The organism is Capilliphycus salinus ALCB114379 (assembly GCF_047276495.1).
Classification (GTDB): domain Bacteria; phylum Cyanobacteriota; class Cyanobacteriia; order Cyanobacteriales; family Microcoleaceae; genus Capilliphycus; species Capilliphycus salinus.
In genome coordinates, this window is the sequence record NZ_CP178543.1 from 7,284,217 (window position 1) to 7,341,887 (window position 57,671).

A 57,671-nucleotide genomic window follows, 5' to 3' on the forward strand; every position below is an offset into this window, starting at 1 on the left:
TGTCCGAAGTGTTGCGTTTACAAATTCGGGAAAATTTATGATTAGTGGAAGTGAAGATCGAACCCTTCGCATTTGGGATCTAAAAACCGGAAATTGTGTTAAAGTTCTCGAAGGACATCAACAACAAATTTGGACGTTAGCCATTCATCCCAACGATGATTATATAATCAGTGGAAGTGATGATTGTACTCTCAAACTTTGGGGTATCAAAACCGGAGAATGTTTAAAGACATTTCACGGACATACAGATTGGATCAGATCGGTGGTTTGGAGTCCAGAACGTCAACGCATCGCCAGTGGAAGTATCGATAAAACCGTGAAGTTATGGGATGTCAAAACGGGCGAATGTTTGCAAACCTTTCGGGGTCATAAAAACGGTATTTTTTCGGTAATTTTTATCGATGAAAATCAGTTGGCAAGTACGGGTTTAGATGGTACAATTAAACTGTGGAATATCAAATCCGGTCGCTGTCGTCGCACGTTATCCAGTCATCGAAATTTAATCGCTCACATCGCTTTTAGTTCCCCCGAAAAAGTGTTAATTAGCGCCGCCGAAGACCAAACCGTAAAACTCTGGGATATTACCACAGGTTCCTGTATTCGGGTGGTACAAGCGAGGGTAAATTGGTTTTCTTCCGTTGCGTTTAGTTGCGATGGAAAAATACTCGCCAGTGGAAGCGAAGATCGGGGGGTGAGACTTTGGGATCTAAAAACTGGAAAATGTCAACCGCTTTGGGGACATACAGATATTGTTTATACGGTGGCGTTTCATCCCCACTTTACCCCTGAAAATAGCGGAATTTTAGCCAGCGGAAGCGGCGATAAAACCATTCGTTTATGGGATGTAAAAACCGGAGACTGTAAAACCGTATTGCGGGGTCATCAGTCAACGGTAATGACGGTTAAATTTAGTCCCGATGGGAAAATATTGGCGAGTGGAGGATGGGATGAAACGGTGAAACTTTGGGATGTAGAAACCGGTCAACTGCTGCGAAATATTGCGGCGCATTTTGTGGCTTCCGTGGCGTTTAGTTTGGACGGGAAAAAATTGGCGATCGCCGCTTTTGATAATATTTTAAAAATCTATAATGTAGAAACCGGAGAATGCGATCGGTGTCTATCTGGACATAGCAGTTGGCTGTTAGGGGTGGCGTTTAGTCCCTGCGGTCGTTGGTTGGCGAGTTGTGGTTTAGATCGCACTATTCGCATCTGGGATATTACCACCGGAAACTGTCATTTAGTCTTATCAGGACACACAGAATGGGTCTGGGAAGTTGCTTTTAATAATGATAGTCGTTTGTTAGCGAGTGCGAGTAGCGATCGCACGATTAAAATATGGGATATTACAACAGGAAACTGTCTAAAAACCCTGGATGAACACGAATTTTGGGTGATGTCTGTGGCGTTTCATCCTCATGCAAATTCCGAGTTTAACGCGCCAGAAATTATCGCCAGCGGCGCTGCGGATCAAACCATTAAACTTTGGGATATATCAACGGGAAACTGTTTGCAAACCTTGAAAGCCGACCGTCTTTATGAAGGAATGAATATTAGCAACGTTACGGGAATTACAGACGGTCAAAAAGCGGCGTTAAAGGTGTTGGGTGCGGTGTTTAGCGAAGAATAGCGGGAATTAAAAACCCGGTTTTTGTTCACATTCCCCAAAAATGAAATTGAGAGCCGACAATAACCTATCTATATCTGAAATTGTATAATATCGGGTTTCTTTTGTAAAGAGGTTGTTATTAAGTTTGCCAAATTCCCAAATTTTCCCGTTAGACACCACTCCAAAAAGAGTTTGACTCGGTTGATTGTTAATTTTTTCAACCGCAACCATTTCCGCCAAACATTGACCCCATCCTTTGATAAAGTCATCTTTTTTGGCTTCAACAACTAAAAAATAAGGCTTTTCAAAGACTTGCTTTCCCAAAGCCGATCTTTGGGCTAAAATATAATCGGGAATTCCCGAAAGTTTTTGATCATAAATAATTGCCTTATGACTCCACAACGTAAACGAATCTCGGTAACTCCGATAAACTTCTTTTAAAATCGGAAAAATAATCATTTCACACACCGCATATTCCGAGTCTTCAAAAGAAAATTCTCTTAAAGAAAACTCTAAATCCTCCCTAAATTCAGCACGAATGGTAATTTCAGATTCAACAATAAATTCTGCTTCGGTTGCAGTAATCTGAAACTCTTGCAAAACTTCACCAATATTTTTATAAGAATCAAAGGACATCAAAACATCTCCTCTAATACCATGTCCAGTTGATTAATTTTGTTGGTGCGGGCGGGTTTTTAAAATTTAGTAATGGGTGTCAGAGAGGGTCTAGAACCCGCCCCTACATAATTAGAATCGATTAATCGGACATGATATAACTAAAGTTTTCCCATCAAACCAAAGGTAACAAAATCTCAAATTCCGTACCCAGACCCGGTTCAGATTGCATCAAGAATTGACCCCCATGTTTGGCGGTAACAATTTGATAACTTTGCGCCAAACTGGTTTCCTTCTTAATCCGTTTTTCAGTTGAAAAAGATTCAATAATCTTTTGTTGTTCATCCAAAGACATTCCCGGGCCATTATCGGCAATTCGTATCGAAACCCAACGTTGAGGAGTTCTTTCTGAACTCAATTTTGTTTTCGGCGATCGCACTTCCGTTGTAATTTCTATCGTCGGTTTTGGCTCTAGATTTTGGCTCTTATTCCCTCGATATTTACGCGCCCATTCCTGACTGTAAGCCTGACTGATCAACGCATCAATCGCATTGATCAAAATATTCATAAAAACCTGATTAAGCTGACCAATATAGCAACTCACCGGCGGAATATGATCGTAATTTTTAATCACCCGAATCTCCGTCGAAATCCTACTTTTGAGCAGCAACAAAATACTCTCTAAATTCGTATGAATATCCGCCGGTTTCGGATGAACCTCATCAATGTAGCAAAAATTTTGTAAGCTGGTCGCCAAAACTTTTAACCGTTCCGCTCCGGCTTGAATACTCTTGACAATTTGAGGAATATCCTGTTTAATATACTCAAACTCAATTTCTTCTTTGAGTTCCTGAATCTCTAAAGGCATCCTAGAAAAATGCGCTTCATAAGCCGAAATTAACTCAATCAAACTCTCACTATAATTCGAGAGATGGGATAAATTTCCCCAAATAAAACCCACCGGATCTAAAATTTCGTGGGCGACCCCATCAACCAACCGCCCCAAACTCGCCATCTTCTCAATTTGTATAATTTGAGTTTGCATTCGTTCATAACGAACTTGAGTTTCAATGCCGCGAATTTGCCAGTTGGCAAGATATAATTCGTGAACATCCAACAGTCGATAAGGTAAACTCGCAGAGGAAGAAGACTGAGGATCAATTTCCACCAAAATGGGGTCGCCCCGAAATTCCGGTAATCGTCGGAGCGCCTGTTGCGCGGCACTCACAATCGGTGTATCCTCCGATAAAATCAGCGGTGATGTCCGGGCATAGCTGTAAAGAATATGCAGAGGTTGCTGCAAAAACAGCTTCATCGCGTGAGGACGGATGAGAAATTCTAACAATTGGCGTCGGGAAATCATCCCCAAAAATTGCGAATTTTCCGACGGTGAGTCCTCCACCAAAATCACTCCCGGAACCAAAGGATAGCGCTCAAAAACTTGAGCCAGAACAGTTCCCAGACAACTTCGCGACATCTGAAACTCATAGAGAGACAGATCTCCCAAAGTTGATGCTAAACCCAGATCGAAAATGCTCCCCTCCATTAAGCGGGGAGGAGAGACTTGATCATTACGTTCGTCTAGCACGGCGCGTTACACCAGTCAGCTACATATATAGACTAGCACTTCTCAGCAGTAGCCATTGAGTTATTAACCCCGACTAGGAACCCGCAGGTAAAGACACGGGGGGTAAAGGTTTCACGGGGGGTCTAGACGAAGGAGGATGTCCGTTTGGGTGAGTTTCGGAACGTTCATCGGAAATCAAAAGTTCGCGAATTAACCGTGCTGCGGTCCTTTGAGCCAACTCACCCGCCACCTGTTGACCCAGTTGACGAACTTCCGGCTTGGCCAACAAATCGGGAACTTTCTGCACAAAAACCATCGGATCAAAGCCCTGGGTTTCTTGCAAAATCGCTACAATTCGCTGAAGATGTTCTAAATCCTTCTGATTTTGATTCGATGACGCTACAGGTTTGGTTCCATTCGAGGAAGGTTGTTTAACCCCCATCCATTCCGCAACCTTCAGTTGGGCTTTGGTCAAAACATTGCGGGAGGCGACATCAATATTCTTAACAATTTCATTGGCTAATTTTTCCCGAATAAACGCCCCCCGTTCCGAGAATAAAAAGTCTAAAGTCTGATCGAGAACTTGATTAATATCATAGTCATCGCTATTGCGAGCATTTTTAAGCAGGTTTTCTAAACGGTTCCAACGCAAAGAACCATCTTTAAACAACAAATCTTTTAAAGAAGCGCGCAGTTGAGGAGACGGGTCAGTTAACAGCCGTTTCGCCACGTAGGGATAAGCTTTACTGAGTACCTTAAAGTTGGGATCGACGTTAATTGCAATTCCTTCTAACGTCACCAACGAGCGGATAATTAAAGCGTAATAAGCCGGTACCCGGAAAGGATATTCATACATCAACGCCGAGAGTTTATCGGTAATGCTTTTAAAATTCAGTTCCGCAACACTGGCGCCGAGCGCATCATTAAAAACAGAACCCAAAGCGGGAATAATAGGCGTTAGGTCAGTCTCGGGCGTTAAAAATTCGAGTTTGACATAATCATGGGCTAACCCCTCAAAATCTCGGTTCACCAAATGCACCACCGCTTCGAGTAAACCGTAGCGTTGATAGGGTTTAACTTCGCTCATCATCCCAAAATCGAGATAAACCAACTTACCATCGGGACTGGCGAGCAAGTTACCGGGGTGAGGGTCTGCGTGGAAAAATCCATGTTCGAGTAATTGACGCAGAGAACATTGTACCCCCACTTCAATTAGATAGCGAGCATCAATTCCTTTGGCTTGGATTTCATCTAAATTGGTTAATTTTGTTCCGTTCACCCACTCCATTGTTAATACCCGTCTTCCGGTGTATTCCCAGTAGATTTTAGGAACATGAATATCGGCTAAATGACCGTAGAGTTCTTTGAAGCGCTCGGCGTTACGACCCTCGTGGGTGTAATCCATTTCTTCAAAAATTCGATACCCAAATTCATCCATAATGGCGACTAAATCGCTGCGAATTTGAGTAATATTTTTTTGCGCCCAAATTGCCAGAGTTCGCAGTAGGTGAATATCGAGGGCAATTGATTCGGATAAACCGGGACGTTGCACTTTAACGGCTACGGTTTCTCCGGTTTTCAGTTTTCCTTTGTAAACTTGTCCCAAAGAAGCGGCAGCTAAGGGATTGGGAGAAAGTTCGGCGTAGATTTGTTCCGGTTTTCCTCCTAATTCTTCTTCGATAAAGCCATAAGCAACTTCATTAGAAAAAGGGGGAAGTTGGTCTTGGAGTTTCGTTAATTCTTCTAAATAAGTAGGAGGAACTAAATCCGGTCGTGTGGATAAAGCCTGTCCGACTTTGATAAATGCCGGGCCGAGTTGAGTTAGGGTGACGCGGAGTTGGGTTGCTCGTTTACCCTCATTTTTCTGCACACATCCCCTTTTCTTATCGAGCCATATCCCCAAGGCGAGTGAGACAAATTTCCAGACGATTGTGAATAGTCGTCCCCAGACTTTTAAAAAGCGCGATCGATAATAATCGGCAATGGCAACCGGATCGTAACGCAGGGAAACATGGGGCGAATGAGAGGAGGGTGAAGATTCCGGTTCCCCACTGGGGGGAGTTTCTTCAACGGTTACAAGTTGCGATTGCACATCGACCGTATTCGATGTAACCGGAACAACGGGATCGAGTTCTGTGGCTCTCATAGGAGTTGGGGCTTGTGAATCAACCAAGGGCAAAGTCGGTGATACCGTCTTGATATCCATAAAGTACAGGATTTAGTCTGAGCAGTATTGTTAACTATTGTAACAACATTGGCTCATGCACTTTCAATATCACTTTTGATATCGTCTGGATTCGTCTTCATCAGGCGATTACAAATATCATTGAGATGTTGTCGGCTATTGGCCGGGAGTCGGGGTTGAGGCATCTCCGAGTTCGGCCAGTGGGGTAAATCAAAGCAAGGACAACAGCTAGGGGGCATCCCCCGGGTCGGGAACGGGATCGGCATCGCACAGCGAGCGCATTCTTCAATTTCCCAATTAGAACTCAACAGTTCATTAATGGAGACATCCGTTCCTTCCAGATAGCAGTCCCCCGACTCCGGAGAGAGGATTTCTTGCCAGCATTTTTCAAACTCCCGGCTGTAGTGATCTCCCTCAAATAAGGGTTGAGGTAACAGATCTTGATCTCCATTACGAAGCACTACTTTTTTACCGAGTTGTAACCAGTATGCTAGATATTGTTTAACTAGACGATATGAAGCCATAGGTGTTTTTTTAGAGAGTGAACTTTCAGTTGACACAATTGACCGACTAAGCAGCCATCAGATTTGAGGTTTTCCCATTCTCTATATTGTATCGAGAATTTTATCTTCTGAGACGGTTATATTCTAGAGTTAATCTAAAGTTTCTTGCCGGGACTCGAAAATCTGTAGCCCCACTGAGTTGGGGAAGTTTAGGAGAATAATCAGCCCGGATTTCCGTAAAATATAGCCGGGAATCCGCATGAAACCGAATCCCGCTCATCCCCTTCAACTTATTATTAATTCCAACGGTTTTGCGGACAATAGGAGTTGAATCAACTTTAATAAAACTGCAAAATACTTTTGCATTTATTTATAATCTTAAACCCAAACTTAATCCGTACAATCCGACCGAAGATAGAAAAATTAATCATTCTATAGAAATAATTACAGTGGAAAAGAAGCCCCGAAAAACAGTCAAAAAGCTCTGCAAAAAATCAGCCATTCAAAAGGAGTAAGCCTCCCACAAGGCGGGCTGAGGACAGTCCGGCCGGCGACGATTGCCTCGAAAACAAGCAGACTAACTTCAGGGGGCTGGATCTTCCCCTCAACATCCTGGAGATAGCCCCCAAATCAAGCTCAAACCGATCAACAGTTGAGCTAAAATCCTAAAAAGATCTTGACGCTCCCTAGCTCTGTGCGAGTAGTATGGGATAAGAACAAATTTGCAACTCGTGGAGTCAACAATCACGACTTCTGAGGTAGCTGGTTGACTGCATGAGTGCAGACGGGTGTCATTCATTTGCCAGGAGAGGTCCTCCTGAAAGTTAAGTCTCAGTAGAGATGATTCGATAATCAATTCTTTGTTTAGTTGTCAATTAGTCAGGAGAAATACGATAAATGCAGCACCGAGGTGTAACAGTGTGGTTCACAGGGTTGAGTGGTGCCGGAAAAACCACAATCACTCGTGCAATCGCTGAAGAATTACGCGCCCAAGGATGCAAACTCGAAATCTTAGACGGCGATATTGTCCGCGAAAACCTAACCAAAGGCTTGGGTTTTAGTAAAGAAGATCGTGATATCAACATTCGTCGGATCGGATTTGTTTCTCATCTTCTCACCCGTAACGGCGTTATTGTATTAGTTTCGGCAATTTCTCCTTATCGCGCAGTTCGAGAAGAAGTTCGTCAAATGGTTGGAGACTTCGTAGAAGTATTTGTAAACGCTCCGTTGGCAACTTGCGAAGAACGGGATGTTAAAGGCTTATACAAACGAGCCAGAGCCGGTGAAATCAAACAGTTTACGGGCATTGACGACCCCTATGAACCCCCGGCCAACCCTGAAGTTGAATGCCGCACCGACCTCGAAGAATTATCCGAGAGTGTTGCTAAGGTGATGAACAAATTGGAGGAGTTGGGTTACATTTCCACCAAGGTTGCCGTTTAACCCCTTCCTGAAAACCCTATAAAAACCCAAACGATTTCTGCGCGACACCCAAACCTGTAACTTAAGGTTTAAGGTAAGAGTGTCGCGTTGATTCGTGTTTTTTTTTGATAGATGAGGCTAAAACAGCTTTATGAACATCTTGAGCGCTAACAAACCCTATCGTCAGTTGAGGCTGTGGCTGGCCGCAACCGTTTTAACCGTCTCCTTGGCTTTAACGGGATGCTCCCAACTGGGACAGTCCGGCAACGTTGGCCCCGATTTTGAACGGCGGGTCATTCAAGTCATTCGCGATAACCCGGAAGCGATTTTGGAGTCGGTACAGGCCTACCAGGAGCGCCAGCAGCAAGATCTGCAAAGTTCCCGGCAGACTTTCCTCGAACAGATGAAAACCGATCCGGCTGCCATTATTGGCAGTTCTCCGACCACTGGCGCGTCGGACCGGGAAATTGTCCTGTTAGAATTTTCCGACTTTCAATGTCCCTTTTGCGCTCGCGCCCATCAAACCGTCAAGCAGTTTATGGACAAGCACGGCGATCGCGTCACCCTGGTTTACAAACACCTTCCCCTCAGCCAAATTCATCCCGAAGCAATTCCGTCGGCGAAGGCGTCATGGGCCGCCCAACAGCAGGGCAAATTCTGGGAATACCAGGACGCTTTATTTGCCCAACAAAAACAACTCGGCGAAGACCTTTACATCGCGATCGCCAAAAATTTAAACCTCGACTTAGAACAGTTTAATCGCGATCGCGAAAGTGCGGCCGCAGAAGCCGCCATCCAAAAAGATCTCGAACTGGCCCAGGGTTTGGGACTGTCGGGAACGCCCTTTTTTGTGATGAACGGCGAAACCTTCTCCGGGGCGGTTGAACTCTCAAAAATGGAAGAAGTTTTGGCTCAGGTCAGTTCTCAATCTTAAATTTTCAAAGTTCAGTCTGAGTCGGCTTCGGTGAGGTTTGGCTCAGGCTAAAACCATAGCCCTTTTCAGACCTCATAAAATATCATAAAATGTCATAAATCTTTGAGAAAATGCGCCGATTTCGGTTTACAATTTGGGGTGGTTTCGCCAATCTAAAGTTGTTCAATTCATCTACTCATGTTTCCCCGTTTATTGGCCTTCCCCGCTTTGGCAACGCTGACAACCCTCTGGGGTGCAGTTCCCCCAACCGCTACGGCACAGATTGTTCCCGATCGCACCTTGGGTAACGAAAATTCGGTGGTTGTTCCCAATCAGAATATTCGCGGAATTGATAGCGATCGCATTGATGGGGGAGCGGTTCGAGGTGGTAATTTATTTCATAGTTTTGAAGAATTTAACATAGATGAAGGACGGGGAGCCTACTTTTCTAACCCCGATAATATTATTAATATTCTAACTCGGGTTACAGGGGGAAATCTCTCACAAATTCTGGGAACGTTGGGCGTTTTGGGGGATGCTAATTTCTTTTTAATTAATCCGAACGGGATTGTATTCGGGCCGAACGCTCGGTTAGATGTGGGGGGTTCATTTTTTGCGACGACAGCCGACGGAGTGTTATTTGAAAATGGGTTTGAATTTGCAGCCAGTAACCCGGAAGCGCCGCCATTATTAACGATTAATATGCCCTTGGGATTGAATATTCGAGAAAATCCGGGGACGATTGTTAATCAAACACTCTCACCACTGATTAGCAATATCAACGATCCTCCTCCACCGCCAACTCCTTCTGGATTGTTTGTTCCATCCGATCAGACAATTGCCTTAATTGGAGGTCAAGTTAGATTTGAAAGTGGAGTAATTCTGTCTCCGGGTAGTCGAATAGAAGTCGGTGGATTAGCTGAACCTGGATTCATCGAACTTGATTCAAGTAATCGCCTAACCTTTCCTGCCAATGTGCAAAGATCCGATGTTTTATTTACCGATAATGCTACAATCCGTGCAGACAATAATGTAGGTGGAAGCATTATTTTCAACGCTCGTAATCTAGAAATTTATAACAGTGAAATTGTAACTGGGGTTGAAACGTTCCTTAATTCTCCTGATAGTATGGCTCAAAGCAACTTAAACTCAGAATCATCTCGTTCTGGAGATATAGAAGTCAATGCTACGGAATCTTTGATCGTAGACGGTAGAGGTAGTGGAATCAGAAATATAGTACAGCCTAATTCCGAGGGAAACGCAGGGAATATCAGCATTCAAACTAATCTTTTATCTGCTACAAATGGAGCGCAAGTATCTGCTACAAACTTTGGCAATGGAAACGCAGGGAATTTAACTGTTAACACTCAAAATTTGTCGGTTCGAGATGGGGCACAAATATTAGCAGCCACTTTTGGAAGTGGAAATGCGGGGAATTTAACTATTACTGCTACCGATATTGAAGTCGTTGGTACTTCTGCTGATGGTCAAATTGGTAGCAAGTTGACAGCTTCAGTTGAACAAGGAGCAACAGGAAATGGTGGCACTTTAACGATTAATACTCAAAATCTATCAGTTCGAGATGGGGGACAGATAAATGCTGTAACTTTTGCCAATGGAGATGGGGGAAATTTAATTGTTAGTGCTACCGATATTGAAGTTATTGGTACTTCTGCCGATGGTCAAATTCGCAGTGGTTTGTTTGCTTCCGTTGAACCAGATGCAACAGGAAATAGCAACTCTTTAATCATTGATACTCAACGTTTATCAGTTCGAGATGGAGCATTTGTATCAGCCTCTACTTTTGGTGATGGAAATGCAGGAAATTTAACTGTTACTGCTACTGATATTGAAGTCGTTGGCACTTCTGCTGATGGTCAGTTTTTCAGAGCCTTAAGTGCTTCGGTTGGATCGGAAGCAATCGGAAATAGCAACTCTTTAATCATTGATACTCAACGTTTATCAGTTCGAGATGGAGCATTTGTATCAGCCTCTACTTTTGGTGATGGAAATGCAGGAAATTTAACTGTTACTGCTACTGATATTGAAGTCGTTGGCACTTCTGCTGATGGTCAGTTTTTCAGCGCCTTAAGTGCTTCGGTTGGATCGGAAGCAATCGGAAATGGTGGTACTTTAACCATTGATACTCAAAATCTATCAGTTCGAGAAGGGGCACAAATCTCAACAGATACATTTGGAGAAGGAAATGCGGGTCAGTTATTCATTAGAGCTACAGATTCGGTAGAGGTAACAGGTAATTCTAGTTTTATTACTGCTGATGTCAATTCGGAAGCAACAGGAAATGCAGGAGATTTAACCATCAATACTCAACGTCTGCTGGTTCGAGATGGAGCGCGAGTATCAGCTTCAACTTTTGAAGAAGGAAATGCAGGAAATTTAACCATTAATACTCAACGTCTGCTGGTTGAAGATGGTGGACAAATATCAGCTTCAACTTTTGGCCAAGGAGACGGGGGAAATTTATCGATTATTGCCAATGAAATTGAATTGGTTGGAACTTCTGATGAGAATCAATCTCTCAGTGGTTTATTTGCCCAAACCAATCCAGAGTCAATAGGGAATGCAGGGAATTTAACCATCGATACTCAACGCTTAATAGTTCGAGATGGAGCGCGAGTATCAGCTTCAACTTTTGGAGAAGGAAATGCGGGTCAGTTGTTCATTAGAGCTACAGATTTTGTAGAGGTAACAGGTAATTCCAGCTTTATTACTGCTAATGTCAATTCGGAAGCCACAGGAGACGGAGGAGATTTAACCATTAATACTCAACGTCTATTGGTTGAAGATGGTGGACAAATATCAGCTTCCATTTTTGGCAGTGGAGAGGGGGGAAATTTATCGATTATTGCCAATGAAATTGAATTGGTTGGAACTTCTGATGAGAATCAATCTCTCAGTGGTTTATTTGCCCAAACCAATCCAGAGTCAATAGGGAATGCCGGAAATTTAACCATCGATACTCAACGCTTAGTAGTCCAAGATGGAGCACGAATTTCAACAGATACCTTTGGAGAAGGAAATGCGGGTCAGTTGTTAATTAGAGCTACAGATTTTGTAGAGGTAACAGGTGATTCCAGCTTTATTACTGCTGATGTCAATTCGGAAGCAACAGGAAATGCAGGAGATTTAACCATCAATACTCAACGTCTGCTGGTTCGAGATGGTGGACAAATATCAGCTTCAACTTTTGGAGAAGGAAATGCAGGAAATTTAACCATTAATACTCAACGTCTGCTGGTTGAAGATGGTGGACAAATATCAGCTTCAACTTTTGGCCAAGGAGACGGGGGAAATTTAATTGTTACTGCTACTGATATTGAAGTCGTTGGTACTTCTGCTGATGGTCAATTTCGTAGTGGTTTGTTTGCTTCCGTTGAACCAGATGCAACAGGAAATAGCAACTCTTTAATCATTGATACTCAACGTTTATCAGTTCGAGATGGAGCGCGAGTATCAGCTTCAACTTTTGGAGAAGGAGACGGGGGAAATTTAATTGTTACTGCTACTAATATGGAGTTTGTAGGTCGTTCTACTGATGGTCAGTTTTCCAGTGGTTTAAGAGCTACAGTGGGATCACAAGCAATGGGAAATGCAGGCACTTTAACGATTAATACTCAAAATCTGTCAGTTCGAGAGGGAGCACAAATATTAGCCTCTACTTTCGGTGATGGAAATGTAGGGAGTTTAACTATCACTGCTACAGATGTAGAACTGGTGGGTAGGTCTGCTGATGGTCAGTTTTCTAGTGCCTTGGCAGCTTCAGTAGAACAAGGAGCAACAGGAAATAGTGGCACTTTAAGGATTGATACTCAACGCTTGTCAGTTCGAGAAGGGGCACAAATCTTAGCAGCTACTTTTGGAAGTGGAAATGCGGGGAATTTAACTATCAATGCTACAGATGTGGAACTGGTTGGCAGGTCTGCTGATGGTCAGTTTTCCAGTGCTTTGAGTGCTTCAGTCGAAGAAGGAGCAACAGGAAATGGTAACACTTTAACCATTAATACTCAAAATCTATCAGTTCGAGATGGAGCGCAGGTAACTGCTGTAACATTTGCCGATGGAGATGGGGGAAATTTAATTGTTACTGCTAACGATATCGAAGTCGTTGGTACTTCTGCTGATGGTCAATTTCGTAGTGGTTTGTTTGCTTCCGTTGAACCAGACGCAACAGGAAATAGCAACTCTTTAATCATTGATACTCAACGTTTATCAGTTCGAGATGGAGCATTTGTATCAACCTCTACTTTTAGTGATGGAAATGCAGGAAATTTAACCGTTACTGCTACTGATGTAGAATTGATTGGTACTTCTGCCGATGGTCAGTTTCCTAGTAGCTTAGGAGCTGAAGCCACCTCTGAATCTACAGGTCGAGCAGGTACATTAACTGTTAATGCTGACAATTTAACGGTTCGAGATGGGGCAACAGTTGATGTCCGTTCTGAGAGTTCAGAACCCGCAGGTGATTTAATTATTAATGCTCCGACTATTCTTCTGGATAACGAAGCCAGTCTCAACGCAGAAACTACAGCAGGTCAAGGAGATATTATTCTCAATACATCAGACCTCAGACTTCGCAACAACAGCAATATCACAACCAATGCAACCGGAGAAGCAACCGGAGGTAATATTGAAATTAATACCGATAATTTAATTGCCATTGAAGATAGTGATATTTCCGCCAATGCACAAGCGGCGTTTGGAGGTCAAGTTATTATTAATGCGGATGCGATTTTTGGAACTCAATTCCGTCAACAACCAACAGGTGCAAGTGATATTACGGCTACCTCTGAACTGGGTGCTTCATTTAGCGGAACGGTTGAACTCAACACCGAAATTGACCCCAGTTCGGGATTAATTGAACTGCCTCAAAGCGTTGTTGATCCTGCCGCGTTAATTGCTCAAGACCCCTGTAGACAAAGAGGAGATAGTCAGTTTATTATTACTGGACGCGGTGGTATTGCACCCAACCCTGTTCAAGATTCATCAGCCCTTCCCCGGTTAGTTGAGTTAGAATCTCTCTTAATTGAACCTGTTATTTCTCAACCCAATAATTCTTTCCAAAGTCATCAACAACAAACTCAAAAACGGGATAATAATCCTGATAATTCTCCCGTTGATACTCGAACAATTGTTCCGGCGAGAGGTTGGATTCGCAACGAAAAAGGGGAAGTGATTCTGGTTGGTTACGATCCGACAAAAACGGGGGTTCGGCGACAGCCCGAAAACCTCAACAATTGTCAGCCTTAGAGTCTCCTATTCTTCCAAAGTTTCCCGCAACCAACGGGTCAATTCTGCCAAACTGGAACAATCGAACAGCACCTCCGATAACGCTTCCAACTGTTCCAAAGAAAGCGATTCAATTTGAAAAGGAATTTCGGGATCGAGTTCGCCAAACTTGCGGGTCAGAAGGCGCAAAATTAGCGTTCGCCCTTCCTCTAACCCCTCCTGCAAGCCCTGCAACCATCGGCTTAATTCTGTTAGAGAAGAAAAATCCAGTACGACCTCCGATAAAGCCTTCAACTGTTCCAAAGAAAGCAGTTCAATTTGATAGCCAATTTTGGGCGTCAGACAGCCGAACTTGCGCGTCAGGATGTGCAGAATTAGCGTTCGCGTAGCGTCTCCGCAGGAGAATCGCTCCTCTTCCCGGCGATCGGTTTCCAATCCTTCTTGAGAAACTCCGGTTGGCTGCGGGTCCGCCGGAAATTCCCAGATCCCAACCGTCTCCCGACGACTCAACCGCCGCACTTTGCAAACTTTTTTTTCTCTCGATCGCATTGACTTTATAACCGCCTGTTTCAGTTCGGCTTCGCTGCACCGATACAAATCGCGCAAATAGAAAACTTGCCAAATTTCTAATTTTGGCGTCGTTCTTCCTTTTTCCCAATTCCGAATCGATGATTGCGAGCATTTTAGCAGTTCGGCAACGTCAACAATTCTCAAGCCTGACCGTTTTCTGAGCGTTCTTAAATCAATCATATTTTCAGAAAAAAAATAAGGTTAGTGTCAAGTTTTAACGTTAAGTTTTGACAATTGACATTTGGTATTTGTTCGTTATTTAATAACATAAAAAGGGCGCCGACGACTCTCAACTTTAGAAGTCATCAACGCCCGGACTTATAATGTTTTTGGATGGTTTAATGATGCCACAAAATACCGAAACCTCAAAGCCGGGGGCGATCGCATACCGAGATCGTCTCCAGACCTGGGCGATCGCCCGTTTGCTTCCAAACCTGCAACGAACCATCGTCGGGCGATTTCGCAGTCGTTCCGATGCGGAGGGGCATTTGCAGCGTTTAAAACAGCTTATTCCCGAAGCCTCGTTTATTGTGGTGTTTGATTGTCAAGCGGACACGGTAACAAGTCAAAGCGCCAAACCGAATTAAATCGCGCCGTAGCGAAAACGGGGGGAAAGATGAAGGGATCTTTCCCCTCTCTAAAATTGTCGTGGCGTTGGAGTTTCTCACGACATCAACAACCGACTCAAAATCAATGCGATCGCCAAAGGTAAAGCGATAGAGTCCGAATGGGTCTGGGGTTTTGACTCGGGAACCAGCGATCAAAATTATTGTTGGTATGGTAGGATTAACCCTAGCCGCGATTCATCCTCCTTTCAATCGGAAACAAAGGAAAAGGAACATTCGCAGGTTTTGCTAAAAATCATCCGATCAATGTTGATCAGCAGTGGCGAATCGAGAACCCGTTGAGAGTCTAATTCTCTACTATTTATTTAAGCATTCCGTTGTCAATCCGATGTTTCGGCTCTACTTTCGCGGAAAAGTGCATGGAGCCGAAAAAATACCCCAACAGGGAAAACTAATCGTTGTCAGCAATCACGCCAGCGATTTCGATCCGCCCCTGTTGGCGAGCAATATGCGCCGACCTGTAGCTTTCATGGCGAAAGAAGAACTCTTTCAGGTTCCCGTTTTAAAGGATGCAATTCGCCTGTACGGGGCTTATCCGGTGAAACGGGGTTCGGCTGACCGCAGCGCCATAAGAGCCGCCCTAGCCGCCTTAGAACAGGGCTGGGCGGTGGGTTTGTTTTTAGAAGGAACCCGCACCCGAGATGGTCGCATTCATAGCCCGAAATTGGGGGCGGCGATGATTGCCGCCAAAGCCAACGCCCCGGTTTTACCGGTTTGTTTGTGGGGAACTCAAGCCATTGTCAAGAAAGGTTCTTATCTTCCCAAGCCGGTACCGGTAACGGTTCGTATTGGTGAACTGATCGATCCTCCGGCTTCAACTGGGCGATCCGAACTCGAAGCCCTCACCCAAAAATGTACCGATGCGATTAACGCCATGCACGATCTCGGTCGTTGAAATTAGAAACAACAGCAATGGCAAGATTAAGGTTAAACTGGCAGAACGTCTTTTAAGATAAGAGACTGAAGCGCAGAATTCAGGAAAGATCATGGCGGATTTGAGAGAAAAACTCGCAGAAAATTTAGATGAAGCTCGATGGGAATGGTTGATTCCTCATCACGAGCGGGAAATGGTTGTAGTGGTGAATGAAGAACTGGATTTACTCGATGTCGGCGAGGCGATCGCCAACGATAATGCTTCCTCTGTGCAGCATTGGATCAATCAACAACTGATTTACAAACCTTCTGTACAGCAGGTGAGTGTGTGGAATAATAACCGAGGGCAACGGTTTAATGCGCTGATTGTCGATCCGTTTGTTTTGGTGCAGGAACTCTCAGCTTAGAGGGAGAAAAAATAGGGGAGGGCGAAGTTGAGCCGCAGAGCTAGTTGACCGTCCTCCCCGATAGAAGTTCTCAAGGGATTAATCCTCAATCACCTCTAGTCCACAAACCTCAGCGACTTGTTGGGCTAGACTTTTGTATCTTCTCAGGGAAGATTGAGGAGTATTGAGATCCAAACCGAACCCTTCAACAACTCGTTCAACCAATTTATTTCGCCACTGAGCTTCTATTTCGTAATCTGAACTCAAACTCCCTTCTGACAAGGCTGCCATTAATTTATCCAACATCTGAAATTGTCCCAGCAACCGAGCCGCTCTGGGGACATCACCCGAGTCTACATCAAGGCGATCGAGTTCTCGGAGTACCCGCCGCCATTCAGTTTCAATCAGTTGAGTGATGACAAATCCTGCTCGCGCATATCGTCTATCCACCAACACTTGAAATTCATCGGCCGTCATTGCTTCTATTGCTCCTAACGAGAGGTTCCATACGATCCAAGGTTAATAGACCTTTCTAGGGGTGATGGGTTTTTTTCGGTCAATTTTAGCAATTTGGGGAATTGAACCTCTAGAAGCCGATTTTGAGCGGGCCAAAAATCCAGTTAAATCAGATTGAGATGGGTCAGGCGAGTGGCTAGTTTTGTCGGTAACAGAGAGGAATTGGGTAAAGACTCCCAATGCAGGCGAGTCCCCCGCAGATGAGTAAAATAAATTTCCAAGACATTCAAGCCTCGACGAGCCGAACGGGTGTAGCGAACATTGGGGGTAGAACTGCGGCGAGTACAGCACCACAGGCGGATATTTTCCGGGGTAGATTGAGTATTCGAGTCGGATGAAAAATCGGGTTGCATGGTTTTTGGGGGTTAAGGGTTGTCTATTCCAACATTTATCGAGAAACGAATAGCTAATGCACCGGATCGCCAAGAAAGTCATCGGTACACCGCCGCGATCGGCGGCGGTAAGCTGAACTCGTACCCTGCGTCAGTTTGAGGCAATCGTCAAGATTAATTTTTAATTCCGGTTGCGGCAATACCGCGAATAAATTGGCGCTGACCGAGAAGAAATAAAAGCACAACGGGTAGGGTAGAAATGACCACCGCAGCCATCATTAAAGACCAATTGCTGGTAAATTGTTCTTGAAATTCGGCCAAAGCTAATTGTACAGTTTGCAGTTCGGGGCGGCTGGTAAAAACCAGGGGTTTAAACAGATCGTTCCATTCGCCAATAAAGGTAAACAAAAACAGGGTAACTAATGCGGGTCTGGCACAGGGAATAATTACTTGCCACAAAATCTGCCAGCGGTTCGCCCCATCGAGAGCGGCGGCTTCTTCTAATTCTACGGGAACGCTGAGGAAATATTGACGCAATAGAAAAATGCCAAATCCATTCACGGCCGTCGGTAAAATTAAAGCGCCGTAGGTGTTGATCAGGTGTCCCCACTTGAGAACGAGAAAAATGGGAATCACCAACAATTGAAAGGGGATAATCAGAGAGATTAAAACAATTAATAAAATCAATTGTCGTCCGCGAAATTGTAAACGAGCCAGGGCATAACCGGCTAAAGCGGAGGTGAGAATTTGAAATCCGGTAACGCTGAGGGCGACTAAAGTGGAATTGGCAAAAGCCAAGAGAAAATTACCCCGTTGCCAAGCCTCTTGATAGTTGGCGAGGGTGAAGGCTCCGGGATTCTCGACGGTGCCGGTCCTTGAAAACGAAGTCAACAGCACCACAAATAGGGGGAGTAGTACGGCAATCGCACCAACCAACAGCAAAGCTAAAATTAGCCCTTTGAGAAATTTTGAGGATGAGATTGGATTTTCCATAAGTCTTGTGTGAGGTGTGTGGGCAGAAAAAGTAAGTGAAACTTATATAAACTGCAATTTGCATGAATTTATTGACCAATCTCTCCAGAGAGGGTCACAAAATTAGGCAAATCTTCGCTTAAATAGGTAAAGTAACTATAGGTTCAGTATTTCCTCCTAAGTGGGAAGGGTTCAATGGTCTAACGTTGAGTGTTATTTCAATCCTCTCCTAAGATCGCTTCGGAGATCAATAACAGTCTGGCGTTAGGGGCGAATCACTTCGAGCAACGGGGAAAACCGAACCGTATAAAAACGTATGTTTGCGTTAGACTAAGCGTCTGAGATCAAACCAGATCCCAATCAGGCCCCAACCGTTTACGCGAACTCGGGAATTCTCGATCTCGCGAAAAGGTCAAATCACTCGTAAACTCATTGAACTCATTTGTGATGAGGAGCTAATAAACCTATGCCACAGCTTGAAGCTATTGCAGAAATCGACTTTAACACTGATACTTACAAAGATGCCTACAGCCGAATTAATGCGATTGTGATTGAGGGGGAACAAGTAGCCCACGATAACTACATCAAGCTGGGCGAAATGTTGCCGGAGAACAAAGACGAGTTACTCAGCCTCTCTAAGATGGAAAACCGTCACATGAAAGGATTCCAAGCCTGTGGTCGCAATCTAGAAGTGACTGCGGATATGGACTACGCTCACCAATTTTTTAGCCAGTTGCATCAGAATTTTAAAGATGCAGCCGCCCAAGGAAAGGTGGTCACTTGCTTGGTGATTCAATCTTTGATTATCGAAAGCTTTGCGATCGCGGCTTACAATATCTACATTCCGGTTGCAGACCCCTTTGCTCGCAAGATTACCGAAGGCGTTATCAAAGATGAGTATATGCACCTCAACTTTGGTGAGGAATGGCTGAAGGCTCATTTTGAGGAGTCTAAAGCCGAACTCCAAGAAGCCAACAAGCAAAACTTGCCCCTGGTTTGGAAAATGCTCAACGAAGTTGAGAACGATGCCCACATCCTGGGAATGGAAAAAGATGCTCTGGTGGAAGACTTTATGATTGCTTACGGCGAGGCTCTCAACAATATTGGGTTCAGCAACCGGGAAATTATGCGGATGTCCGCCCACGGTCTGACTGCGGCTTAAATTCATCGCCGGCACGGAACAGTGAACAGTGAGCAGTTTACAGTGACCAGTGACCAGTTATCAGTTATCAGTTTTCTTGGTACTGGTTACTCTAGAACTGTTTACTGTTTTCACTGCACGGTATTTGTTCACTGTTAACTGCACGGTACTTGGTAACTGATCACTGATCGCTGTAAAAACTGGTAACTGATAACTGGTCACTGGTCACTGTAATCCAGCCCTCGGTCAAGTTACAATCTAAAATCTATCTAAAGTGTAGTGATGGACTATGTTTGGTTTAATTGGTCATCTGACAAGTTTGGAACACGCCCAGTTGGTTGCTAAAGACTTGGGTTATCCAGAATATGCCGATCAGGGGTTGGATTTTTGGTGCAGTGCGCCTCCCCAAATTGTGGATGAGATTAAGGTGACAAGCGTTACAGGCCAAGTGATTGAAGGCCGTTATGTTGAATCCTGTTTTCTGCCCGAAATGTTGGCTAGTCGTCGTATTAAAGCCGCGACACGCAAGATCGTTAATGCGATGGCTCATGCTCAAAAACATGGCATTAATATCACCGCCTTGGGCGGGTTTTCTTCGATCATTTTTGAAAATTTTAATTTAGAGAAGATCAAGCAAGTCCGCAATATTAAGCTGGAGTTTGAACGTTTTACAACCGGAAACACTCACACCGCTTATATTATTTGCCGTCAAGTTGAACAAATGGCGCCGAAGTTGGGCATTGACTTATCCAATGCGACGGTTGCGGTTTGTGGCGCTACAGGGGATATTGGCAGTGCGGTCTGTCGTTGGCTCAACCAACGGACTCAGGTGGGCGAATTGTTACTCATTGCTCGCGATCGCGAACGTTTACAAAACCTGCAAGGCGAACTCGGACGGGGTAAAATTTTGGGGCTAGAAGAAGCCCTTCCCCTGGCTGATGTGGTGGTTTGGGTGGCGAGTATGCCCAAAGGGGTGGAGATCGATCCGACGACCTTAAAGCAGCCCTGTTTGCTGATTGATGGCGGTTATCCGAAGAATATGGCGACCAAAATTCAACATCCCGGCGTTCATATTTTGGAAGGCGGTATTGTGGAACATTCTCTTGATATTGACTGGAAAATTATGAAAATTGTCAATATGGAAGTTCCCGCCCGTCAACTGTTTGCCTGTTTTGCTGAATCGATGTTGTTGGAATTTGAAAAAATTTACACCAATTTTTCTTGGGGACGCAATCAAATTACCGTTGACAAAATGGATCTGATTGGTAAAGTTTCCATTAAACATGGATTCAAACCCCTACTGCTTTCCCTGTAACAGGTTTTGTAGGGCCGGGTTCAGTCTAGATGTCTGTTTCTCAAAAATAACTGTTCTAAACCCGCCCCGAAATCGAACAATGGTAGGGGCGGGTTCAGTCTAAATGTCTGTTTCTCAAAAATAACTGTTCTAAACTCGCCCCAAAATCGAACAATGGTAGGGGCGGGTTCTACCCAGATGTATGTTTCTCACAAATAACTCTGCTAAACCCGCCCTCACATCAAAGAAAAGATCGGTTTAACACAATGGTAGGGGCGGGTTCAGTCTAGATGTATGTTTCTCAAAAATAACTGTTCTAAACCCGCCCCGAAATCGAACAATGGTAGGGGCGGGTTCTACCCAGATGTCTGTTTCTGACAAATAACTCTGCTAAACCCACCCCCACATGGGGAAAAGACTAAATCATATGATATCCAATGGATTAATTTTTTTATGGGGGCGGGGCGGGTTTAACTCAATCTCGGAGTGGTTGTCAAGATCGTAGCTGAACCCGCCCCTACATGAGGTTCGGTGTAAAACCGCCTTTACTGTCTCAACTTCTCAGACCAAACGCGAGTGGGTAATCCCCAAACGTAGATAAACCCTTCTGCGGCTTTGTGGTCGAAAGTATCTTCGGCGCCGTAAGTTGCCAAATCCATACTATAGAGAGAATTGGCCGATTTGCGCCCAACAATAACGGCATTGCCTTTAAACAGTTTCACCCGCACGACACCGGTCACTCTTTCTTGAGTTTGCTGAACAAACGCATCGAGCGCCCCTTTCAACGGACTAAACCACAACCCGTTGTAAACCAACTGACTGTAAGTTTCCTCAATTCCTCGCTTATAACGGGTAACATCGTTGGTTAAAGTTAAACTTTCGAGATCCCGATGGGCGTGAATTAACACCGTCATCGCCGGACATTCATAAATCTCGCGAGACTTGATCCCAACCAACCGGTTTTCAATCATGTCAATCCGTCCGACGCCGTGATTACCCGACTTTTCGTTAAGCTTGCTAATCAAAGCCACCCCGTCGAGGTTTTCTCCGTTTAAACTCACCGGAATCCCTTTCTCAAAGCCGATTTCTACATATTCCGGCTCGTTGGGCGTGTCTTCAATGGCTTTGGTGAGGCGGAAAACATCGTTGGGCGGTTCGACCCAAGGATCTTCGAGGGGTCCGGCTTCTATGGCCATCCCCAACAAATTTCGGTCTAAGCTGTAGGGTGAGGACTTTTTCACCGGAAATTCTATTCCGTATTGTTCGCCATAGGCAATGGTTTCTTCCCGACTCATTCCCCATTCTCTAGCGGGAGCGAGGATTTTCAGTTTGGGGTTGAGCGCCCCAATGGACACGTCAAACCGCACCTGATCGTTTCCCTTTCCGGTACAACCGTGAGCGATGGCATCGGCGCCGTATTTTTCGGCCGCTTCGACCAAAATTTGAGCGATCAGCGGACGGGCCAAAGCGGTTGAGAGGGGATAGCGATTTTCATAAAAGGCATTGGCTTGGATGGCGGGAAAGGCAAATTCGTTAACAAATCTCTCCCGGACATCGATGACCAACGACTCCTCGGCCCCAGAATCGAGGGCTTTTTGTTTGATGGGTTCGAGTTCATCTCCCTGTCCCAAGTCGGCGGCGAGGGTGATGACTTGTTGTACTCCAAATTCATTTTTTAAATAAGGAATACAAACGGAGGTATCTACTCCACCGGAATAGGCTAATACTGCTTTCGTAGCGCGACCCATGAGTTGTTGACTCCTAACACAAGTGAAACTTTCATTATCCACTCATTTTTTGCGAGTGGTTGTCAGAGATGATGCAGATTTTGGAAACGCATAGTTTGTCTAGATCCCAATCACAGCTTAAGCGGTTGCAATCAATCCCTTGATTTAGACAAACAAATGGATGTCTAAATATACAATTGCGAGGTAGGCGATCAACCAAATTATTAAGCTTAATTTAATTATCCGATCCTGTAGCACAATCCGATCCGGTTCTTCCCCAATGGCGAGAACTGTCACCATCCATTTATAGTGCATAACGGCATAATAAACAATCGGCACGGTAATCACCAGCGAGGGGTTTTTATCTGAGGCGATGGTAAATAAAGCATAACACATAATGGTCATGGTGGCGGTGCTGTTTAGCAAAGAATCTAGAAAAGGGAGGGTATATTGTTCTAAAACTGGACGCTGTTTATTGGCTTTGCCTCGCTGATAAAAAAGTTGGAGATAATGACGATTAATTAGCGGGGTTTGATGGGGTTCTAATTGAGTTTTTGAATCGGATTTTATCTCGGAATCGAGGGGCTGATTGAGCAGGGCTAAAAGTTCGGCTCGGCGTTTGGCAAATCCTAAAAAGAGAGTGAGAAAAAAGGTACAAAGGGTAATCCAAGCGGTGGGCTGATCTCCCAAGGCATAAATTCCGGCTAAGAGTCGCAAAACAAACCCAAAGGCGATACAACTGACATCAAATAAGGGTTGGTTTTTGAGATGGAGAGAATAGCAGATATTGTTAATAGCATAAAGGGCGATACAGGTTAAGGTTGCCCATCCCAAATGGGAGGCTCCTACTAAAGAAAAGGTTGCTAAAAATAGCCCGATGCAAATGGCGGTTTTAATGCTTATTTTGCCGCTGGCTAAGGGGCGAAATCGTTTTTTGGGATGTCGGCGATCGCGATCAATATCTTGAAGATCATTAAAGATATAAATTGCCGAAGCCATTGCCGAAAATAAAGCAACGGTTAACCCGCTGATAGCGATTGATTGGGGTTCTAATAATCGTTCGCCAAAAATGACGCCAGCCAGACAGAAAAAGTTTTTGGTCCATTGATGGGGACGCAATAAGTTAACAATCTCTAAACCGCTATTTTGTTGAGATTCTAGAGAAGAATCAACATCGGAAATCTCGTTAAGTTTTGGCGGTAAAGAGATTTTTTCTGGGTATGTCTCTTTCATTTTTCAGTCCTCACTCACACCAATAAAAGTTCGTCAAGAAATACGGTCAATCCCGATATTTCTTAGCGTGACATTATTATAATGCCTGCCAGGATCATTCCCAACCCAATCCATTGATTAATTGCCAATCGTTCCCCGAAGAACCAACCCCCTGCCACAGCAATTAAACTAAATCCAATTCCCGCAAAAACCGGATAAGCGGTGGAGACGGGCAATTTTTCTAAGGCTTTGGCGAATAAAATCACGTTAATTCCATAAACGGCTAATCCGGCGATAAACCAGGGAGAAAAGAGTAAACCGAGTAAACTGGAATCTGTGGCGACTAGACGAGATTTTTTTAGGAGTAAACTCCCCATCGAGTTGTTAATCGCTGCTATTAGAACAAAAGCCCAACCGCTAAGATTTAAGTTCATTTTTTTACCAGATTTGAATTAGGTCAAAACTCTTTTCAGTCTTTTATTAGTATAGTAAAATATTCGATGTAACCGAACATTATCCTTGATTTTTAAGGTATAAGATCGATAATTTTCATAGTCGAGGCTAGAAAGTTCAAACCCATCTATTTCTCGGTTTTTGGTTAACAGTTCCGGAACGTTGATAAAATAAGTTTCAGGATTGAGTAAAGTGATTCGATATTCGTGGGAAGTTATCCCGGTGACTTCGACTTCATCTGTGGGGTTTAAGAGGTTTTGGAATGAGGCGACAATGAACCAATCGACGTTTACGAAAGGACAAAAAAGTTGAACGGCGGGATAAAAACCATTTCGATAAATATAAGCGCCTTTATAGTTGTCAGGTAAGTTCATTATAAACATTCCCTGGTTTTCTTTTAAAGATTTTAGGCTTTCAATGGTTTGTTTAGAAACTTGACTGGCGACTCTCCAGGTTTGGCTACTCAGGTAGATTTGATTAATCGAAAAAATTGAAAAGCAGGTGATGAGTAAAATGCAAAAAAATTGACGATTGATGAGTAAAACGCCTAAAATTAGAGCGAGTAAAATAGATAAAAAAGCAGAAGAAAAATATAAAAACCGTTCGGATTGTGTATCGACTATCGAGACTCCCATACTCAGAAAAGGCAAGACAGACAGCAGAAAAGAACCTGTTAAAAAGATGCTAATTTTGGCGATATCGGGAGAAAACCTGGCGGGTTGATAACAGCTTTTAATAAAGAGAATTATTCCCCCTAAGAAAAGCAGAAATAAAATTTTCCAGTAGATGGGAGTAGATAGAGATAGGGGAGGAATAATTACTCTTAAACTGGAAGCCAATCCCTGAAAAATAACCCACCCATTAAAATTTAGATGAACTCCGCTACCATATCCACCCAAGAATTTACCCAAACCCAAGTATCGAAGCGGAAAATAAATTAGCCAAGCGGTACTATAAAAAAGTGGAAAGTAGAAAGCTTTATAAACCGAGTTTAGTTTGATTTTTGTGGTTAAAAGTTGGGAAGCTTCATAGAGAAAAATAAAACCGGGAAAGATTAAAGCCGACTCTTTAGAAAACAGTCCTCCGAGAAATAGCAGGTAAGAAACAATCAGGTAATACAGTTTTGAAGAAGATTGTATGTAGAGTAAATAAAAACAAAAAGCGCTCAAAGAAAAAAAAGTCACGACGATATCGGCACGGGCTGAAATCCAAACCACCGCCTCGACATGACTGTGTAAGGTTAAAAAAATGCAGCCAGAAATGATAGAAATCAGTCTAATTTGTTTGGGTTTAAGCCACGTTTTATTTAACAGCAAACTTGCTAAAATATAGACAAAAAAAGAACAGACCGCATGAAAAGTTACATTGCTTAAGTGATAACCGATTGGGTTTAACTTCCAAATGACATAATCGATGAATAAGGTTATTGAAATAATCGGTCTAAAGAAAATTTCGGGTGCAGTTGTCCAAACTCCAAAGATACCGTTTTTTTGAATATTGTAGATTCTATCAAAGTCATCGGACAAGAAAAAATGATTCAAAGTTGGGCTGTAGATCAATAGACTCACGGCGATGAAGCCCACGAGTAAAGTTAGATCGAGTCGATGCTTCTCTATCGGTTTTAACATGGTTTTCAGCGTTAAGAATTGATTATTTTTTCGGCTTTTAGGAAAACTTTTTCACAACCCAGAGAAGCTTTTCTTTTACCGGACGTCGGTGAGCAGAACCGGCTTTTTCGGCTTGAAGTTTATCATAATTTTTTTGAAACCAATCATAACTTTCGCGGAACATTTCATCGTTGGAATATTTCGGTTTCCAGCCGATTTGTAACAAAGGATTGACATCAAAATAAAACTCTTTGTGATAGGTTAAATAATGCCAGGGAGCCAGGGGACTTAAACCAACTAAATCTAAAATTCTCAAGGTGTTAATGGTCAGTCCTGTTGGTAGACTTTTGACCTGAGATTTGGTTCCCGCATAAGCAATTAAGTTTTCTAAACCTTCTCGTAGGGTTCCAAAGCGGTCGGTTCCGACGTTATAAATTCCGGGTTTACCTAAATCAAGAGCGAGTAAATAAGCATCCATTAAATCTAAGGCGTGAACGAACTGAAATTTAATGTTTCCATCCCCAATTACATAGACGTTTCGCCCTTCTTGAATCCACTCAAATAAGATTTGAAAAATGCCGAGTCTTCCTTCTCCTAAAATAGTACGCGGACGAATCACAATTAAGGGTAAATTTCCGCCATCGCAAACCTCGCGAACGGCGATTTCTCCGGCGAGTTTAGCCCGACCGTATATTTCTACCGCTTTGGTTGGCGTGTCGTTCGTAATCGGACATTTAGCATCACCAAATAAAGCACTAGAACTCATGTGAATAAAGCTTTTTACCCCCGCTTTTACGGCTTCTTCTGCGGCGATTTTACTTCCTTCTACGTTGACTTCCCAAAACTTATTACCCGATTTTGTTAGGGGAACTAAAGCCACGTTATGGTGAACAATATCAATCCCTTTCATCGCCGCAGCAACACCCTCGCGATCGCGAATATCGCAGTTAATAAACTTTATTTCTTTCGGGCGGGTTGGGTCTTCCCAAATATCGAGGATGCTGACATCTTCTCCCCGTTGTTGTAAGCGTCGAGCAATTAAATTCCCTAAAAATCCAGAACCGCCTGTAACTAAATGTTTCATTGACTTCCGTTCACTCTACACCGTTGATCTGCTCAAATGATAAACGAATCCTGTCAATTCGTAAAGGTATTGAAAAGCAACCGATCTAAACTCAAATAAAATTACTTGATTTCCTGTCGTTGTCCGGATAGAATTTTTGTTCTCAAGGGCGACTATCTTAAGCTTTGACTTTCCAAAATATCCATCTTCCCCAATCATAACTCAAAGCGATCCATTCATAAATGGTTTGGGCGACGGGATAATTATAAAACCAGAGGCGAGGTATCATTTTACGCTTGACTTTTTCGGGGCGAGAAGGAATAACTTGTTTGACTTGAAATTCACACAATTCAAACATAATTTTACTTCTCAAAGCGTGGGGAGCATTGCAATATAAAATCACCTCCCCTAACGGCCATAAATTTTCCTGTTCTAACCATTTTCGCAACAGTCTAGCATTATCAAAGGTGTCAAGATAGGGGCGGTCGCGAACGTTTATCGGGTATTTTACGTTAAGTTCCGGTCGTTTTTTCCGAAGATATTGGGCGGCATATTCTTCTTCTGAAGCGGCACACCCGAAGGCATTGGCGGGGGAGATAAACACCGGGTCAGTTGTCGGAACTTCTTGTATAATTCGTTGAAGAACGGCTTCAAAATAGTCCGACAAGAAAAAAGTTTCTTCGGGGGTATTATCTTCGCTAACTAAGCCTTCTGGGATGACAATATGGGCGACCATTAAGGATCAATTCCTCCATAATTTTCAAACACCCATTTTAAGCTGCGTCGCATTCCTTCTTCTAGGGAAATTTTGGGATTATAATTTAATTCTCGTCTGGCTTTGGCAACTGAACAGGCGATGGTTTTATTCATCTCCGAGAGAACGTGTATTTTCTGCTGATAGAGTCCCAAAGATTGGATAAAACTATCAACACCCAGAGCAATTTCACTGGCAATTCCCGGCAGTTTTAAGCGTTTATGTTTGCAGGTTTGATTAAATTCTGACTCCAACAATTTTTCAACGGTATCGATAATTTCATTCATCGAATAAGGGCGTTCATCGGCGATCCAATAGGTTTCTCCGTTGGCTTTTTCGGTGAGGGCGGCTAATAGTAAACCCTGACACAAGTTGTCAACATAAGCCATCGATCTGAGGTTGTTTCCATCCCCAACAATCGGCCCTTTTCCATCTCGAATCATTTGAAAAAATAGGGTTTGTCTGGGCGGTTGGTTGGGGCCGTAAAACCAGGGTGGACGCACGACAACGGTTTCAATTTTTCCGGCTTGATAATATTCTTTAACGGCGAGTTCCATTAACATTTTAGAACGGCCATAATTCATGTAGGGATTGTAGGGAGATTTTTCATCAAATAAATGATCGGGATGGGGATTACAACCGCAGGGAGAATTAGAGGAAACAATAACAGCCCGTTTAATCCCGGTTTGAATGGCGGAATTGAGTAAGTTTTTGGTTCCTTCTACATTAATTTGATAAAATTCGTTGATTTTTTGAGGATGAATAATTCCTGCGGTGTGAAATAAAACGGCATTTTTCGCTCCTTCACAAAAGCGATCGCAGTCTAACCGATTGCGTAAATCTCCTTTAAAAACTTGTATTTTATCGGAAATTTTTTCTAAAAGACTTGCATCTTGATTCGGTAAAATTAAACAGCGAATTTTTATATTTTCTGCGGGTTGACTTAAGGATTCACAATCGGTTAATCCTTGGGCTAAGGCTTTAACTAAACTTGTCCCCAGCCAGCCCAACGCTCCGGTGACTAAAACTAAATTGCTTGAAAATTCCATCATTTTTTCTACAGTTTTCCTAAAAATTTGAGTGCATTTCGACGGGCAATCGCCATAATTGAACCTTGAGGATTTACCCCCGGAGCCGTACAAAGTAAACTCGCATCAGAAATATATAAATTGTTGAAACCATGCACCTTTCCAAAAGAATTTACCGCACATTTTTCTAGATTTTCTCCCATCGGACAAGAAGACATAACATGAACTGTCATTAAATTCGTTTGAGACTTGGGTAGAGTCTCGGGAATTTGTTTGAGTTCGTTCGGTTGAGTCAGTCGGGGAAAATTAGAAATACTAGGATACAATATTTTGGCGTCTGCTTCAAACAAAAGTTGAGATAATTTTTGCAATGCTTCGGATAAATCTTTTAAATCCTGTTGAGTCAGGCGATAACGAACTAAAGGATCGCGAAAACCGGGTAAAGTGCGAACCGAACCTTGACCCGAACCCGTAATCATAGCATAATAAATTGCCATTTTTTGCCAATTTTCATCGACTTGTTGTCTGTATTGAGGATGATCTGTCATCCCAACGGCGAGATAAGGGGGCGAACTAATTGAACAGCCAAAACTAAATCGGGGAGCAAATTCTTTAACCTGATGAACCGGTACGCCCATATCAACAGAATTAACCGTTTCATTGAATTGAGCAATCACTTTAACGGTGGGGTGCATTTGTAAGCTATTCCCGATATTATTGGTTATTCCACTCCGTCTTAATAAGGCTGGAGTTTGAATGGCTCCGCAACAAATAAATAGGGTTTCTGCTTGAATTTCTACGGCTTGTTTTGTTTCTATATTTCCCAGATAATCACCTTTAATGAACCATTGTTTTCCCTGTTGACGGATGAGGTAAATTCGAGTATTTGTTAACAGTTTACAGCCCGCATTTATTGCTCGGGGAATAAAGGTCTCAGTCATCGACTGTCGGGTTCCTTTTGGAGTCGGAGAAGCATCGGTTTGTTCTTGATAACGAAACCAGCGAGGAACTTCTAAAGATTGCCAACCTAAACTGACTGCTCCCTGATGTAATTTGAGAGAAGCAAGGGGGGGTTTTCCGGGTAATTTACAGACGGTAACGGCTTGTTCGCAGGCTTCAAAATGGGGTAATAATTCGGTTTCGCTCAACGCATCAACGGCAAATTCTGTTTGCCATTTTTCTAAAATTTCTGGGGGTGTACGATGATAAAGTCCGCTATTAATTTCGCTTCCTCCTCCCACACATCGCCCTTCTACATATTGAATTTTAGGTTTGCCAAAGGCTGCGGTTAAGCCTCCGTTTCGGTATTTTTGTTCGAGTTCGAGTTGAGAAAAAGGCGGACAAGATTCTAAGGCAAAATGCGAACCTTCTTCTATTAATAAAACATCTCGTCCGGCTTCGGCTAACAAACAGGCTGTAATCGCTCCTCCCGGTCCCGAACCGATAACGGCAATTTCGCAGGTTAGAGGAGATTTAGGAGGAGTTATTGAGGGATTGAGTGCAGATTTAGACATGAGTTTATCTTGGGATTTAGTAAAATTATGTTCGGTTGATTTGTTCGGATTTCCAACAGAGTACCACCAGACTTTCATAAAAGCGAATCAAATCTCTACAAATGCTAATGGGTGCATTTTTCCAGGCGGAAATTTGATCTAAACGCATTTTGGGGGATTGACGATAAAAGAGAGAACCTCCCCGGATTATCCCCGAGAAATTAAAAAGAAGGGTTAAGAATAGAATGGGAAATCGTAGATAGTCCGGCATTCGACGATGTTGTTCTAAAACAAATCGAACGATATCATTATGGGGAAAATGGTGAGGAGAGTCTGTCGGTTCACAGCACTGTTGGATAATAGAGTAGCATAGCGCAGAAGCGGTATTTGTGAAAAGCTGATTCATCGTTTCTGGGATAGCGAATAACTATTTATCAGAAGTATTAGCCCTGAGAGTGTTGACAGTTCAACAGTCCTAGTATATCATTTTAATTCTAAAATTAATCTCAAATTATATCTTAAATGAAATTAGTAGAAAATCACGTTAATGAGGAAAAAAATTCTTTAATTTTGGACGGATTGCTCTGGGTTTTGTATTTGTTCCCGATATTAGCAACTTTTTGGTTAATTAAACGATTTGGAGTTAATGTACCCGTTTGGGCGGATCAATGGGCTTTAATTGATTTGTTTGAGGCGTTCGGAACCTTTGATTTTTTCTCTATTTTTAAGGAACTTTGGGAGTTAAATAACAATCATCGCATGATTTTCCCAAAACTGATTTTTGCGGCGACAGCTTTTTTCTCTAATTGGAATATTTTCTACGAACTTTATTGGAGTTTTGGTCTGGCTTTAATTTCTTTTTTCCTGGTTTACAAACTTGCTGAAATTACCAGAACAACTCCCAGTATTTTTTTGTTTCATACAACGAATATCATCACCTGTATTCTGATGTTCTCCTGGGTACAATACAGAAATTGGTTGTGGGGATTTCAAGTAGCTTTATATTTGATAAATTTTTGTGTAATTTTAACAGTTTTTATTTTCAATTTACCCTCAAACTGGAGTGAAAAACGAAAATTAATACTGGCGGCACTTTTATGTATAATCGCGAGTTTTTCATCGGCACAAGGATTAATGTCTTGGTTGGCTGTAATTCCATCAGTCCTAAATTTAGAAGGAACATATCGAGAAAAAATAAAACGTTTAATTTTATGGTTAACTTCCTTTTTAGCTTGCGGTTTAATTTATTCAATTGGATATAAGTCCGTACCGATAAGCGAAGATTATGATCTTCTGTCTTATGGTTCAATTGGGGAACAATTAAGAGTTTATATTCAGTTTTTCTTGAATGTTTTAGCCGCACCTTTAACAGGATTTTCAGCAGTTGCTTTGATTTTTGGATTAATTTTAATTGGTAGTTTTATCTTTCTCTTTTTTCACTTTTGGGTTGAACGTCCTGAGATTCGCCATCCTTTTAAAAGTAGTTTTATACCCGAGTCTTGTCCTTGGATTTCTATCGGTCTATTTTCGATTTTATCCGCCATATTAATGACAATTGGTCGCGCCAATTACGGTGCAGAGTATGGGCTAACTACTTCTCGGTATACTACCCATTCTCTTTTATTAACATTTGCGGTTATTCATCTCTTTAATTTATATTTTTTTCGTAATAATGAAAGATTGAAACTGTTAAATTTTAGCGAAAAAAAGTTGGTTTATAGCTTTTGTTTGGGATTAATAACAAGTTTAATCTGGGTGCGTTCCGCTCAAAGTTTAAATGTAGCAAAAACTCTCATCTATGAACCGAATCAAATTTCTCAAAACTGCTTGTACTTAATTAACTATCTCGATGTAGAAAACTCAAAGTTTTTTCAAAACTCTCCCCAACAGTGTTTAACTCATATGGTTCCGACAACAGTGGGACTATCAAAACAAGTTGAACGTCTCCAAAAAATCAACTTGAGAAACTTTGCAGAAGATATTTCTTTTGTTGAACAACCCAATCAAATTTATGGTTTTATTAGTTCGCCTTGGACATCTGAAAACAGCTTTAGTGTGCCGACGGGTGGAATTGTTAAAATAGATGGTTGGGCTGCGCTTCCAAATCAACCGAAACAACCTCAGCTTGTCTTTCTCTCCTTAAACGGTCGCCAATCTTTTTTCGCCAATGCTTATGTTAATTTACCAAGTCCAGATGTCGTCGAATTTTTAAACTCTAAAAGGTATAAAAACTCCCGATGGGAAGTTACTTTTGATGCCGATAATTTAAACGCAGGAAATAATCTTATTAAAGCTTGGGTTTACAACCCTAAAAATAGAGAATTTGTGAAATTATCTGGAGAAATACAGGTTACAGTTGAGGAAAATTAAAAATTTTAAAATCCCGCATTTTTTCAAAAATTTATTGACATTGACCGAACCCCTGTTATAAAATTTTAGGCAATCTTCTCAGAGTCAACTGCTTGTAAAATTGAGTACAATGAAGCTCTACGGGACTGGGAATTTCAGCAAAATTTTGGTAAATTTAAAAAGTAATGTTACATTAGAAATCAATTAGCCTGTCCTACTCTGATTGTGTTGGGGTGGTCACATCTCACTGGATCTCTGCTAATTCTCGATAAATGGAAGTGAGAATTTGTGATCGGTAGACACATAGGATGAAGGTTAATTCAACAAAAAAAATTGAGTTCAGCAAATCCTGGTTAGACCCAGATCGGCCCGAGGCGATCGCACCTGACTTGATTTTTTAGTTCCGTACTGCACTTTCATTTAAAAGTGAGTGATTACGGCAGCAGTTGAGGCAAAGGAGAAAAAAATTATGACTCTAAAAGGATCGCAAAACAAGCCGATCCCGAGGAAAAAGCGTCGAACTCCCGGAGACACCAACATCCGCTTTTGGGGGTTTGATATGCACCCTGAAGTTTCTTTTACTTCAGCCAGTTTGATTATTTTATTCATCGCAATAACGTTGATTTTTAATGATCAAGCCAAACAAGTTTTCAACGCTGTTCAAAATTTTATCGCCAATACATCTGGCTGGTTTTTGATTTTAGCCGCGAATATTTACCTGGGAGTTGTCATTCTTCTCGCCTTCAGTAAATATGGCAAAATTCGCTTGGGAGGGCCGCACGCCGAGCCAGAATTTTCCACCTTTGCTTGGTTTGCCATGCTAATGAGTGCAGGGATGGGAATTGGACTGATGTTTTGGAGCGTGGCCGAACCTGTATTTCACATGGAAACCCCCTCTCCATTCTTTAATAATGTTGACCCCAATACACCCACAGCAGCCCGAGATGCGATGGCAATTACCTTTTTTCATTGGGGACTTCACGCCTGGGGAATTTACGCTTTAGTGGGTTTATCTCTGGCATTTTTTGCCTTTAACCGAGGACTTCCTCTGACCATTCGTTCTGTTTTTTATCCCATTTTTGGCGAAAGAATTTATGGCTGGCCGGGAAATGCAATTGATATCTTATCGGTATTAGCAACATTATTTGGTCTGGCAACTTCTCTCGGGTTGGGCGCCAGACAAGTCAGTACCGGATTAAACTTTTTGTTTAATTTGCCCGATACGGTTTGGTTTCAGGTGGTTTTAATTGCCATTATTACCAGCTTTGCTACTTTATCTGTTGTCGCTGGTTTGGATAATGGCGTGCGGTTTTTGAGCGAAATTAACATCTACATTGCCGCAGGTTTTATGCTGTTTGTGTTTTTAGTAGGGCCGACATTATTTATTATGGGTTCCCTGGTTGAAAATCTGGGTTATTACATTTCGATTTTACCCAGTCTCAGCTTTTGGACAGAAACTTTTGATGGGACAAAATGGCAAAATTCTTGGACGGTTTTCTACTGGGGATGGTGGATTTCTTGGTCGCCATTTGTGGGGATGTTTATCGCCCGAGTTTCTAAAGGCCGAACGGTGAGAGAATTTGTTTTGGGTGTCCTATTTATTCCCTCTTTATTGTCTTTTATTTGGATGTCCGTTTTTGGCGGTTCAGCATTAAATTTAGCCTTAGAAGGCGTGGGAAATTTGTCGGAAGCGGTGAGCGAAAATGTATCAACGGCGTTATTTGTAATGCTGCAACAGTTCCCTTTAACCGAGGTTAGTTGTCTCATTGGTGTGATGTTAGTGATCACTTTCTTTGTCACTTCTTCTGACTCGGGTTCTTTAGTTGTCGATCATTTAGTCTCCGGCGGAAAGTTAGATTCTCCCGTTACTCAACGGGTATTTTGGGCGGTAACAGAAGGGGTTGTCGCTGCCGTTTTGTTACTCGGAGGAGGATTAAGTGCATTACAAACAGCAGCCATTACAACAGGTTTACCCTTTGCAATTGTATTAATTGTTATGTGTTTTAGCTTGTATCGAGGTTTATTTGAAGATTGGGTTGAATTAGAATCTAAACAGTTGCGTTCTTCTAAAGCTGCAATTGCACCCAAGTCTCAAATTTCTTCTCATCCAGAAATTGATCGCTCATTCCCTCACGAATAATTTCAACTATCAAGAGTGTCAATAACAAATTTGTAGTGTGGGCAATGCCCACCTACACGATTAATTTATTGCGGAGGAAAAGATTATGTACAGCACAATTTTAGTCCCTTTAGATGGTTCAGAACGTGCTGAAACTATAATTCCCTATGTTGAACAGTTAGCCCAAAAACAAGATGTTCATGTCGTTTTTACTCAGGTGATTGAACCCACAATTCGCAGTGCTATTCTCAATCTAGAAAAAGAACGGGAAGTCGCCTACCCCCTCCAAAATATTGACCAAGTTCAGCATTATTTAATGGGATGGAAACATCAATTTAAACAGCGAGGTTTATCCGCCGATATTCTACTATTACGAGGAGTTGCCGTTGAGGGAATTTTGCAAGCGGTGAACTTTACCAATGCCGATTTAGTCGCCATGACTTCTCAGGGAAAAACCGGATTGGCTCGAACTTTGTATGGTAGTGTAACATCTGGGGTACTCAACAAAATTCACTGTCCTTTATTTGTTGTTCAATCCAAACAGCCCGAAAAATTATCTCAAATCAATCAGATTTTAATCCCTTTAGATTGTTCTTACCGGGCGGAAAAAGCCATCGATCACGCCACCACGATGGCTCAACTTTATGAAGCCAAAATTATTTTACTTCATGTTGTCAGAACCGGATATCAAACGACGGCTATTGGAGATTTAGACTCGGAAATTACGGAAGAATCCGTCGCCAAAGATATCTTTAATCGTCTCGGAAAACATCAAGAAGTTGAACGGATTAAACAAGCCCGAGAATATTTACTCAATATTCGTTCTGAACTTCAAGAACAAGATTTAACCGTAGAAGTACATTTGATGTATGGTAGACCCATTGAAAGTATTATTACCCTCGCCAATGATTTGAATGTTGATTTAGTTACCATGACGAACCAAGGACGAACGGGTTTATCTCAGGTTTTGTATGGTAGCGTTGCATCGGGAATTCTGAATGGGAGCAATCGTCCTTTATTAATTGTACCGACCTAAAATGTTGTTTTTTCATGGTAAATTATCGGCTAAAATTAATCGAAAAAATCTGATTTTCAACGGTTCCCGCCACAAAAATTGAATAGATTAAGGAGTTATCGGGACTGTATTGAATATCCGCGACTCCACTCGCGTCCAATCTCTCCGAATCGGTAAGGCTAACCCTCATTCGGTAGGGATCTCGACGGATAACTTCACCTTGAAAACGGACTAATTGTTCCTCACTATTGCGAAAAGTTAGTTCGGCTTCTCCATCTTTATTAACGGTCAGAGAAACAAAAGTTATCGTTCCTTGAAAGCGACTATTTAGTGAATAAGTACCCGTACCCTCTTGAGATAAACTAATCTCGGGTGGGTTTTCTGGGTTTTGTACAATGATAAAATCGGTTTTAGACAACGGTTTAGCGACGGCTTTGTTGTCCTCAATCATTGTCCCACTTCCACAGGCTATAATCATCAGTGGTATTAAACCTTTCATCGGAAGACTCATTTTGTTTGTTCCTTGATCTCAAGTCTAAACTCAATTATACGCCGGAAAACTTAAGTTATCACTAACCGTTTAATCTTCTTACTTCTATTATCTCTTAAATTGATAAAAACAGGGTATCTATCTGGATTTTAGCTAACTCTCTTAACATTTTTCCCTTCCATGACTTCCAAAAACAGTTTGATTTTATTAGTTTTATATCTAATTCCGATTTTGGGAATCTGTGGATTTGTGGCTTATTTTAGCGTTAACGTTCCCATCTACGATCAATGGGTTCTTCCCTATTGGTTCGAGAAGTTTTCAACGGGAACTCTCACCCTAAAAAATTTATTCGCCCAACACAATAGCCACCGAATCTTTTTTCCTAAACTGATTTTTATTGCTTTATCTTTTGCTTCAAACTGGAATATACACTTGGAACTTTATTGTAATATTTTTCTGGCGATATTAACCTTTTTATCCCTCTATAGTCTCTCTCAAAACACCGCTCAAAACTCAACTCAAACTCCCCTGAATTTAGCCAACTTATCAACCTGTTTTTTACTCTTTTCTTGGGTACAACATGAGAATTGGCTGTGGGGTTTTCAAATTGCGATTTTTTTAATTAACCTCTGCGTTGTTCTCTCCTGTCTCATTTTATCCAGTCGGGTCATTAAACCCAAAATAAAACTCACCTTTGCAGCTATTTTATGCAGTATTGCGAGTTTTACTTCCGCCCAAGGATTATTATCTTGGTTGGCGATTGTTCCTGCTGTTTGGACGGTAAAAGGAAACTTAACCCACAAAAAAAAGCGTTTGTTAATTTGGCTGAGTTTATTCTTATTTTCCGGTTTGATTTACTCTCTAAACTACAGACAAGAAACAGATACGGTTCCCGTTGTTGTAGTCGAAAACAAAATTATAGCAACAATTCACTTTTTTTTCAATCTCCAAGCCGCACCTTTTTTAAATTCATCTAACCTAAACTGGCTGATGGGATTGATGATAATTTTACTATTTTTAGGGTTAATATTCTCCGCTTTATTTTCCGAAAAATTCGAGAGTTTAAACCCCAACTATTCCCCCTGGATTTCTATCGGTTTATTTTCTTTACTCTGTAGCGGATTGATCGCTGTCGGTCGGTCGGGTTTGGGGGCTGACTATGCAATTTTTACCTCTCGATACACAACCCATACTCTTTTATTACCGATAGCCATTATCCAACTCGGTCAACGAATGATCTTCAATTTTAGTCTAAATTTTCTCGCCAAACACCGAACGAATAAATTATTGTTTTTTGGCGGTTTAACAGGACTATTTATCGGTTTAAACTTGGTTCAATCGGCAAATGCGGTAACTTACGTTAACTCCAGATTTCCCATAATTCAAGGCGGAAAAACTTGCGTTCATTTGATCGACTATTTAGAAAAATCAGCCTTTTTCAAAACCTCCCCTCAAAGTTGCTTAACGCTGTTAATCTCAACCCAGTGGAGAGAATTAATCTGGGAATCTTCGGAAAAACTGAAACGTTTAAACTTTAGAAACTTTGCTGAAAATGTCGCTTTTATTGAAACTCCTCAAAAAACTTACGGAGAAATTACCGCACCCGAACCTTTAAATAAACTCCTCAATCTTTCCCCAACCGAATCCGTTCAACTCGAAGGATGGATTAAGCCTTTAAAAAACACAAATATAGTGTTATTTTCCCTCAACGAACAACCCTCTTTTTTCGCCAACGCCTACGCCATTAACAACAATTCCTCATCCGAACAAAAAATCAAATGGGAAGTCGAATTAACCGCCAATTCTCTCCCCGCAGGAACCAGCACAATTCGCGCTTGGATTTACGATCCGATAGAAAATCAATTCCTCAAACTCAATCATCAAATCAGTATCAGGGTATTTGATCAGACCACAGATAATTGATAGCAAATAGTGTAGGGGCGGGTTCAAACAGTCACCAGTCACCCTCCGGGTTCAGCAGTTGCTCCTCGACGGAAACCGCCAAGTCCGCACTGCTTCACCAGTCACCAGTCACCAGTGATGTAGGGGCGGGTTTTCAACAGATGTATGTCTCCCACAAATAACTAAAATCAACCCGCCCAACTGCCAGTTTTCAACAGATGTATGTCTCCCACAAATAACTAAAATCAACCCGCCCAACTGCCAGTTTTCAACAGATGTATGTCTCCCACAACTAACTAAAATCAACCCGCCCAACTGCTAGTTTTCAACAGATGTATGTCTCCCACAAATAACTAAAATCAACCCGCCCAACTGCTAGTTTTCAACAGATGTATGTCTCCCACAAATAACTAAAATCAACCCGCCCAACTGCTAGTTTTCAAAAATAGTCCTCAAAACGATCCCAAAGTCAAGATAAATTTTGATCGAGGAGAACAACTTTTTTTTGTAACAAACTGGCTTTAAATTTGGTACTATAGTTGAGAGCATAGCCGAACTCTAAGTTGCAATGAATGTTTCCAATGACATCATTATCATAGGCGGTGGATTAATGGGATTGTCCCTGGCGGTTGAACTGCAACTGCAAGGCGCAAAAGTCACAGTCCTCAGCCGCAATTTTCACGAAGCCGCAGGTCATGTCGCCGCAGGAATGTTAGCGCCGCAAGCCGAAGCCATTCCAGCCGGGCCAATGTTAGAGTTAGGCTTACGCAGTCGCGCCCTGTATCCCGAGTGGACGCGCCAACTCGAAGACCTCACGGGTTTGGACACCGGTTACTGGCGCTGTGGAATTCTCGCCCCCGTTTACGAACTTCCCGAGACAACCGAAATCTACCAACCTCCCGATTCTCCCGCAATTTGGCTGGACCGACAAGCCATTGACCAACACCAACCCGGGTTGGGCGCCGATGTGGTTGGGGGTTGGTGGTATCCCGAAGATGCACAAGTCGATAACCGCCGCCACCTCCTCAAAGCCCTACAAGCCGCCTCTAAAAAGCTAGGGGTTAAAATTCTCGAAGGCGTCGAAGTTGAAGCCATAACGCGCAATTCCAAGCGGGTAGAAGCCCTCGAAACCAATCGGGGAACCCTCACCGGTTCACAATACATCTTAACCACCGGTGCCTGGACCGGCCAACTCCTGCCACAAGTTCCCGTTTATCCCCGCAAAGGACAAATGCTGTCGGTGAAAGTCCCGGACTCCTTTGAGTCCCTCCCCCTCAAACAAGTCCTATTCGGTACCGAAATTTACGTTGTTCCCCGCCGAGATGGTTTAATCGTCATCGGTGCCACCCTCGAAGACGTCGGCTTTAACGCCGGTTTAACCCCAGACGGCGTTCAAAGCTTACTCTCACGGGCGATTCGGGTTTTTCCGGTTTTGCGGGATTTTCCCCTTCAAGAATTTTGGTGGGGATTTCGGCCCACAACCCCCGACTTACTCCCCATTTTAGGAAAAAGTCCCTTTGACAATTTAACCCTAGCCGTAGGTCATTATCGCAACGGAATTTTACTGACGCCCATTACCGCCAAACTGATTGCAGAATGGGTAATCGAGGAGAAATCCGATCCTTTATTACAATACTTCGGTTGGGAACGATTTTTAACCGCTCAACTTCAGTGTTAAAACCGGGAACAAAAACCCCAGTTGTGATGGTCTTTTTTTCAGGACTCCCGAAACAAACAGAAGCCTTTTTTCAATGAATTTTGATCTCAGTAGAAAACAATTCGTGAACCCTCAACTCTATCCCTATGAGATTAAAACAAGATATGGCTTTTGGCTAAAGTGGGTGTTTGTCACCGTTATCGGTTTTTGGGCGAGTTTAATCTGGATCGAAATTGGACACAGGCCAGATATGGGACTCGTAGCCGGTGCGGTGGGCGGGACAGTTATTGGTTTTGCTCAATGGTTTGTTCTCAAAGAGTATATCTATCAACCTTGGCAATGGATTTTTGCCAGCATTATCGGTTGGACGGTATTAGGATACTCCCACATTGGCGCCATCGCTTGGGTTGCTCCCCGAACTTTAGACGTGTTTAGCCGCATTTTTTACGGCTTTATAGACGGTAGCCAAGTGGGAATTTGGATCGGATTTTTGCAGTGGTTAGCGCTGAGAATTCAAGTTCCTCGCGCTTGGAAATGGCTGTGGGTGAGTCCGCTGTGTTGGGGGGTGGGATTACCGGTTGGTTGGGCGTTTGGCGGGGTGATGCGCCAAGCAACTCGCCTGTTTTTGGGTGATGTTTTTGGTTTGGCGCTGACTTGGGCTATTGTCGCCGGAATGACCGGAATTGCTTTGACACGCTTACTTTGGATTGTTGATGACTGGTAAGGTGTAAAGTTGTGAGGGTTTTCGCTTAAGAAAAGGGGGGTTTTTCCTCACTCGATTTTCAGGAAAATTTGCGTTAAAATAAAAGAAAGATGAGTGGGGAATTCATTCTTTTGAGTGAGTTCGGGAAAATGTGATAAATGATCCGGATTTGCTGGCAATTCTACCCGTAATAAAATGCAGTAGAACGTCCTTCAACCCCAGAACAATTCAGTGAGTCGGTTTTATTCCGAAAACGAATTGTTTACCCTCTCCTACTTTACCCAAGTTTTGTGCTATTTTTAACCCTCCTTTGAGGTCAGATTAAATCCTTGTATTTTTTCTGTCTCTAAACCCTCGTGAAAATTTGCCTTCGAGTTTTCATCCCAACGGATGATTTTTTTTCCCATCAATTGAAAATTCGTCTGTTGAGTCTCTGAGAAAACTTCCTTTCTCTCGGATGGGTCAGTCTCACCGACGGGTTGAAAATTCTCAGCAAAAAATGACAGACTAGACAGCAGCGTTTGATCCGCTAACCGCTAAAACACGGAAAAATTACGGATAAACAACGCAAATCAGCCCAAAATTCCGGCTAAAGTTGGGAAATTGAGAATAATAAAATAAGGAAGAACTGAAAACTATCCGATCTTGATGAACCCCGAACTGAAATATAATAGATGAGGTGAAAAATGGTTCCAATGGCACCCGAACGGTTACGTTTTATTATAGCACTTCCGATGCTCCTGATGCTGAGTGGCACGTCCAATTTGGCAAATAGTGCGGAAATTCAACCTTTAATTCGCCAACCTCAAGGCGTCTCCGAGGTTGAGATGGAAGATGCTACTCAGATGCGCCCGATGAAGCCCTTCTCACCTGAGGTTTTCTACGATCGCACCCCCTGTAAACTTTATGGCCAATGCTAAATTGATTCTCAAGGGCGATCTAAACTCCGTCGTGTGAGGAGTTGATGACCAAATCGATTGATTGGGCATTGGGTAGACGTTCTGAGATTCTACAATAGAGAGACTATAATCTCAATCACAATCAAGTTAATTTTCTTAAATGCTGAGATTAACCGCTTAAAGCTATGATGCAATTTGATCTGACTCCAACAAGCTATCTACCCGAACAATTGAGTCAAGGCGAGGACGAGCAAGCCGACTCTGCGATCGCCGTTATTGTTCCCTGTCCTTGTAGTAAAAATATTTAACTCATTCTCAAAGTTGATTTCCCGCAATGCTATTCTAATAAATATATTTGTATTTATGACTGTAAAACTAGGTTAATCTAGGTGTATCTCCCAAGTAGACTCGCCCAATGAACGTATATCCCCAAGACGATACAATTACCCAAAATCAAAGCCAGCTTGAGACGCTCTCGCGCACCCTACAACTGTCCGAGGGAGAATTTTCATTACTATTGGTTCGCTGTAACTATACAAATTTGCGCGAAAAAATTGTCAAGCAACTTCAGGAAAAATCTTCTCTCCCCATCCGAGAAGTTTATCTAAATCCGGGAATTGATAACCTCTATCGAACCTTGGAAACCGAACTCCTAGAAGAACAACCGGCGGTGGTGATGGTGTTTGGTTTAGAAAAGGTAGACACCATTGATGAAGTTTTGGCGGCGACCAACTTAGCCCGAGAAGCCTTTTTAAATTTCCCCTTTCCGTTAGTATTATGGATTAACGATAAACTGTGGAAAAAGTTAAACCGACGGGCGCCCGATTTTACCGGTTATGCAACCACCTATGTTTTCTTACAAAGTTCCGCCGATTTAATCCAATTTCTTCACAGTAAATCTCAGCAACTTTTCAACACCGTTTTAGAAATTGGCGGATGTTCGTTTGTTTCTAATAGCAAAATTTTAGGCGGACACTGCGCCTCGGAATTGCAACTGGCTTATCAAGATTTACAAAGTCGCAACGCCACCTTACAACCGAGTTTAATGGCGAGTTTAAGATTTGTTATCGCCCGCTATCATTACGCCCATCAAAACATTTCCGAGGCGATAGAACAGTATCACCTCAGTTTAAGATTTTGGCAACAAGAAGATATAAAAAACTCATCTTATCCGAGCGATTTTCAAGCCGAATATCCTCTTATAAATTCTTCCCCGATCAAGACAGCGCTCATTTGGCAGGGCGTGATATTATATCATTTGGGACTCTGTTTGGCGTACCAAGCCGAGCAACATTTGCGCCATACCGGTCAAGAAGAATGGCAACAAGCTAGACTGTATTTTGAACAATGTTTAGATTATTTTGAAGCCGCCAAACGTCCCGATTTAGTTGCCAAATTTATTAATCAACTCGGTGAGATTTTGCGCCAACTCGAAGACTGGGAAGCTTTATTTCGGCTGGCGTTGAAATCTCGGAAATTACATCAACAACAAAACTCGCCCCCCATACAACTCGCCCAAGATTACGGATTTTTAGCGGAATATTATCTTCATAAAGGCGACTGGCAAAATACCAAAGAATTTTCGACAATTGCCTTAGAAATCCTCAAACAAATTCCCGGTGAAACGGCAGAAGATCCGGTCAAAAATCAAAATCAAGGATTATATTATTGGATACTCGCCCAAGCCTTAGAACAATTAAGTCAACCTTGGGAGGCGATCAACAAGTTAGAAATTGCTTATCAAGAAACAACACCGAAATACAATCCTAGATTTTATTTACAAATTTTAGGAATGCTGCACCGACTCTATTTTGAACTCGGTCAGTATCGAGACGCCTTTGATATTAAAAAAGAATATCGCACCAAATCGAGCGCTTTTGGTTATACTGCTTTTATCGGTGCCGGACGTTTGCAACCCCGAGAACAAGCGGTCGATCCGATGTTAGGAACCGTATCCACAGAAGCCAACGTTACGGATGAAATTAAAGCCTCCGGTCGGGAAGAAGCCATCAATCGTTTATTGCAACGGGTGGGAAGTACCCAACATAAATTAACCGTTATTTATGGTCAGTCTGGAGTCGGTAAAAGTTCAATTATTCGGGCGGGTTTAGTGCCGGCTTTGCAAAATTTTAGCATTGAAGCCCGTCAAGTGGTGCCGATTTTGTTGAGGACCTATAATTCCTTTGCCAAAGAACTCGAAAAAAAATTATTAACCGATCAATTCGCCCCACCTTCTGAAGCCGAAACGCCCGGAGAAGACAGCGAAACTCCCCCGTCTGGTGGCAATACAAACCACAGCAATCAAGAAGCCATTGAAAATATTTTACTGCAATTAAAAGCCAACGCCAACCGCAACAAAATTACTATTTTAATCTTCGATCAATTTGAAGAATTTTTCTTTGCTTATCCCCGTCAAAAGTCCCGTCGAATCTTCTTTGAAGTCTTAAGAGATTGCCTAAATTTACCCTATGTCAAAGTAATTATTTCAGTCCGAGATGATTACTTACATTATCTGCTAGAAGGGGTAAGACTCATTGATTTTGAGATTATCAACAACGATATTTTAAACAAATACATTCTGTTTTATTTAGGAAACTTTACCCGCAAAGAAGCCTACAACGTCATCAAAAGTTTAACAGATCGTTCCCATTTTTTCCTGGAAGATGCGCTGATTCAAGCCTTAGTGAATGACCTCTCCAGTGAACTCGGAGAAGTTCGCCCGATTGAGTTACAAGTTGTCGGCGCCCAACTGCAAGCCGAAGATATTACCACCCTAGCCGAATACGAACAAAAAGGCCCCAAACAAAAATTAGTTGAACGATTTCTCGAAGAAGTCATTCAAGATTGCGGTCGCGAACATCAACAAGCCGCCAATTTAATCCTCTATTTACTCACCGATGAACACAACACACGCCCCCTCAAAACCCGTTCCGAAATTACCGAAGAATTAAAAGCAGAAGTCGGAAAAGCGGCCGTTGATTATCAACTGGATTTAATCCTATATATTCTCGCACAATCCGGTTTAGTTTCCCGAGAAATTGTAGACGGAACCGAATTTTATCAACTGGTTCACGACTATTTAGCCGATTTTATCCAACAAAAACATCGCCTAGACCGAGACGCCGCCTTTGAAAAACTCCAACAAAAAAATAAAGAACTCGAAGAAGATGTTGATATCTATTCCCGCCTCGCCAAAGAAACCGAACGCCGTCGCAAAGCCGAAAAACGCAGCCGCCAACTCGAACGCATTATGGCGGGTTTTGCCGGAGTATTATTAGCAGGTTTTGCGTTTTTTGCCCTCGCCCAAAAAAGACAAGAAGCCCAAGCAAGAATAGATGAAGTTCAATCGGCACAGGACTCTTTAATCTCTTTAATTGTTGCCGACCAAAATGACCAAATCGGGATTTTACAGGCGACTTTGGTGATCGGAGAAAGAATTCAACAAACCCAAGCCTCCCAAGAACAAGAAAACGAAATTGCTCAAGGATTTCGCAAACTATTTGATAATAGTTTACACGAGCGAAACCGACTCGAACAAAATGATAGTGTTTTAGCCGCCACTTACAGTCCCGATGGCGAAATGATTGCCACAGCCGGAAATGAAAAGGTGATTAAACTCTGGAGTCAGGATGGAATATTTATTAGAAATTTGATCGATTCTACTTTCAATTCTCAACCCCTTTCCCACGAAGATGGCATCTTAGGTCTTAGCTTTAGTCCCGATGGCCAAACAATTGCTTCGGCGAGTCGCGATACAACCGTCAAACTTTGGACTCGCAACGGTCAACGCTTAAAAACCCTTATCGGTCACGAAAGTGTTGTTACCAGCGTTGTGTTTAGTCCTGATGGTCGTCAGATTGCCTCAGCCAGCGCCGATGGTACAATTAAACTTTGGGATGTTGAAAACGGAACCGAAATTAAAACCATTAATGCTCACAAAGGTGGCGTTTTAGATGTTAAATTTAGCCCCGATGGTCAAATTATTGCCTCAAGTGGGAGTTTCGATCCGACGGTGAAACTTTGGAAGCCAGACGGTACCCGATTAAAAACCCTCAGAGGTCACTGTCAGTCCGTCCAACAGACAGAAGAATGTATCGGGGTTTATGAAGTGAGTTTTAGTCCGAATGGCTCTATTTTGGCTTCTGCAAGCGGCGATCGCACGGTGAAACTTTGGAACGTTCAAACCGGAAAAGAAATCGGAACTTTAAAAGGACATAACAGCGATGTTTTGGGGGTCAGTTTTAGCCCCGATGGTCAAACAATTGCCAGCAGCAGTCGCGATCGCACGGTGAAACTTTGGAATAAAGATGGTGCGATTTTACAAACGTTTAGCGGACACAAACATGATGTTTGGACGGTGAGTTATAGTCCCGATAGCGAGATGATCGCCTCTGCAAGTTCCGATAATATGGTTAAACTTTGGGACCGCAACAGCAACCCCCTCGATCAGATTTTGCAAGCCCATTCGTTGGCGGTTAATGACATCAGTTTTAGTGGAAATGGCGATATTATTGCCACAGCAAGCAACGATAAAACCGTCAGAGTTTGGGACACAAAGACTCAAAACTTATTACAAAATTCGGAAAATGAACCCCTGATTTTGCCACAGGAAAAAGAGGTGCGTTGGGTCAGTTTGAGTCCGGACGGGAAAACTCTGGCGACGGTTAACACTTCGGAAGCGACGATTAATCTTTGGAATATTGATGGGGAGTTGCTTCAAATTTTAAGAAATGACTCGGCGGTGAATTCTGTTGAGTTTAGTCCGGGCGGAATTATTGCTTCGGGAAGTGACAGCGGAAGGGTTAAACTTTGGGAAGCCGACGGGACTTTAATTGAGAGTTTTAACCTGAATTTTCCGGTGGTTAGTATTGAGTTTAATCGGACCGGAAATTTAATGGCGATCGCCACTTCTGACCCGGAAACAGAGTCTCAATTGCAAGTTTGGACTCAACAAGAAATCGGTTGGCGATCGCGCACGATTCGCTCTTATCCCAATCAAGCTATTAATCAAATTAGTTACTCCCCCGCCGAAGAATTATATGCGATTGCTGTTAATGACTACGTTGAACTTTGGAGTCCGACTCGGGGTAAATCTTGTCCGCTAAAACATCAGGCGACTGTACGCAGTATTGATATCGATCCCAGTGGTAAAATTTTGGCAACGGCGAGCGATGATAAAAAAGTTCGATTTTGGCAACTCGATCGCGAACAATTGTGGGAAGCTGACGGAGATTGTCAAGCTTTAGAAATTGAACCCTTTTATACTATCGATCAAGATGTATTTATTAATCGGGTTCATTTTCATCCTCAGGGGAATATTTTAGCGATCGCCAAAGAAGATGGAACGACTATTCTTTGGAATATGCAAGGTTTTCAGTTAGATTATCAAATTCAACAGGGTTGTCTGTGGTTGAATGATTATCTCACCCACCAAGCCGACGGAAATCGTCAACTTTGTAGCAAAACCGAATAGTTAACCGTCCCTGATTACCGCCAACCCGCCCCGACAAACCCGAAACCGGTTCGTTACTGTGCGGCGCTATAATTAGACTGTACAGTTTGGTACGGTTTGAAACGGGGGAGCGAGAAAGATAATATACCAAGAATATACTGAGGATGGATGCTATGCCTAAAATCACCAACTCCGAATATGTACGTCCCGGATGTGCGGAGAAAGCCGAACAAATTCTCAAAGGTGCGATGCCGGAATTTCTAGCAAATGGCTATGCTTGCACCAGTATGGATAAAATCGCCAAATCCGCAGGCGTTTCCAAACAAACCCTCTACAGCCATTTTAGTGATAAAGACGGCCTGTTTACCGCCCTGGTTAAGCGCATCGCCTCCGATAAATTTCGCCTAGTTTGGTCAAAACCCCTCAAAGGCGAACCGAACTCCGTTTTGCGAGATTTAGCCCAGAGAATACTAGAAAATGCCAGTGAGGAGCAATATCTGTGTTTTGCCCGTTTAATTATCGCCGAGTCCAGCAAACGGCCAGATTTAGCAGAAATTTTTGTGCGGGAACTGATTCAACCGGCGACAGTCACATTAACCGAATATCTTCGAGATTGTCCAGATTTAGAAATTAACGACCCCGAAGCCACCGCCCGAATTTTTGTGGGAGGATTGATTCATTTTATCATCGTTCAGAATGTCCTGCAAGGTCACAAACTGATGCCAATGGAATCGGAACGGTTAATTGATAGCCTGGTTGATACTATCATTAAATCCGGACAAAAAACCCCAGATCTCAACCGTCAATCGGTGAACTTTATCAGTTAAATTAACTATAAAGAGATAATCGACTTGCCCGTTCTGGTTGTAATTAATAATGGATAAATTCTCCTATACTCCCCCTTTTCCGCTCAAAAATGGCTTAACGATGACCCTGTATGCGGCGTTGAGAGCCAAGAAAAACTGGGAACAAACCACCCCTTATCCCGAACCGCCCTATGAAGATCATATCTTTCTCGGTGCGGGAAAAGTTCCGATTTTTGGTATATATGCCATTGCCGAACATTCACGGGGTACAATTATCGGCACCTACGGGATTACCGGAGATTTGGATAACCAATGGTATCTCCGACTTTTGGGACGCAAAGCCTACGCCCAGGGCTACAGCGTGGTCTTGTTTGACTGGCGGGCGCACGGTAAAACGGCTGAACTCTCGCCGACCCTGACTTCAGATGGCATTTACGAAGGAGAAGATTTTGTTCGCATCGCCGCCAAAGCCAAAGCCCTGGGGTGTTCCCCTCCCTTTTGGTTTACGGGATATTCCTTGGGCGGACAGTTGGCGCTTTGGGGGGTGAAAGCGGCTCAAACGGTTTCCACTTGGGGAAATAATGTCAATTTTACCGAGTCGGATTTTGGCGGGGGGGCGGTGATTTGTCCGAGTTTGGATTCTAACCGCTCTCTAACTTATTTGGTGCAGCATCCCTGGGGAAAATATCTCGAAAAAGCGATCGCCAAAGAGTTAAAAAAACTCGCCAGACGCATCTACAAAGCTCATCCCGATGTTATTGATCCAGAAGCAATTAAGCGAGCCAATAGTATTTGGGGATTTGATCGAGAATTGGTGATTGAACGGTTGGGATTTTCATCGGTAGAAGACTATTACAACGCCAGCAGCGCTTTACCTTTGTTGCCTCAATTACAAAAACCAACCTTGATTCTTTATGCGATTGACGATCCTTTATTTGACCCCACAATTATTCCCGATTTAAAAGAAGCCGATCGCCAAAATCCTCAGATCGAATTAATCTTAACTGAATATGGCGGTCACGTTGGTTATATTAGCAGTAAATCCTGCAAACGTCAAGCCAAAGATCGCGATCGCTGGTGGGCTTGGAATCGCGTTTTAGAATGGTGCGATCGGCGGTCTAATTCAAACAATTCACTCACCTGAGAAACAGAAAAAAACTAAGTCTCGATTCCTCCAAACCGAGCGTTACTGATATCAGATCCGACGACTAATTAATAATCCCAAGGGTAGGGGCGAGTTTTTACAGTCACTCATTACCAGTCCCCCTTACGGGTTCGGCAGTTGCTTCGCGACTATTCCGCCAAGTCAGCACTGCCTCACCAGTCACCAGTGAACAGTTATAGCAAGTAAAACTCACGCACTGAAAACTGTAAACTGTAAACTGTAAAAACTCGCTCCAACTCGAAGATCGATAAATCTTTACCGATGGAGGGGAAAACAAGCGGCTTGACATCTGCCCCAAAGCAGATAAAATCTTTGAAGCAGTACCCGATCATTGACTCGCCAACGATTAATATAGTTAGAATAGGCTGAAAATTAATTCTTGAATTTGCCAGAAAATGCAACATGAACAGGAAAAAAGGGGATGATAAACTCAGATTAGGGGTAGCAGTAGGAATCACATTCCTCTGTCAAGTTGAGGTGAGTTTCGCCCAGAGTGAAATTATCCCAGAAGACTCAACTCAACCCGAAACTGTTACCGAGTTTTCTGATATTCAAGGACATTGGGCGCGGGGATGTATTCAAACCCTGGCGCAACGAGAAATCGTGGGAGGAAACCGGGAAGACGATCGCTTTCGCCCCGATGAACCGATGAAACGGGTTGAATTGGCGATTATTTTAACTCAAGCTTTTCCTAATGTTGAACCCGTTCGCAAACCGACAACTTTTGCCGATATTCCCACCACTTATTGGGCTTATGACGCCATTCGAGAAGCCGATCGCAAAGGCTTTTTATCGGGGTATATTGCGGGGGCGTTTAATCCCCTAACCACCGTATCTCGGGCGCAAGTTTTAACCGCTTTAACCCAAGGTTTAGCCTATGAACCTCAGATCTTATCAACCGAACAATTAGATCTGATTTTTACCGATGCGAATCAAATTCCAGAAACCGCACAAACCGCAATTGCTGCGGCGACAGAAAACGGTTTGGTCGTCAATTATCCCGATGTTAAACGTTTAAATCCCAATCAACCCGCCACTCGCGCCGAAGTTGCAACTTTTATCTGTCAGGCGATCGCAGATTCTCGTCAAACTCCTTTTATTCCCACTCAATATATCGCCCGAATTCCCGCCGAGGGCTTATCAACTCCCACCCCTCAAACGGTGGTTTTAAACGCCAAACAAGCCGAAGAAAAACCGGAAATTGTCCCTTCAGCCACCGCCAACACCGAAGCCACACCCCCAACTCCAGAACCTTCCGAACCTTCTCCCAATTTCACCCAAGAAATCCCCGAAACGCCATCAGAAACAGCCGCAAATAATGCCGAATCTTTACCGGAAATCCCCGAAATTCCCGAGACTTTAGAAGCAACCGCGAGCGCCCAAGATGTGGAAGCTTTACTGTTTTATCAGCCGGAAAATGAGGCTTCAAATAACCGCAAATTGCGCTTACAAATTGTCCGACGGGGGATTTTAAAATTTAGCGAGGCAATTTTATTAGTAGCGGGAAGAAACAATCAGCCAACCGATGAATTTTTGGGGGTAGAAGTAGAAGATATTGACGGGGATAAAGAACCGGAAATTATTCTAGATTTCAAAATCAATAGCTCTAATGCTCCCGTTTACTATTCTCTAATTTACCGTTACAGTCCGATTCGACGCGAATATGTTCTCCTGCGTCAAGACTGGGGAATTAATCCACCGGAACGATTACAACCGGAGGAAAATGTTGATGTTTAAGTTGTGAATTTTTTGGCTAATTGTAGACAGAAATAGGGGCTAAAACTAGCCAGAAAAAACTAGCCGGAAATTTTCTGAACGCAGTATTGAACTCCGGTTTCAAAAATGCGGGTTCCGCCGCCTTCTGCAACGGTTTGACGCAACGCTTGGGGGTTGGTTACTCGCACACCGGCTAAATAATTCACCCCCATTTCTCCCAATTCTGCTAACCAGGGTAAAGTCGGACCCATTAACACTAATGTTGCATTTTTTGACAGTTCAACCAGGCGAGGAAAGGTTTTATTTGCGATAGAAGTTGAGGTTAAAAACACCCATTCGGACTCGGGTAAAATATATTCACAAGCGGGGTCGGGTAAATCTGAACCGGTGGGCTGTCTTTCAATGACAACCAAATTCATCTGTTTTTCATAGCGAGAAAGTTCGGGATAGCGCCCAATAATTGCCACCCGTTTTCCGCGAATTTGGGGTAAAAAATGTTCAAATACAGCTAAATTTGCGGGACCCGTCGTTGAAAGGGGTTCGGCTGTTTTGGGAAGGGGAGATTCTGTGTTAATTATAGCATTAATAACCGCCATTCCCACCGTTGCTTGATAACTATCCCACGATCGCACCCACGACGTCAATTCCGAGGTGGGTTTATTGACTAAAGTTCCCGACCAGGGTAAAGTGCGAGTGGGTATTCCCGGACTCATACACAACCCCATTCCTTCGGCGATACACAGCGTCCAGGTTAAACCAATAATAACTTCTTGAATGGGAGTATTGCTGGCACTTTTATCGAGTAGCAGGTCATAAATTTGACGGGAATTAGTCATAGAAGTTTGCTATTAGCTGACTTTGTTATTATTAACACATTTGTCTTCAATTTCTCCTCGCTTAATAAGTTCTTTGGGTTTGTCACAACCTCATCGAGTTTTGCTGAGAATTCCGTTAACTCTCCTTAACCGGTTGATCGGATTATCAATTATCCATTATCAATTCTCAATTTAAAGAGGTTTTTTAGGATGAAAATCCTTGTTTTGAAACTAAATCCATACAGAGTTGATTGACAACAGATTCATCAACGGAATTTGGCAGAGTTGAAACGGTTTCGGCTTCATCCAATTGTTGATAAAGGTGTTTTGCCATTTCCATCACTTCATCGTAGGAATATTGACCTTTTTTTATTGCCAATAATTCCTCAGCGTCTCCCGCTTCTCGACGGTCAACAATCAGATTTTGTGTTTTTAAAACCTCTATCCCCGTTTTTAATAACCGAATAGCTTGCATGGCAAATTTGCAATCGTAGCCAACTTTTGCCTCCATTTTAGCACGCTCGGGATTGCGGTTTTTTTGCCAACTTTTATAGTTTTTATATTCTCGAACCGCCCGCTGATACTGTTGGCTTTTTTGCAAAACTTGAATAAAATTTTCCGAACAATTTGTTAGATTTTTAGTTGTTTCTAACGTCTCATCGGGAAGGGAATGTTGTTTTAAAATACTTTTGTAGTCGATTTCTGCGTTTAACAGGTTATACAGTTCTTTGGCGGGTTGTAGAAATTCTATGCGATCGCGTACCAACAAATACAAATATTCCAAAAAACTGTTGATCTGGCTAATATTTAAAGCTTGCTTTTCGACCAACCCAAATTCAGCCGCAGTCGGTTTATGTTGTGGGGGGTTGAGTAACCAACGGCGGTGAGATTCTAACTTTTTGATTTGGGCGTAACCGTAACCGGAATAGGTTTGTTTGATGCGTTTGGAAAGAAAGAGTTGTCGATGCTGCTGTAAGATTTTACCGACTTCTGTCAGGTGAACGTAGTCTTTAAACCACAGCAATTCTAAGATATTGGGATTGTTGTCTACCGCCAATTTCAAGAACTTTCTCAGTTCATAAATACAGGTATCTTTTGCCAAATAAGGAAAAAGTTTGGAGGGCGTTTCATCCCACCCTTTATCCTGTTGTTCGATTTGACTCAATCCAAAATAATAGGGTTTTGTAGCGATAAAAATACCTCGATAATCATAGTCTGAGGTTGCAGTGTCTAACCCATAACCCCGCGAACCGGTTAAGGCGATTAAAATCGTTCTTTGTTCGATTTCTTCACGATTCATTGATGAACTAAACGAACAATTTATACTGCTCGTTCCTCATATTTTTAACTTTGTATTACTTTGTAGTATAACACGGGAATTAGCAACCCGCAACTGTTTGACCCACACCAATGTAGGGGCGGGTTCCGCACAAATCTATATTTGTTACAAACAACCTAAATAAACCCGCCCCACCTTCTCGAATGTGAAATTAATATTTTCGGGTTAAAACGATACCGCCTAAAACGAGAAAACCTCCGATCAGAAAAAAGCCGATATCGTAAATAATAAAGTTGGGAACTTGGCGAATGTGATGCAGTCTCAAAACCGCATGAAAAACAACACTATCAAACAGGTTAAACCCTCCCCAACCGATAAGATTCCATCCGATAAATGCGCGAGTTGAAAGGGAAAAATAGGGATTTTGTTTAATACTTTTCCACAGCAAACTTAAACCGACTACAGTAATTGTCAACATCCCCGCATTAAAAACACCATCCGCAACGGTATTTGTTTCGAGTCCGGCGAGGGTATTGGTCGGAACAAGATTGGCGATCATGTGGTGCCATTGCCACAACTGATGCAAGACAATTCCATCAATAAACCCACCCAAACCAAACCCTAACAAAAAACCCGCAAGAATTAACGTTTTACTGTCTGAAGTTGTCGAAGGTACGTTTTTATTTATCGTTTCATTATTCATTATTTTTTTCTCCCAAATTGCAGTAAATCATTTTCACTATTCCGACCAATTAGTTCTGAGAATGTTCGGAAACGTAGGACTGAAAAAACGCTTTCATTTGCGGAGATTTACTGCAATCAAACCCCATTTCTTGACCTTTTTCCATTGCCGCATCTGCCGACATTCCCTCTTGAATTGCAACGTACATCAACGCCATTGCACCCGATCGCAATCCACTTTTACAATGAATTAAAGCGGGCTTGGAAAGTTGGTCGATTTGTTGTATAATTTGATCGGCAAGTTGATCAGTCATTTTGTCGGGTTGAACGGGAATATTAACGTATTGCAACCCCGCATTTTCTGCCTGTTGCTGCTCATCAGTGAGAAAACCTTCTTCTTGAGGCGATCGCAAATTTAGCACCGATTTAAACCCTTCTTTTGCGGCTTGTTGCAACTGGGCGGACGTGACTTGGTTGGTGGCGACCACGAGTTGATCGTTAATTTTTTTAGCGTTTTCCATGACTATATTGATTCGACATATAGTCTTTACCTTAAGAGGTAGTAAATATAATCGCGTCTATCGGAAGAAATATTCAATCAAACTGATCAATTATTTAACTCCCAAAACCTGATAAACATCAATCGGCTTTTGTCTCCCTTTTAACTGAACATGACCGACCAAAGTCGTAGAAAATAGATCCCGAATATAGTGATAAGTCGTTTCACTAATCAAAATTCGACACAACCCGGAACCAAAAGACTTATCATAACTTTCCAAACGAGCCGCCACGTTCACCGTATCGCCCAACGTGGTATAATCCATCCGTTGAGAACTGCCCAAACTCCCCGTAACCACCAAGCCGGTCGCGATACCAATACGCATCGAAACCGTAGGCTGTTGAGTTTGTTTCCACTTGTGATTGAGCGATCGCAATTTATCCCCCATCGCCACCGCACAAGAAACCGCTAAAATCGCATCTTGGGCAATTTCTGACTCGTGAGTGCGAGGTAAAGGCACCCCAAACCCCGCCATAATTGCATCACCGATAAACTTATCAATAATACCATCATGGTTGAGTACAGTATCGGCCATAGTATTCATATATTCATTAAGCCAAAACATCAACCGATCCGGTTCCATTGTTTCAGCGATCGTGCTAAAATCTCGGATATCAGCAAATAAAATCGTTGCCGTCATTTTCTGTCCGAGTAACTGACCTTTAGTTAAAAGTTCATCGCGACTTTCCCAAATCTGATCGGCAATTTTCGGGGTGAGATGGCGCCCAAACAAATTCATCAACGTTTGTCGTTCAAGACGTTCTTGATGAGCAATATAACCCGTGATCGCCGTTCCCGAACCCAACAACCCCAACAGCGGAGGAACTATCGGTATCCACCACCCCCGCAAAAACACCTGATAACAAATCACCGTCAAACTAACTGCGGCGAGAATAATCCTGATCATTCCTTTAGTCGGACGATAACTCAATCCGATAGTCATTCCCACCGCCGACCAGATCAAAATCCACAACCATTCTATCGGTTCTGACCAGACTTTAAACACGGGTCGATTATCGAGGGCGGTACTAAGAATTTGACTGGCGATATTGGCGTGAATAACCACCCCCGCCGTGCGATCGCTAACCTTTAACAAACTGCTACTGTAAGGAGTAAAAAACAAATCATTCAGACTTTCAGCAGTTGTCCCAATCAACACAATCCGATCGCGCATCAAATTCGGTGACACCCGGTCTGCTAAAATATCCGATATCGAAACGGTTTGAAAATGATCTAATAACCCCCGATAGTTTAATAAAATTTGATAGCCGTTCTCATCAGCCCGCACATAACCCCCATCGTTAGCAGTAAAACGAGTAAATACCCCCAATCCGAGTTTAACTTCGTTATTGGCTGTCATTTCCGGCGCAATTCCCTGGGCTTGTAAATACATCAGCGCCAGTTGTAAGCCAATATTAAACACCATTTCACTTTCCGGGGGTTGTATGGTTAACAGCGCCCGCCGAATTTTACCATCCCCATCCCAAACCAAATCCGCTGCACTGACTTGATTTTGTTCTTTTAACATCGGCGGGGGAGCAACCGCCGAACCGTTCACATCGCTAACGACTTTTTCAATACCAATTAAATTTGGTGTCGTGCGATAGGTTTCGAGAAGCTGCTCATGTCCGGGTGGAACCGGTAAATCTCGGTAGATGTCTAAACCAATGGCTACCGGTTGTTGTTCCTTGATTTTTTCCAGCAATTGTGCTAACGTCACATCGGGAATCGGCCACTGTCCAATTTTTTGGATATCCGGTTCATCTATGGTCACGATGACAATGCGTTGATCGACCGGTTCAATCGGACGCCAACTGATCATTTGATCGAAAGCCGCCCATTCTACCAATTGTAAAACCCCGGACGTTCGCAATCCGATCACCAGAATCCCGACAGCAGGAACAATCAACCAACGACGCATGGACTTGAGGAACGAAAACCTCGGGTGAGAGTTAAAAGTTCCTAAGCCTAAAAAACCTTTTTTTTTTCGGTTGTGAACTTCAAACTCCATAACACCCGCTGGTTTTTGAATGGGGGTAGGTTTTGAAGACACATTTCTGGTTTGATCGCACTTCATTTTATTATTCAACCCACCCTGCAAGATTTTTTAATTGATGAAGGGCTGTTTGGCAATTTCTTGGAGTTCAACAGATTTTAAAAGTTCCTCCCACATACTAGCCAACATCGAATCATTGGGCTGAGTTTGCCGCAAGTTGGCTAAAATTTCTACACTGTTAAACCAAATGCCATTTTCAGCATAAACCGCAGCCTGTTCTACAGGAGTCAATTGCTGAAGTTGCTCCGATACGGCCGCATCGGCTTCGACTCGGCGAATTTCCCCTGTTACAAATATAACTTCTGGTGGCTGTTGCGAGGACTGGCTTGGGCAAATTAGACCAAAAGACCAACGGTAGGACTGACCGATTTTTAAAGCAGGCGTATCTGATGGCAGTTTAACACTAATAATCCCCGTTTTGCCAGCCACCGATAAGCGGGTTTGATACAGGTCTTGCTCGTTTTCGTCTTTGAGGCTAAATACCCCTTCTGTCGCTGCTGTTGCGGGTAAATAAAAGTAAAATGTTGGGTTGGCTTCGGTGGTTAATCCGGTTAAACTGGGACCGATGGCGTTGGGTTTTTGTAAGGCCGGCACTAAAGCCGTCAGATCGCTTTTATCTGATGATAACCGACCGCAGCTATTTCCTGTCCGTGAAGCGCCGCCTGCGGTGCGGTTTGGCATTCCTTGACCGGGTGGCGGTTGAAAGGCTACACTCACTCTCGTTTTTTCCTGAGATGATGATTTTTCCGCCCTCACCGCTAGACTCGGGAACATCCCGACTCCCACCAAAACCGTGATTAAAATGCTTAGGAACTGTTGAGAAAAATATTTAAAAAAATGTTGTTTGTCCATATGGGGTTGATCCTCATGGTGATAGTTTTTTGCGATCGCCAGATGCCCCAGTTTATCATTCTCCTCTCAACTTGAGGCTGTCTATTAAACGGGTGAGCTAAACCTCCCTTTGCAGGAGTTCAGTTTTTAGATCTCTATGATCTAAGATAACAATTCTAACTCTCCCTTAAAAAGAAAATGTTTAAGGTTTTCTTAAGTATATTTTAACACTCATATCAAAAAAAATTTGAGGACTGAGGAGGGGGCAAGCGGATTACAACCAGTTTCCAACAAGGACAAAGGCCGCCCAATAGTAGGGGTCTTGATATTGGCTATCTTGTAATAATTTTAACTGAGCAGAACGCAGCGCTTCCGCCTTACTAACCTCCGATAGAGCCAACTGACGGTAAAATTCTGTCATTAGGAAGGCTGTTGAAACATCATTAACCTGCCATAAGGTGGCCAGGGTACTTCGCGCCCCCGATCGCACGGCAACCCCCGCCAACCCTAAGGCGGCCCTTTGATCGCCCGTTGCGGTTTGACAGGCGCTTAAAACTAATAGTTCAATTGGGTTAAAATCATTTTCAGAATTTCTTAATAAGCGGTCAAAATCTTTAACATTAATTCGACCATCCCAAGTTAATAGAAACGTCTCCTCCGCTTGAGAACTAAATTGACCGTGAGTCGCCAAATGAACAATCGAAAAAGATCTTTGATTTAATTGCTTTTCTAAGCGCTCTTTGGTAAACTTTTGATTGAGGAAAACTTCGGCGGGAACCTGAGATTGAATTTGTTCAATTTCCAACTCCACCGCAGGCAAAGCGATAAACCCCTGACGGGCTTCACTCAATCCCAACGTTAACGTTTTCAGAGATTGATCCGCGATCGGTTGGGGCGCCAAGAGTTTTAAACTCGGGGTTAAAGCCAGATTATATTTTTCAATCAAATACTGTTGTCCGTCGTGAAGCGCCGCCATCGGCAAATTTCGCAAAGAACCATCCAACACAAACACTAACGTTTCAATCTGACTGGTGTTGAGGTAAACTTCGGCAGGACGCACCAACCAATTATA

The 57,671-nt window shown here is 42.8% G+C and carries 46 protein-coding genes (2 of these 46 only partly in view); 21 read left to right on the plus strand and 25 right to left on the minus strand.

Going from position 1 to position 57,671, the window contains the following annotated elements:
- Positions 1-1,627 carry the end of an NB-ARC domain-containing protein gene (locus tag ACL6C3_RS29635; RefSeq protein ID WP_413163626.1) on the plus strand. 2,084 nt of this gene lie to the left of the window's left edge, so only the last 1,627 of its 3,711 coding nucleotides appear in the window; the start codon falls outside the window, past its left edge; the stop codon is at positions 1,625-1,627.
- Positions 1,628-1,633: 6 nt separating this feature from the next.
- Here ACL6C3_RS29635 and ACL6C3_RS29640 read toward each other — a convergent pair whose 3' ends face one another.
- The 4 genes from ACL6C3_RS29640 to ACL6C3_RS29655 all read right to left on the minus strand — a co-directional run bounded on the left by ACL6C3_RS29640 (position 1,634) and on the right by ACL6C3_RS29655 (position 6,497).
- Positions 1,634-2,242 carry a hypothetical protein gene (locus ACL6C3_RS29640; protein ID WP_413163627.1) on the minus strand — a complete coding sequence of 203 codons (609 nt, stop codon included), beginning with the start codon at positions 2,240-2,242 and terminating at the stop codon, positions 1,634-1,636.
- 154 nt (positions 2,243-2,396) lie between these two features.
- Positions 2,397-3,809 (minus strand): sensor histidine kinase, encoded by a 1,413-nt coding sequence (locus ACL6C3_RS29645; RefSeq protein WP_413163629.1) that lies wholly within the window; start codon positions 3,807-3,809, stop codon positions 2,397-2,399.
- Between the two features lie 73 nt (positions 3,810-3,882).
- Positions 3,883-5,994 carry an ABC1 kinase family protein gene (locus ACL6C3_RS29650; RefSeq protein ID WP_413163630.1) on the minus strand — a complete coding sequence of 704 codons (2,112 nt, stop codon included), beginning with the start codon at positions 5,992-5,994 and terminating at the stop codon, positions 3,883-3,885.
- A gap of 53 nt (positions 5,995-6,047) precedes the next feature.
- A complete protein-coding gene (locus ACL6C3_RS29655) occupies positions 6,048-6,497 on the minus strand; it encodes a hypothetical protein (RefSeq protein WP_413163632.1) in 450 nt (149 codons plus the stop codon).
- 876 nt (positions 6,498-7,373) lie between these two features.
- Here ACL6C3_RS29655 and cysC point away from each other — a divergent pair.
- The 3 genes from cysC (at position 7,374) to ACL6C3_RS29670 (ending at position 14,079) form a co-directional block, all read left to right on the plus strand.
- Positions 7,374-7,919: an adenylyl-sulfate kinase gene (gene cysC / locus ACL6C3_RS29660; protein WP_413163634.1), complete on the plus strand. Its 546-nt coding sequence runs from the start codon at positions 7,374-7,376 to the stop codon at positions 7,917-7,919.
- 130 nt (positions 7,920-8,049) lie between these two features.
- A complete protein-coding gene (locus ACL6C3_RS29665; RefSeq protein ID WP_413163636.1) occupies positions 8,050-8,832 on the plus strand; it encodes a DsbA family protein in 783 nt (260 codons plus the stop codon).
- A 177-nt stretch (positions 8,833-9,009) separates the two neighbouring features.
- A complete protein-coding gene (locus tag ACL6C3_RS29670; RefSeq protein WP_413163638.1) occupies positions 9,010-14,079 on the plus strand; it encodes a filamentous hemagglutinin N-terminal domain-containing protein in 5,070 nt (1,689 codons plus the stop codon).
- Positions 14,080-14,085: 6 nt separating this feature from the next.
- On the opposite strand, the gene ACL6C3_RS29675 is transcribed toward ACL6C3_RS29670, so the two are convergent.
- Positions 14,086-14,808 (minus strand): DUF4351 domain-containing protein, encoded by a 723-nt coding sequence (locus ACL6C3_RS29675; protein WP_413163640.1) that lies wholly within the window; start codon positions 14,806-14,808, stop codon positions 14,086-14,088.
- A 164-nt stretch (positions 14,809-14,972) separates the two neighbouring features.
- Between ACL6C3_RS29675 and ACL6C3_RS29680 the strand changes: the two genes are divergently transcribed.
- The 3 genes from ACL6C3_RS29680 (at position 14,973) to ACL6C3_RS29690 (ending at position 16,534) form a co-directional block, all read left to right on the plus strand.
- Positions 14,973-15,215, plus strand: coding sequence for a hypothetical protein (locus ACL6C3_RS29680; RefSeq protein ID WP_413168437.1), 243 nt, complete (start codon positions 14,973-14,975; stop codon positions 15,213-15,215).
- 298 nt (positions 15,216-15,513) lie between these two features.
- Positions 15,514-16,149 (plus strand): lysophospholipid acyltransferase family protein, encoded by a 636-nt coding sequence (locus ACL6C3_RS29685; protein ID WP_413163642.1) that lies wholly within the window; start codon positions 15,514-15,516, stop codon positions 16,147-16,149.
- Positions 16,150-16,240: 91 nt separating this feature from the next.
- Positions 16,241-16,534, plus strand: a complete 294-nt coding sequence (locus ACL6C3_RS29690; protein WP_413163643.1) for a DUF2288 domain-containing protein — start codon at positions 16,241-16,243, stop codon at positions 16,532-16,534.
- Positions 16,535-16,612: 78 nt separating this feature from the next.
- On the opposite strand, the gene ACL6C3_RS29695 is transcribed toward ACL6C3_RS29690, so the two are convergent.
- From ACL6C3_RS29695 to ACL6C3_RS29705, 3 genes are all read right to left on the minus strand, one after another.
- Positions 16,613-16,990 (minus strand): hypothetical protein, encoded by a 378-nt coding sequence (locus ACL6C3_RS29695; RefSeq protein ID WP_413163645.1) that lies wholly within the window; start codon positions 16,988-16,990, stop codon positions 16,613-16,615.
- A gap of 143 nt (positions 16,991-17,133) precedes the next feature.
- A complete protein-coding gene (locus tag ACL6C3_RS29700) occupies positions 17,134-17,382 on the minus strand; it encodes a hypothetical protein (RefSeq protein ID WP_413163646.1) in 249 nt (82 codons plus the stop codon).
- 153 nt (positions 17,383-17,535) lie between these two features.
- Complete coding sequence (locus ACL6C3_RS29705; RefSeq protein ID WP_413163648.1) at positions 17,536-18,354, minus strand: carbohydrate ABC transporter permease; 819 nt, start codon at positions 18,352-18,354, stop codon at positions 17,536-17,538.
- Positions 18,355-18,799: 445 nt separating this feature from the next.
- Here ACL6C3_RS29705 and ACL6C3_RS29710 point away from each other — a divergent pair, with 445 nt between their 5' ends.
- On the plus strand, positions 18,800-19,495 hold the full coding sequence (locus ACL6C3_RS29710; RefSeq protein WP_413163649.1) for an aldehyde oxygenase (deformylating): 696 nt from the start codon (positions 18,800-18,802) through the stop codon (positions 19,493-19,495).
- A gap of 268 nt (positions 19,496-19,763) precedes the next feature.
- Complete coding sequence (locus ACL6C3_RS29715) at positions 19,764-20,789, plus strand: long-chain acyl-[acyl-carrier-protein] reductase (protein ID WP_413163651.1); 1,026 nt, start codon at positions 19,764-19,766, stop codon at positions 20,787-20,789.
- A gap of 524 nt (positions 20,790-21,313) precedes the next feature.
- On the opposite strand, the gene ACL6C3_RS29720 is transcribed toward ACL6C3_RS29715, so the two are convergent.
- The 9 genes from ACL6C3_RS29720 to ACL6C3_RS29760 all read right to left on the minus strand — a co-directional run bounded on the left by ACL6C3_RS29720 (position 21,314) and on the right by ACL6C3_RS29760 (position 30,511).
- Positions 21,314-22,516 carry an argininosuccinate synthase gene (locus ACL6C3_RS29720; RefSeq protein WP_413163652.1) on the minus strand — a complete coding sequence of 401 codons (1,203 nt, stop codon included), beginning with the start codon at positions 22,514-22,516 and terminating at the stop codon, positions 21,314-21,316.
- A 144-nt stretch (positions 22,517-22,660) separates the two neighbouring features.
- Positions 22,661-23,728 carry a UbiA prenyltransferase family protein gene (locus tag ACL6C3_RS29725; protein WP_413163654.1) on the minus strand — a complete coding sequence of 356 codons (1,068 nt, stop codon included), beginning with the start codon at positions 23,726-23,728 and terminating at the stop codon, positions 22,661-22,663.
- A 62-nt stretch (positions 23,729-23,790) separates the two neighbouring features.
- Positions 23,791-24,141 carry a DMT family transporter gene (locus tag ACL6C3_RS29730; protein ID WP_413163656.1) on the minus strand — a complete coding sequence of 117 codons (351 nt, stop codon included), beginning with the start codon at positions 24,139-24,141 and terminating at the stop codon, positions 23,791-23,793.
- Between the two features lie 18 nt (positions 24,142-24,159).
- Positions 24,160-25,788: a hypothetical protein gene (locus ACL6C3_RS29735; RefSeq protein ID WP_413163657.1), complete on the minus strand. Its 1,629-nt coding sequence runs from the start codon at positions 25,786-25,788 to the stop codon at positions 24,160-24,162.
- Between the two features lie 37 nt (positions 25,789-25,825).
- On the minus strand, positions 25,826-26,851 hold the full coding sequence (locus ACL6C3_RS29740) for an NAD-dependent epimerase/dehydratase family protein (protein WP_413163658.1): 1,026 nt from the start codon (positions 26,849-26,851) through the stop codon (positions 25,826-25,828).
- 157 nt (positions 26,852-27,008) lie between these two features.
- Positions 27,009-27,566, minus strand: coding sequence for a YdcF family protein (locus tag ACL6C3_RS29745; RefSeq protein ID WP_413163660.1), 558 nt, complete (start codon positions 27,564-27,566; stop codon positions 27,009-27,011).
- Complete coding sequence (locus ACL6C3_RS29750) at positions 27,566-28,636, minus strand: NAD-dependent epimerase/dehydratase family protein (protein WP_413163662.1); 1,071 nt, start codon at positions 28,634-28,636, stop codon at positions 27,566-27,568. Before ACL6C3_RS29750 ends, ACL6C3_RS29745 begins: the two co-directional genes overlap by 1 nt.
- Positions 28,637-28,641: 5 nt before the next feature.
- Complete coding sequence (locus tag ACL6C3_RS29755) at positions 28,642-30,126, minus strand: GMC family oxidoreductase N-terminal domain-containing protein (protein WP_413163664.1); 1,485 nt, start codon at positions 30,124-30,126, stop codon at positions 28,642-28,644.
- A gap of 25 nt (positions 30,127-30,151) precedes the next feature.
- The gene (locus ACL6C3_RS29760; protein WP_413163665.1) at positions 30,152-30,511 is read right to left on the minus strand and encodes a hypothetical protein; all 360 of its coding nucleotides are present in this window, start codon (positions 30,509-30,511) and stop codon (positions 30,152-30,154) included.
- A gap of 116 nt (positions 30,512-30,627) precedes the next feature.
- Between ACL6C3_RS29760 and ACL6C3_RS29765 the strand changes: the two genes are divergently transcribed.
- From ACL6C3_RS29765 to ACL6C3_RS29775, 3 genes are all read left to right on the plus strand, one after another.
- On the plus strand, positions 30,628-32,475 hold the full coding sequence (locus tag ACL6C3_RS29765) for a hypothetical protein (protein ID WP_413163666.1): 1,848 nt from the start codon (positions 30,628-30,630) through the stop codon (positions 32,473-32,475).
- Between the two features lie 448 nt (positions 32,476-32,923).
- Positions 32,924-34,594 carry a BCCT family transporter gene (locus tag ACL6C3_RS29770; RefSeq protein WP_413163668.1) on the plus strand — a complete coding sequence of 557 codons (1,671 nt, stop codon included), beginning with the start codon at positions 32,924-32,926 and terminating at the stop codon, positions 34,592-34,594.
- A gap of 85 nt (positions 34,595-34,679) precedes the next feature.
- Complete coding sequence (locus ACL6C3_RS29775) at positions 34,680-35,609, plus strand: universal stress protein (RefSeq protein ID WP_413163669.1); 930 nt, start codon at positions 34,680-34,682, stop codon at positions 35,607-35,609.
- Positions 35,610-35,631: 22 nt separating this feature from the next.
- Here ACL6C3_RS29775 and ACL6C3_RS29780 read toward each other — a convergent pair whose 3' ends face one another.
- On the minus strand, positions 35,632-36,099 hold the full coding sequence (locus tag ACL6C3_RS29780) for a hypothetical protein (protein WP_413163671.1): 468 nt from the start codon (positions 36,097-36,099) through the stop codon (positions 35,632-35,634).
- Positions 36,100-36,258: 159 nt separating this feature from the next.
- Between ACL6C3_RS29780 and ACL6C3_RS29785 the strand changes: the two genes are divergently transcribed.
- From ACL6C3_RS29785 to ACL6C3_RS29825, 9 genes are all read left to right on the plus strand, one after another.
- A complete protein-coding gene (locus ACL6C3_RS29785) occupies positions 36,259-38,001 on the plus strand; it encodes a hypothetical protein (protein ID WP_413163672.1) in 1,743 nt (580 codons plus the stop codon).
- Between the two features lie 547 nt (positions 38,002-38,548).
- Positions 38,549-39,658, plus strand: a complete 1,110-nt coding sequence (thiO, locus tag ACL6C3_RS29790; protein ID WP_413163674.1) for a glycine oxidase ThiO — start codon at positions 38,549-38,551, stop codon at positions 39,656-39,658.
- A 103-nt stretch (positions 39,659-39,761) separates the two neighbouring features.
- A complete protein-coding gene (locus tag ACL6C3_RS29795; RefSeq protein WP_413163675.1) occupies positions 39,762-40,361 on the plus strand; it encodes a hypothetical protein in 600 nt (199 codons plus the stop codon).
- Positions 40,362-41,026: 665 nt separating this feature from the next.
- A complete protein-coding gene (locus tag ACL6C3_RS29800) occupies positions 41,027-41,260 on the plus strand; it encodes a hypothetical protein (RefSeq protein WP_413163677.1) in 234 nt (77 codons plus the stop codon).
- Positions 41,261-41,424: 164 nt separating this feature from the next.
- Positions 41,425-41,547, plus strand: a complete 123-nt coding sequence (locus ACL6C3_RS29805; protein WP_413163679.1) for a hypothetical protein — start codon at positions 41,425-41,427, stop codon at positions 41,545-41,547.
- A 107-nt stretch (positions 41,548-41,654) separates the two neighbouring features.
- A complete protein-coding gene (locus ACL6C3_RS29810; protein ID WP_413163680.1) occupies positions 41,655-46,712 on the plus strand; it encodes an AAA family ATPase in 5,058 nt (1,685 codons plus the stop codon).
- Between the two features lie 152 nt (positions 46,713-46,864).
- Positions 46,865-47,518 (plus strand): TetR/AcrR family transcriptional regulator, encoded by a 654-nt coding sequence (locus ACL6C3_RS29815; protein WP_413163682.1) that lies wholly within the window; start codon positions 46,865-46,867, stop codon positions 47,516-47,518.
- 49 nt (positions 47,519-47,567) lie between these two features.
- A complete protein-coding gene (locus tag ACL6C3_RS29820; RefSeq protein WP_413163684.1) occupies positions 47,568-48,641 on the plus strand; it encodes a YheT family hydrolase in 1,074 nt (357 codons plus the stop codon).
- Positions 48,642-49,064: 423 nt separating this feature from the next.
- Positions 49,065-50,399 carry an S-layer homology domain-containing protein gene (locus ACL6C3_RS29825; RefSeq protein ID WP_413163686.1) on the plus strand — a complete coding sequence of 445 codons (1,335 nt, stop codon included), beginning with the start codon at positions 49,065-49,067 and terminating at the stop codon, positions 50,397-50,399.
- A 59-nt stretch (positions 50,400-50,458) separates the two neighbouring features.
- Here ACL6C3_RS29825 and ACL6C3_RS29830 read toward each other — a convergent pair whose 3' ends face one another.
- From ACL6C3_RS29830 to ACL6C3_RS29860, 7 genes are all read right to left on the minus strand, one after another.
- Positions 50,459-51,214, minus strand: coding sequence for a Rossmann-like domain-containing protein (locus ACL6C3_RS29830; protein WP_413163687.1), 756 nt, complete (start codon positions 51,212-51,214; stop codon positions 50,459-50,461).
- Positions 51,215-51,398: 184 nt separating this feature from the next.
- Complete coding sequence (locus tag ACL6C3_RS29835; RefSeq protein ID WP_413163688.1) at positions 51,399-52,493, minus strand: DNA polymerase beta superfamily protein; 1,095 nt, start codon at positions 52,491-52,493, stop codon at positions 51,399-51,401.
- Between the two features lie 190 nt (positions 52,494-52,683).
- Complete coding sequence (locus ACL6C3_RS29840; RefSeq protein WP_413163690.1) at positions 52,684-53,175, minus strand: DUF2243 domain-containing protein; 492 nt, start codon at positions 53,173-53,175, stop codon at positions 52,684-52,686.
- A gap of 49 nt (positions 53,176-53,224) precedes the next feature.
- On the minus strand, positions 53,225-53,674 hold the full coding sequence (locus ACL6C3_RS29845; RefSeq protein WP_413163691.1) for a beta-lactamase hydrolase domain-containing protein: 450 nt from the start codon (positions 53,672-53,674) through the stop codon (positions 53,225-53,227).
- A gap of 90 nt (positions 53,675-53,764) precedes the next feature.
- A complete protein-coding gene (locus ACL6C3_RS29850; RefSeq protein ID WP_413163692.1) occupies positions 53,765-55,633 on the minus strand; it encodes a CHASE2 domain-containing protein in 1,869 nt (622 codons plus the stop codon).
- 186 nt (positions 55,634-55,819) lie between these two features.
- Positions 55,820-56,620: a DUF928 domain-containing protein gene (locus ACL6C3_RS29855; protein WP_413163693.1), complete on the minus strand. Its 801-nt coding sequence runs from the start codon at positions 56,618-56,620 to the stop codon at positions 55,820-55,822.
- A gap of 253 nt (positions 56,621-56,873) precedes the next feature.
- Positions 56,874-57,671: the 3' end of a CHAT domain-containing protein gene (locus tag ACL6C3_RS29860; RefSeq protein ID WP_413163695.1), read on the minus strand. The gene runs 1,734 nt beyond the window's last position; 798 of the gene's 2,532 nt are visible here — the last part of the coding sequence; the start codon falls outside the window, past its right edge; its stop codon occupies positions 56,874-56,876.

Coding starts and splice junctions, on each gene's coding strand:
- ACL6C3_RS29695 (WP_413163645.1), bottom strand. CDS start 16,990: ATGACGGCCGATGAATTTCAAGTGTTGGTGGATAGACGATATGCGCGA.
- ACL6C3_RS29675 (WP_413163640.1), bottom strand. CDS start 14,808: ATGATTGATTTAAGAACGCTCAGAAAACGGTCAGGCTTGAGAATTGTT.
- ACL6C3_RS29705 (WP_413163648.1), bottom strand. CDS start 18,354: ATGGAAAATCCAATCTCATCCTCAAAATTTCTCAAAGGGCTAATTTTA.
- ACL6C3_RS29670 (WP_413163638.1), top strand. CDS start 9,010: ATGTTTCCCCGTTTATTGGCCTTCCCCGCTTTGGCAACGCTGACAACC.
- ACL6C3_RS29815 (WP_413163682.1), top strand. CDS start 46,865: ATGCCTAAAATCACCAACTCCGAATATGTACGTCCCGGATGTGCGGAG.
- ACL6C3_RS29745 (WP_413163660.1), bottom strand. CDS start 27,566: ATGGTCGCCCATATTGTCATCCCAGAAGGCTTAGTTAGCGAAGATAAT.
- ACL6C3_RS29805 (WP_413163679.1), top strand. CDS start 41,425: ATGATGCAATTTGATCTGACTCCAACAAGCTATCTACCCGAACAATTG.
- ACL6C3_RS29755 (WP_413163664.1), bottom strand. CDS start 30,126: ATGTCTAAATCTGCACTCAATCCCTCAATAACTCCTCCTAAATCTCCT.
- ACL6C3_RS29830 (WP_413163687.1), bottom strand. CDS start 51,214: ATGACTAATTCCCGTCAAATTTATGACCTGCTACTCGATAAAAGTGCC.
- ACL6C3_RS29855 (WP_413163693.1), bottom strand. CDS start 56,620: ATGGACAAACAACATTTTTTTAAATATTTTTCTCAACAGTTCCTAAGC.
- ACL6C3_RS29820 (WP_413163684.1), top strand. CDS start 47,568: ATGGATAAATTCTCCTATACTCCCCCTTTTCCGCTCAAAAATGGCTTA.
- ACL6C3_RS29725 (WP_413163654.1), bottom strand. CDS start 23,728: ATGAAAGAGACATACCCAGAAAAAATCTCTTTACCGCCAAAACTTAAC.
- ACL6C3_RS29720 (WP_413163652.1), bottom strand. CDS start 22,516: ATGGGTCGCGCTACGAAAGCAGTATTAGCCTATTCCGGTGGAGTAGAT.
- ACL6C3_RS29800 (WP_413163677.1), top strand. CDS start 41,027: ATGGTTCCAATGGCACCCGAACGGTTACGTTTTATTATAGCACTTCCG.
- ACL6C3_RS29785 (WP_413163672.1), top strand. CDS start 36,259: ATGACTTCCAAAAACAGTTTGATTTTATTAGTTTTATATCTAATTCCG.
- ACL6C3_RS29760 (WP_413163665.1), bottom strand. CDS start 30,511: ATGAATCAGCTTTTCACAAATACCGCTTCTGCGCTATGCTACTCTATT.
- ACL6C3_RS29845 (WP_413163691.1), bottom strand. CDS start 53,674: ATGGAAAACGCTAAAAAAATTAACGATCAACTCGTGGTCGCCACCAAC.
- ACL6C3_RS29840 (WP_413163690.1), bottom strand. CDS start 53,175: ATGAATAATGAAACGATAAATAAAAACGTACCTTCGACAACTTCAGAC.
- ACL6C3_RS29735 (WP_413163657.1), bottom strand. CDS start 25,788: ATGTTAAAACCGATAGAGAAGCATCGACTCGATCTAACTTTACTCGTG.
- ACL6C3_RS29665 (WP_413163636.1), top strand. CDS start 8,050: ATGAACATCTTGAGCGCTAACAAACCCTATCGTCAGTTGAGGCTGTGG.
- ACL6C3_RS29655 (WP_413163632.1), bottom strand. CDS start 6,497: ATGGCTTCATATCGTCTAGTTAAACAATATCTAGCATACTGGTTACAA.
- ACL6C3_RS29810 (WP_413163680.1), top strand. CDS start 41,655: ATGAACGTATATCCCCAAGACGATACAATTACCCAAAATCAAAGCCAG.
- ACL6C3_RS29730 (WP_413163656.1), bottom strand. CDS start 24,141: ATGAACTTAAATCTTAGCGGTTGGGCTTTTGTTCTAATAGCAGCGATT.
- ACL6C3_RS29835 (WP_413163688.1), bottom strand. CDS start 52,493: ATGAATCGTGAAGAAATCGAACAAAGAACGATTTTAATCGCCTTAACC.
- ACL6C3_RS29825 (WP_413163686.1), top strand. CDS start 49,065: ATGAACAGGAAAAAAGGGGATGATAAACTCAGATTAGGGGTAGCAGTA.
- ACL6C3_RS29770 (WP_413163668.1), top strand. CDS start 32,924: ATGACTCTAAAAGGATCGCAAAACAAGCCGATCCCGAGGAAAAAGCGT.
- ACL6C3_RS29690 (WP_413163643.1), top strand. CDS start 16,241: ATGGCGGATTTGAGAGAAAAACTCGCAGAAAATTTAGATGAAGCTCGA.
- ACL6C3_RS29850 (WP_413163692.1), bottom strand. CDS start 55,633: ATGCGTCGTTGGTTGATTGTTCCTGCTGTCGGGATTCTGGTGATCGGA.
- ACL6C3_RS29775 (WP_413163669.1), top strand. CDS start 34,680: ATGTACAGCACAATTTTAGTCCCTTTAGATGGTTCAGAACGTGCTGAA.
- ACL6C3_RS29750 (WP_413163662.1), bottom strand. CDS start 28,636: ATGATGGAATTTTCAAGCAATTTAGTTTTAGTCACCGGAGCGTTGGGC.
- ACL6C3_RS29650 (WP_413163630.1), bottom strand. CDS start 5,994: ATGGATATCAAGACGGTATCACCGACTTTGCCCTTGGTTGATTCACAA.
- ACL6C3_RS29765 (WP_413163666.1), top strand. CDS start 30,628: ATGAAATTAGTAGAAAATCACGTTAATGAGGAAAAAAATTCTTTAATT.
- cysC (WP_413163634.1), top strand. CDS start 7,374: ATGCAGCACCGAGGTGTAACAGTGTGGTTCACAGGGTTGAGTGGTGCC.
- ACL6C3_RS29780 (WP_413163671.1), bottom strand. CDS start 36,099: ATGAGTCTTCCGATGAAAGGTTTAATACCACTGATGATTATAGCCTGT.
- ACL6C3_RS29680 (WP_413168437.1), top strand. CDS start 14,973: ATGCCACAAAATACCGAAACCTCAAAGCCGGGGGCGATCGCATACCGA.
- ACL6C3_RS29740 (WP_413163658.1), bottom strand. CDS start 26,851: ATGAAACATTTAGTTACAGGCGGTTCTGGATTTTTAGGGAATTTAATT.
- ACL6C3_RS29710 (WP_413163649.1), top strand. CDS start 18,800: ATGCCACAGCTTGAAGCTATTGCAGAAATCGACTTTAACACTGATACT.
- ACL6C3_RS29640 (WP_413163627.1), bottom strand. CDS start 2,242: ATGTCCTTTGATTCTTATAAAAATATTGGTGAAGTTTTGCAAGAGTTT.
- ACL6C3_RS29700 (WP_413163646.1), bottom strand. CDS start 17,382: ATGCAACCCGATTTTTCATCCGACTCGAATACTCAATCTACCCCGGAA.
- ACL6C3_RS29715 (WP_413163651.1), top strand. CDS start 19,764: ATGTTTGGTTTAATTGGTCATCTGACAAGTTTGGAACACGCCCAGTTG.
- thiO (WP_413163674.1), top strand. CDS start 38,549: ATGAATGTTTCCAATGACATCATTATCATAGGCGGTGGATTAATGGGA.